The organism is Pseudomonas sp. MWU318, assembly GCF_016756945.1.
GTDB lineage: Bacteria > Pseudomonadota > Gammaproteobacteria > Pseudomonadales > Pseudomonadaceae > Aquipseudomonas > Aquipseudomonas putida_A.
On sequence record NZ_JAESJL010000013.1, the window covers coordinates 1 to 56,706 of the forward strand.

54 protein-coding genes and 1 pseudogene (1 of these 55 only partly in view) are annotated in these 56,706 nt (G+C 60.3%); 35 read left to right on the plus strand and 20 right to left on the minus strand.

Translation table 11 applies throughout. From position 1 onward, the window contains the following. The first annotated feature begins 312 nt into the window (after positions 1–312). Positions 313–1,956 carry a sensor domain-containing diguanylate cyclase gene (locus JN524_RS24500; protein WP_202371008.1) on the plus strand — a complete coding sequence of 548 codons (1,644 nt, stop codon included), beginning with the start codon at positions 313–315 and terminating at the stop codon, positions 1,954–1,956. Positions 1,957–2,019: 63 nt separating this feature from the next. Here JN524_RS24500 and JN524_RS24505 read toward each other — a convergent pair whose 3' ends face one another. Together JN524_RS24505 and JN524_RS24510 are read right to left on the minus strand one after the other, a co-directional pair. Next, positions 2,020–2,406 (minus strand): c-type cytochrome, encoded by a 387-nt coding sequence (locus JN524_RS24505; RefSeq protein ID WP_202371009.1) that lies wholly within the window; start codon positions 2,404–2,406, stop codon positions 2,020–2,022. 161 nt (positions 2,407–2,567) lie between these two features. Next, positions 2,568–3,899, minus strand: a complete 1,332-nt coding sequence (locus JN524_RS24510) for an aminotransferase-like domain-containing protein (RefSeq protein ID WP_202371010.1) — start codon at positions 3,897–3,899, stop codon at positions 2,568–2,570. Between the two features lie 91 nt (positions 3,900–3,990). Here JN524_RS24510 and JN524_RS24515 point away from each other — a divergent pair, with 91 nt between their 5' ends. Beyond that, positions 3,991–4,884 carry a DMT family transporter gene (locus JN524_RS24515; RefSeq protein WP_202371011.1) on the plus strand — a complete coding sequence of 298 codons (894 nt, stop codon included), beginning with the start codon at positions 3,991–3,993 and terminating at the stop codon, positions 4,882–4,884. A gap of 105 nt (positions 4,885–4,989) precedes the next feature. Here JN524_RS24515 and JN524_RS24520 read toward each other — a convergent pair whose 3' ends face one another. After that, positions 4,990–6,435 carry a SulP family inorganic anion transporter gene (locus JN524_RS24520; protein WP_202371012.1) on the minus strand — a complete coding sequence of 482 codons (1,446 nt, stop codon included), beginning with the start codon at positions 6,433–6,435 and terminating at the stop codon, positions 4,990–4,992. A 157-nt stretch (positions 6,436–6,592) separates the two neighbouring features. Between JN524_RS24520 and JN524_RS24525 the strand changes: the two genes are divergently transcribed. Further along, positions 6,593–6,895 carry a DUF7693 family protein gene (locus tag JN524_RS24525; RefSeq protein WP_202371013.1) on the plus strand — a complete coding sequence of 101 codons (303 nt, stop codon included), beginning with the start codon at positions 6,593–6,595 and terminating at the stop codon, positions 6,893–6,895. Between the two features lie 6 nt (positions 6,896–6,901). Here JN524_RS24525 and JN524_RS24530 read toward each other — a convergent pair whose 3' ends face one another. After that, positions 6,902–7,360: a GNAT family N-acetyltransferase gene (locus JN524_RS24530; RefSeq protein WP_202371014.1), complete on the minus strand. Its 459-nt coding sequence runs from the start codon at positions 7,358–7,360 to the stop codon at positions 6,902–6,904. Between the two features lie 142 nt (positions 7,361–7,502). On the opposite strand from JN524_RS24530, the gene JN524_RS24535 reads away from it, so the two are divergent. Beyond that, complete coding sequence (locus tag JN524_RS24535; RefSeq protein WP_202371015.1) at positions 7,503–8,144, plus strand: TetR/AcrR family transcriptional regulator; 642 nt, start codon at positions 7,503–7,505, stop codon at positions 8,142–8,144. 284 nt (positions 8,145–8,428) lie between these two features. Here the strand turns inward: JN524_RS24535 and JN524_RS24540 are convergent, their stop codons facing one another. After that, positions 8,429–8,962, minus strand: a complete 534-nt coding sequence (locus tag JN524_RS24540) for a cysteine hydrolase family protein (RefSeq protein ID WP_202371016.1) — start codon at positions 8,960–8,962, stop codon at positions 8,429–8,431. Between the two features lie 69 nt (positions 8,963–9,031). Then, complete coding sequence (gene ggt, locus JN524_RS24545; protein WP_202371017.1) at positions 9,032–10,759, minus strand: gamma-glutamyltransferase; 1,728 nt, start codon at positions 10,757–10,759, stop codon at positions 9,032–9,034. Positions 10,760–10,909: 150 nt separating this feature from the next. On the opposite strand from ggt, the gene JN524_RS24550 reads away from it, so the two are divergent. Beyond that, positions 10,910–11,425, plus strand: a complete 516-nt coding sequence (locus JN524_RS24550; RefSeq protein WP_202371018.1) for a methylated-DNA--[protein]-cysteine S-methyltransferase — start codon at positions 10,910–10,912, stop codon at positions 11,423–11,425. A 128-nt stretch (positions 11,426–11,553) separates the two neighbouring features. Here JN524_RS24550 and JN524_RS24555 read toward each other — a convergent pair whose 3' ends face one another. The 4 genes and pseudogenes from JN524_RS24555 to JN524_RS24570 all read right to left on the minus strand — a co-directional run bounded on the left by JN524_RS24555 (position 11,554) and on the right by JN524_RS24570 (position 14,636). Continuing rightward, complete coding sequence (locus JN524_RS24555) at positions 11,554–12,144, minus strand: NUDIX domain-containing protein (protein WP_202371019.1); 591 nt, start codon at positions 12,142–12,144, stop codon at positions 11,554–11,556. A gap of 153 nt (positions 12,145–12,297) precedes the next feature. After that, a pseudogene (locus JN524_RS24560) lies at positions 12,298–13,299 on the minus strand (chitinase); the annotation flags it as partial. A gap of 41 nt (positions 13,300–13,340) precedes the next feature. After that, positions 13,341–13,976, minus strand: coding sequence for a lytic polysaccharide monooxygenase auxiliary activity family 9 protein (locus JN524_RS24565; RefSeq protein WP_202371021.1), 636 nt, complete (start codon positions 13,974–13,976; stop codon positions 13,341–13,343). 222 nt (positions 13,977–14,198) lie between these two features. After that, complete coding sequence (locus JN524_RS24570; protein ID WP_003223870.1) at positions 14,199–14,636, minus strand: hemerythrin domain-containing protein; 438 nt, start codon at positions 14,634–14,636, stop codon at positions 14,199–14,201. 147 nt (positions 14,637–14,783) lie between these two features. On the opposite strand from JN524_RS24570, the gene JN524_RS24575 reads away from it, so the two are divergent. After that, positions 14,784–15,209 (plus strand): GNAT family N-acetyltransferase, encoded by a 426-nt coding sequence (locus JN524_RS24575; protein ID WP_202371022.1) that lies wholly within the window; start codon positions 14,784–14,786, stop codon positions 15,207–15,209. 102 nt (positions 15,210–15,311) lie between these two features. Here the strand turns inward: JN524_RS24575 and JN524_RS24580 are convergent, their stop codons facing one another. After that, complete coding sequence (locus JN524_RS24580) at positions 15,312–15,662, minus strand: hypothetical protein (RefSeq protein ID WP_202371023.1); 351 nt, start codon at positions 15,660–15,662, stop codon at positions 15,312–15,314. A gap of 134 nt (positions 15,663–15,796) precedes the next feature. On the opposite strand from JN524_RS24580, the gene JN524_RS24585 reads away from it, so the two are divergent. The 8 genes from JN524_RS24585 to JN524_RS24620 all read left to right on the plus strand — a co-directional run bounded on the left by JN524_RS24585 (position 15,797) and on the right by JN524_RS24620 (position 20,542). After that, positions 15,797–16,126, plus strand: a complete 330-nt coding sequence (locus tag JN524_RS24585; protein WP_098968503.1) for a DUF6388 family protein — start codon at positions 15,797–15,799, stop codon at positions 16,124–16,126. 25 nt (positions 16,127–16,151) lie between these two features. Further along, a complete protein-coding gene (locus JN524_RS24590; RefSeq protein WP_098968164.1) occupies positions 16,152–16,856 on the plus strand; it encodes a YoaK family protein in 705 nt (234 codons plus the stop codon). 219 nt (positions 16,857–17,075) lie between these two features. Next, the gene (tusD, locus tag JN524_RS24595) at positions 17,076–17,468 is read left to right on the plus strand and encodes a sulfurtransferase complex subunit TusD (protein WP_027614682.1); all 393 of its coding nucleotides are present in this window, start codon (positions 17,076–17,078) and stop codon (positions 17,466–17,468) included. Position 17,469: 1 nt separating this feature from the next. Beyond that, on the plus strand, positions 17,470–17,826 hold the full coding sequence (tusC, locus tag JN524_RS24600) for a sulfurtransferase complex subunit TusC (RefSeq protein WP_202371024.1): 357 nt from the start codon (positions 17,470–17,472) through the stop codon (positions 17,824–17,826). Next, on the plus strand, positions 17,826–18,119 hold the full coding sequence (tusB, locus tag JN524_RS24605) for a sulfurtransferase complex subunit TusB (RefSeq protein ID WP_202371025.1): 294 nt from the start codon (positions 17,826–17,828) through the stop codon (positions 18,117–18,119). Before tusC ends, tusB begins: the two co-directional genes overlap by 1 nt. Further along, complete coding sequence (locus JN524_RS24610; protein WP_202371026.1) at positions 18,116–18,451, plus strand: TusE/DsrC/DsvC family sulfur relay protein; 336 nt, start codon at positions 18,116–18,118, stop codon at positions 18,449–18,451. The genes tusB and JN524_RS24610 overlap by 4 nt, the downstream gene beginning before the upstream one ends. Continuing rightward, entirely contained in the window at positions 18,448–19,449 is a 1,002-nt protein-coding gene (locus tag JN524_RS24615; protein ID WP_202371027.1) for a glycosyl transferase family protein, read from the plus strand. Before JN524_RS24610 ends, JN524_RS24615 begins: the two co-directional genes overlap by 4 nt. 91 nt (positions 19,450–19,540) lie before the next feature. Continuing rightward, positions 19,541–20,542: a glutathione S-transferase family protein gene (locus JN524_RS24620; RefSeq protein WP_202371028.1), complete on the plus strand. Its 1,002-nt coding sequence runs from the start codon at positions 19,541–19,543 to the stop codon at positions 20,540–20,542. A 94-nt stretch (positions 20,543–20,636) separates the two neighbouring features. Here JN524_RS24620 and cysG read toward each other — a convergent pair whose 3' ends face one another. The 6 genes from cysG to JN524_RS24650 all read right to left on the minus strand — a co-directional run bounded on the left by cysG (position 20,637) and on the right by JN524_RS24650 (position 28,322). Continuing rightward, entirely contained in the window at positions 20,637–22,031 is a 1,395-nt protein-coding gene (gene cysG / locus JN524_RS24625; protein ID WP_027614676.1) for a siroheme synthase CysG, read from the minus strand. Further along, a complete protein-coding gene (serS, locus tag JN524_RS24630; RefSeq protein ID WP_123462492.1) occupies positions 22,032–23,312 on the minus strand; it encodes a serine--tRNA ligase in 1,281 nt (426 codons plus the stop codon). 15 nt (positions 23,313–23,327) lie between these two features. Next, positions 23,328–23,702 (minus strand): fluoride efflux transporter CrcB, encoded by a 375-nt coding sequence (gene crcB / locus JN524_RS24635; protein ID WP_027614675.1) that lies wholly within the window; start codon positions 23,700–23,702, stop codon positions 23,328–23,330. Beyond that, the gene (locus JN524_RS24640; RefSeq protein WP_003223849.1) at positions 23,702–25,024 is read right to left on the minus strand and encodes a replication-associated recombination protein A; all 1,323 of its coding nucleotides are present in this window, start codon (positions 25,022–25,024) and stop codon (positions 23,702–23,704) included. Before JN524_RS24640 ends, crcB begins: the two co-directional genes overlap by 1 nt. Positions 25,025–25,225: 201 nt before the next feature. Continuing rightward, positions 25,226–25,846: an outer membrane lipoprotein chaperone LolA gene (gene lolA, locus JN524_RS24645; protein WP_007966612.1), complete on the minus strand. Its 621-nt coding sequence runs from the start codon at positions 25,844–25,846 to the stop codon at positions 25,226–25,228. A gap of 67 nt (positions 25,847–25,913) precedes the next feature. Continuing rightward, positions 25,914–28,322 (minus strand): DNA translocase FtsK, encoded by a 2,409-nt coding sequence (locus tag JN524_RS24650; protein ID WP_202371029.1) that lies wholly within the window; start codon positions 28,320–28,322, stop codon positions 25,914–25,916. Positions 28,323–28,631: 309 nt separating this feature from the next. Between JN524_RS24650 and trxB the strand changes: the two genes are divergently transcribed. The 4 genes from trxB (at position 28,632) to infA (ending at position 31,430) form a co-directional block, all read left to right on the plus strand. Next, the gene (gene trxB, locus JN524_RS24655) at positions 28,632–29,591 is read left to right on the plus strand and encodes a thioredoxin-disulfide reductase (RefSeq protein ID WP_202371030.1); all 960 of its coding nucleotides are present in this window, start codon (positions 28,632–28,634) and stop codon (positions 29,589–29,591) included. A 62-nt stretch (positions 29,592–29,653) separates the two neighbouring features. Continuing rightward, entirely contained in the window at positions 29,654–30,334 is a 681-nt protein-coding gene (gene aat, locus JN524_RS24660; protein ID WP_202371031.1) for a leucyl/phenylalanyl-tRNA--protein transferase, read from the plus strand. Between the two features lie 57 nt (positions 30,335–30,391). Then, entirely contained in the window at positions 30,392–31,099 is a 708-nt protein-coding gene (locus JN524_RS24665) for an arginyltransferase (protein ID WP_202371032.1), read from the plus strand. A 112-nt stretch (positions 31,100–31,211) separates the two neighbouring features. Then, positions 31,212–31,430 carry a translation initiation factor IF-1 gene (gene infA / locus JN524_RS24670; protein WP_002553999.1) on the plus strand — a complete coding sequence of 73 codons (219 nt, stop codon included), beginning with the start codon at positions 31,212–31,214 and terminating at the stop codon, positions 31,428–31,430. Between the two features lie 940 nt (positions 31,431–32,370). Here the strand turns inward: infA and clpA are convergent. Together clpA and clpS are read right to left on the minus strand one after the other, a co-directional pair. After that, positions 32,371–34,641, minus strand: a complete 2,271-nt coding sequence (gene clpA, locus JN524_RS24675; RefSeq protein WP_097088113.1) for an ATP-dependent Clp protease ATP-binding subunit ClpA — start codon at positions 34,639–34,641, stop codon at positions 32,371–32,373. A gap of 30 nt (positions 34,642–34,671) precedes the next feature. Then, positions 34,672–35,055 (minus strand): ATP-dependent Clp protease adapter ClpS, encoded by a 384-nt coding sequence (gene clpS, locus JN524_RS24680; protein ID WP_027614670.1) that lies wholly within the window; start codon positions 35,053–35,055, stop codon positions 34,672–34,674. 224 nt (positions 35,056–35,279) lie between these two features. Here clpS and JN524_RS24685 point away from each other — a divergent pair, with 224 nt between their 5' ends. Beyond that, positions 35,280–35,561, plus strand: coding sequence for a cold shock domain-containing protein (locus JN524_RS24685; RefSeq protein WP_202371033.1), 282 nt, complete (start codon positions 35,280–35,282; stop codon positions 35,559–35,561). Positions 35,562–35,622: 61 nt separating this feature from the next. On the opposite strand, the gene icd is transcribed toward JN524_RS24685, so the two are convergent. Beyond that, positions 35,623–36,879, minus strand: a complete 1,257-nt coding sequence (gene icd, locus JN524_RS24690; protein WP_003223831.1) for an NADP-dependent isocitrate dehydrogenase — start codon at positions 36,877–36,879, stop codon at positions 35,623–35,625. A gap of 481 nt (positions 36,880–37,360) precedes the next feature. On the opposite strand from icd, the gene JN524_RS24695 reads away from it, so the two are divergent. The 16 genes from JN524_RS24695 to nuoH all read left to right on the plus strand — a co-directional run. Next, the gene (locus JN524_RS24695; RefSeq protein ID WP_202371034.1) at positions 37,361–39,586 is read left to right on the plus strand and encodes an NADP-dependent isocitrate dehydrogenase; all 2,226 of its coding nucleotides are present in this window, start codon (positions 37,361–37,363) and stop codon (positions 39,584–39,586) included. A gap of 170 nt (positions 39,587–39,756) precedes the next feature. Further along, positions 39,757–40,203 (plus strand): NUDIX hydrolase, encoded by a 447-nt coding sequence (locus JN524_RS24700; RefSeq protein ID WP_041073236.1) that lies wholly within the window; start codon positions 39,757–39,759, stop codon positions 40,201–40,203. Positions 40,204–40,262: 59 nt separating this feature from the next. After that, positions 40,263–41,387 (plus strand): tRNA 2-thiouridine(34) synthase MnmA, encoded by a 1,125-nt coding sequence (mnmA, locus tag JN524_RS24705; RefSeq protein ID WP_202371035.1) that lies wholly within the window; start codon positions 40,263–40,265, stop codon positions 41,385–41,387. After that, the gene (hflD, locus tag JN524_RS24710; RefSeq protein WP_202371036.1) at positions 41,384–42,007 is read left to right on the plus strand and encodes a high frequency lysogenization protein HflD; all 624 of its coding nucleotides are present in this window, start codon (positions 41,384–41,386) and stop codon (positions 42,005–42,007) included. The genes mnmA and hflD overlap by 4 nt, the downstream gene beginning before the upstream one ends. Before the next feature lie 127 nt (positions 42,008–42,134). After that, entirely contained in the window at positions 42,135–43,505 is a 1,371-nt protein-coding gene (gene purB / locus JN524_RS24715) for an adenylosuccinate lyase (protein WP_098968150.1), read from the plus strand. 86 nt (positions 43,506–43,591) lie between these two features. Then, entirely contained in the window at positions 43,592–44,764 is a 1,173-nt protein-coding gene (locus tag JN524_RS24720; protein ID WP_202371037.1) for a ribosomal protein uL16 3-hydroxylase, read from the plus strand. After that, positions 44,757–45,182: a GNAT family N-acetyltransferase gene (locus JN524_RS24725; protein ID WP_003223818.1), complete on the plus strand. Its 426-nt coding sequence runs from the start codon at positions 44,757–44,759 to the stop codon at positions 45,180–45,182. The genes JN524_RS24720 and JN524_RS24725 overlap by 8 nt, the downstream gene beginning before the upstream one ends. A gap of 263 nt (positions 45,183–45,445) precedes the next feature. Then, positions 45,446–46,183 carry a secretin N-terminal domain-containing protein gene (locus tag JN524_RS24730; RefSeq protein ID WP_202371038.1) on the plus strand — a complete coding sequence of 246 codons (738 nt, stop codon included), beginning with the start codon at positions 45,446–45,448 and terminating at the stop codon, positions 46,181–46,183. Positions 46,184–46,656: 473 nt separating this feature from the next. Next, entirely contained in the window at positions 46,657–47,982 is a 1,326-nt protein-coding gene (gene aceA / locus JN524_RS24735) for an isocitrate lyase (RefSeq protein ID WP_003223815.1), read from the plus strand. Between the two features lie 631 nt (positions 47,983–48,613). Beyond that, entirely contained in the window at positions 48,614–49,027 is a 414-nt protein-coding gene (locus tag JN524_RS24740) for an NADH-quinone oxidoreductase subunit A (RefSeq protein ID WP_003223812.1), read from the plus strand. A 10-nt stretch (positions 49,028–49,037) separates the two neighbouring features. After that, positions 49,038–49,712: a NuoB/complex I 20 kDa subunit family protein gene (locus JN524_RS24745; RefSeq protein WP_003223809.1), complete on the plus strand. Its 675-nt coding sequence runs from the start codon at positions 49,038–49,040 to the stop codon at positions 49,710–49,712. 69 nt (positions 49,713–49,781) lie between these two features. Then, complete coding sequence (nuoC, locus tag JN524_RS24750) at positions 49,782–51,566, plus strand: NADH-quinone oxidoreductase subunit C/D (protein ID WP_027614664.1); 1,785 nt, start codon at positions 49,782–49,784, stop codon at positions 51,564–51,566. A gap of 2 nt (positions 51,567–51,568) precedes the next feature. Continuing rightward, entirely contained in the window at positions 51,569–52,066 is a 498-nt protein-coding gene (gene nuoE, locus JN524_RS24755) for an NADH-quinone oxidoreductase subunit NuoE (protein ID WP_003223804.1), read from the plus strand. Next, the gene (nuoF, locus tag JN524_RS24760; RefSeq protein ID WP_003223802.1) at positions 52,063–53,418 is read left to right on the plus strand and encodes an NADH-quinone oxidoreductase subunit NuoF; all 1,356 of its coding nucleotides are present in this window, start codon (positions 52,063–52,065) and stop codon (positions 53,416–53,418) included. The genes nuoE and nuoF overlap by 4 nt, the downstream gene beginning before the upstream one ends. Positions 53,419–53,554: 136 nt before the next feature. Then, positions 53,555–56,269 (plus strand): NADH-quinone oxidoreductase subunit NuoG, encoded by a 2,715-nt coding sequence (gene nuoG, locus JN524_RS24765; protein WP_202371039.1) that lies wholly within the window; start codon positions 53,555–53,557, stop codon positions 56,267–56,269. Next, a protein-coding gene (gene nuoH / locus JN524_RS24770) for an NADH-quinone oxidoreductase subunit NuoH (protein WP_007964859.1) crosses the window boundary here: on the plus strand, positions 56,266–56,706 show its 5' end (the start). It continues 567 nt past the right edge of the window; only the first 441 of its 1,008 coding nucleotides appear in the window; its start codon is at positions 56,266–56,268; its stop codon lies beyond the right edge, outside the window. Before nuoG ends, nuoH begins: the two co-directional genes overlap by 4 nt.

Below are 56,706 nucleotides of genomic sequence, written 5' to 3' on the forward strand. Positions count from 1 at the left end.
GGCCGAAGGTGGCTCGGATCGTCTGCAAGAACGCCGCGTGGCCGAAGGTGGCTCGGATCGTCTGATCGAAAGCCGCAACGCATAAAACAATGGTTCTGAAGCAGTCAAAGCAAGCCCGGCCTGATCAGCCGGGCTTTTTCATTCCGTCGTTTGCAGGCGTGGTTCTTTTCAACGATCAGCATCAGAAAAGATCTTGCCCTGTAGAGCACTGGCGAAACTTCCGACGGTGCTTATCCGAAGCGACCGACTGGCAGCCCGACGCTTAATGCGCATACCATGCGGCCACAACTTCCAAACAGAATTTGCCTGCCCATGCTCAAAGCCAGTCTGCGAAGCCACCTGACCCTCTGGTTCGCCGGTTTATCCCTGCTGACCCTGGTGAGCGTCGGCTTCTATGTCGGTCATATCGCCACCGAACAGATGAAACAGGCCAGCGGCAATGCACTGCTCAATACCGCGCGCTCGGCGGCGACATTGCTCGGTGACCAGTTGCGCGAGCGCCAGTTGGAGGTTTATCTGCTCAGCCGTGCGCCGCATCTTGAACGCGGCGACCTCGACAACCCGGCGATTCTCAAATCGATGCAACTGCGCACCCAGGCCCGTGCCGAGTATGCGTGGATGGGCGTGACCGATGCTGAAGGCAATGTGCATCAAGCGGTCAATAATTTGCTGGTCGGGCAATCGGTACAGCAGCGGCCATGGTTCCAGGCTGGCCTGCGCGGTGAGTACACCGGTGATCCGCACGAAGCGGTGTTGCTGGCCAAACTGCTACCGGGAACGCCCAACGGCGAACCGCTGCGTTTCATCGACTTCGCCGCCCCGATCCGCAACGCCGACGGTCAGGTGATTGGCGTGCTGGGCGCGCACGCGCACTGGAGCTGGGTCACGCGCATCGTCGAGTCGGCAGCGTTCTCGCATAAAAATACGTCGCCGGATATCGAAGCGCTGATCATCGATCACGACGGCAAGGTGCTGTATCCGGAAGCCTTGATGGGCCAACAACTGGCGGTGAATGATTCGAAGTTTCCGGGCTGGTCGGTCGGCAACGGTTACCTGACCAGCATGGTCACCGTACCGACGCCTTCGAGTACCGCGCTGTCCTGGTCGATTGCCGTGCGCCAGCCACTGGAAACTGCCTTGGAGCCGGCACACCTGCTGCTCTATAAATTGTTAATGCTGGGTGTAGCCGCCGCAGTGGCGTTCGGCCTGGTGGCGTATTACCTCGCGCAATACCTGAGCCGGCCGATCGAACAACTCGCGCACTCGGCCAAACAGGTGCAGAACCAGCAACCCGGCGCACACTTCCCGCTGCAGCACCCGGTGCGGGAAATTGCCCAGCTCGGGCAGTCGCTCGACGCCATGACCCGGTCGCTGCTGGCCAAGGAACGCGAACTGCAGGAAGCCAACGCCTCGCTGGAAGCCACAGTCGCCCAGCGCACCGCCGCATTGATGCAAGCCAATGCCGAACTGTTGAGTCTGGCGACCCACGATGCCCTGACCGGCGTCTTCAACCGCCGCCGCTTCGATGAAAAACTCAGCGAATACAGCCTGCTGTTCCGCCGTACCGGACGACCGTTTGCCCTGCTGCTGATCGACGCCGATCACTTCAAGCGCGTCAACGACACCTACGGCCACGCGGTGGGTGACGACGTGCTGCTGCAGTTGGCGCAACTCATCCAGGTCAGCGTGCGCGCCACCGACTTCGTCGCCCGTTACGGCGGCGAGGAATTTGCCGTACTGCTGCCGGAAGTCGCCCAGCCTGATACGCCAGAGGTGGTCGCGGAAAAAATCCGTGTCGCCGTGGCCCAGGCGCACTTTCCCAACATCGGACAAGTCACCGTCAGCATTGGCGTCGCTCTGGCCGATCCGGCAGACAACAGCCACACAATGTTGATCAAACGTGCCGACCAGCAGCTGTATCAGGCGAAAGCGGCGGGCCGTAATCAGGTGGCTTGATCAGCCCTCTTTGACTTCGCAAATGCCGTTGGCCTGGTTTGCCGGACCGGCCGAGCAACATCTTCAATCGGAGAATTGCTGCAGATACGCCAACAAATTATCGATCTTCTCCTCATCACTCAGCCCCCAGAAAATCATCCGCGTGCCCGGCACCACGCCCTTCGGATCTTTCAGATACGCGGTAAGCGTTTCGCGGTCCCAGGTCTTGCCCGAGTTTTTCATCGCCTCGGAATACACGTAATTGGCCGAGGTTCCGGCTGCTCGGCCGATGATGCCGTTGAGTTGCGGGCCGAACCCCGGGCGCGCGTCCGGGCCAACCTGGTGGCAGCCGCCGCACAGACGCGGAAAGATCTTTTCGCCGGCGGCTGGATCGCCTGCGGCCCGGGCGGTTGAGCTGAACAGCACGGCGGTTGCGGTCAGGGCAAGAAGAAGTGAAACGGTGTTTTTCATCGGGCGTTCCAAAGCGGAGTGATGCAGTTGGGGCAAGGCTAACACTTTGTGGTGAGTGCGCTTGCTCCCCGCTGGGTTGCGTAGCGACCCCGATATGGGCCTGCCATGCAGGCCGACGGGAGCAAGCGCCCTCGCCACAGGTGTATTTCACAGCAGGTGTTTTACAGATAAGCGCCGATGACCTTTCTGACGGTGATCAATGCCTGGCGCAGCACAGCCATTGGCACCGACCCCAACGCCAGCCGAATCGCATGCGGCACATGCGCCGACACCGCGAACGGCTCGGCGGTGGTCACCGAAATCTGCTGGTGCATCAACTCCACCACAATCTGATCAGCGCGCACGTCTTCGGGCAGCGGCAGCCAGAGGAAATAGGAGGATGGATGACCGATGCAAGTCAGCCCTTGCAGCAACTCGGTGGCGAGTATTTGCCGGGCCTTGGCGTCGTCACGTTTTTGTTGTTCCAGCAGGGTGACGGTGCCGTCGTCGAGCCAGCCACAAGCCATCGCGGTCATCACGCCGGGGGTGTTCCAGGTGGTGGCGCGAATGATCCGCTCCAGCGCCGGCACCGTCTGCAGCGGCGCGGCAATCAAACCGACGCGCAGGCCAGTAGCAATGTTCTTCGAAAGTCCCGACACGTACACCGTGCGTTCCGGTGCCAGATCGATCAGGGGACGCGGTGGGTTTTCCACCAGAAAGGCGTAGGCCGCGTCTTCGATGATCGTCAGATCATGGCGACGGGCGAGCGCGACCAATTGCTCGCGCTGTTCGATCGGCGTCACCCAGCCCAATGGATTGTGCAGCGTCGGCATGCTGTAAATCGCACGCACCGAACGGCTGTGGCACAGTTTTTCCAGCGCCGCCAGATCCGGCCCGCGATCACCGGACGGAATCGCTACCACTTCCAGATGCAGCGCTTCGGCCAGCACCTTGAAGCCGGAATAAGTCAGCGCATCCGCTGCAATCACATCACCGGGTTTGAGCAAGGCCATCAGCGTCACCGCCAACCCTTGCTGGGCACCGTTGACGATCAACACCTGCCCGGCATCGACCTGCACCCCGCGAGCCTGCAAATGCTGCGCAATGGAAGCGCGCTCATGCTGGCGTCCGGCGTGGGGTTGATAACGCAGCAAGGCTTCCAGATCACCGGACAGCGCCAACTGGCGTAACGCCGTACGCAACAGGTCGGCCTGGCCGGGCAGCGACGGATAGTTGAAGTTCAAGTCGATCATGCCAACTGCCACGTCTTTCTGATCGATGCCCTGCCCCGGCGACAACGAGGTTTCGCGCACAAACGTCCCGCGCCCTGTTTCGCCGCTGACCAGCCCCATCGCCTCAAGCTCGGCGTATACCCGCGACGCGGTGACCAGTGCCAGCCCCGCACTGGCCGCCAGTTCCCGGTGGGTCGGCAGTCGGGTTCCGGGCGCCAGACGCCCCGCGCGAATGTCCGCGGCATAGGCGTCAACGAGAGTCTTGTAGCGCGAGCGCGGCATGTCGGATGTATCCATGACAATTATTTGATTGTGCTGATTCTCGGCCCCAGGATGGCTCGAAAGCAACCCACCTTTTTGAGCGTAACCTTGTATGGAACGGACTTCGAACCTGGTTAACCCGGCCCTGGAAAAAACCAGCGGCTGGATCAATGGCTTCATCGGCGTGGTGATTTTCAGCGGATCGTTACCCGCCACGCGTCTGGCGGTGCTGGAATTCGATCCGGTGTTTCTCACCGTGGCGCGCGCGGCCATTGCCGGCGTGTTGGCGGTCATTCTGTTGTCGCTGTTTCGCGAACGGCGTCCGGCACGCGATCAGTGGTTGTCGTTATTGATTGTGGCGCTGGGCGTGGTGCTGGGCTTTCCACTGCTGACGGCATTGGCGCTGCAACACGTGACGTCGGCGCATTCGATTGTGTTTGTAGGATTGCTCCCCCTGGCGACGGCGATTTTTGCCGTGCTGCGTGGCGGCGAGCACCCGCGACCGGTGTTCTGGGTGTTCTCGATTCTCGGTAGCGGCTTGGTCGTTGGCTTCGCCCTGTCACAGGGACTGACTGCTTCGCCCACCGGTGATCTGCTGATGCTCGCGGCGATTCTGGCCTGTGGCCTGGGTTATGCCGAAGGCGCGAAACTGTCGCGCGTGCTCGGCGGCTGGCAGGTGATCTGCTGGGCGCTGGTGTTATCGCTGCCGGTGATGGCCTTGCTCAGCCTGTGGCTGGCGCCCGCCTCGTTCAGCCACGTCAGCCTGTCGGCCTGGATATGCCTGGCCTACGTGGCGCTGTTCAGCATGCTGATCGGCTTTGTGTTCTGGTATCGCGGCCTGGCCCAGGGCGGGATCGCAGCGGTCGGTCAACTGCAATTGCTGCAGCCGTTTTTCGGCCTGGCGCTGGCGGCGACGTTGCTGCATGAACAGGTCAGTGTCGGCATGCTGGCGGTGACGGTAGGCGTCATCCTCTGCGTAGCCGGGGCAAAAAAATTCGCCAAATAACCGACCGCCTCTGTAGGAGCTGCCGCAGGCTGCGATCTTTTGATCTTGTCTTTTAAAAGAACAACATCAAAAGATCGCAGCCTGCGGCAGCTCCTACAGGAGGGATCAGTGGTGTTCGACGCCGGCGCGCTTGAGCAGTTTCTTGCAGCGCTCCGAGAGATGAAACACCTGCAACTCTTTCCCGGCCTTGGCGTATCGCTCACGCAAGGTTTTCAACGCGGCAATCGCCGAGTAATCGACAAAGCTCAGGTGCCGGCAATCCAGCGTCACCCGGGACGGATCATTGGCCGGGTCGAACTGGTTGAGGAACGGCGTGGTCGAGGCAAAGAACAGCGTGCCGTGCAGGCGATAGAGCTTGCTGCCGTCAGCTTCCAGATGCTCATCGGCGTACAACTCCCGGGCCTGCTGCCAGGCGAAATTCAGCGCGGCGATGATGATCCCGCAGAGCACGGCGGTGGCCAGATCGGTGAACACGGTGATGCTGGTCACGGCGATGATCACCAGTACATCGTTGAGCGGCACTCTGTTCAACACCCGCAACGAGGCCCAGGCGAAGGTCTGCTGCGAGACCACGAACATCACGCCCACCAATGCCGCCAGCGGAATACGCTCAATCAGCGGCGACAGAAACAGGATGAACAGCAGAATCAGCACCCCCGCCACCACCCCGGACAAACGCCCACGGCCGCCGGAGCTGAGGTTGATCACGGTCTGGCCGATCATCGCGCAACCGCCCATGCCGCCGAATGCGCCAGAGACGACATTCGCCGCACCCAGCGCCACGCATTCACGATCCGGGTAGCCACGGGTTTCAGTGATTTCGTCGGTGAGGTTCAGGGTCAGCAGGGTTTCCAGCAGACCGACCAGTGCCATCAGAATCGCGTATGGAGCGATGATGCGCAGGGTTTCCAGCGTCCACGGGATGTCCGGCAGCGCGAAGCTCGGCAGGCCGCCAGCGATGTGCGCCATGTCGCCAAGGGTGCGGGTCGGCAGGCCGAACAGGTAGACCAGCAGGCCCACGCCGAGGATCGCCACCAATGCCGGCGGCACCGCGCGGGTCAGGCGCGGCAGGATGTAGACGATGGCCATGGTCAGCAACACCAGCCCGGTCATCAGGTACAGCGGCGTGCCGCTGAGCCAATGTTCACCGCTCTTGAAATGCTCCAGTTGCGCCAGTGCAATGATGATCGCCAGGCCGTTGACGAAACCGAGCATCACCGGATGCGGCACCATGCGCACCAGTTTGCCCAGGCGCAACAAGCCGAACGCCATCATGATCAAACCGCCGAGCAACACCGTCGCCAGCAAGTACTGCACGCCGTGCTGCACCACCAGCGCGACGATCACCACCGCCATCGAACCCGCCGCCCCGGAGACCATTCCCGGCCGGCCGCCGAACAACGCAGTCAGCGTACAAATGATGAAGGCGCCGTACAGGCCCATCAGCGGATTGAGATGCGCCACCAGCGCGAACGCAATGCATTCGGGCAACAGGGCAAACGAGGTGGTGAGTCCGGCCAGGACATCGGCGCGCAGACGTTTCGGTTTCATGGCTTACCTGACTGACGGCCGACGAGCGCGGCCGCTGATATTCGTAAAAAAGTGGGGAGCGGATGTTACGGAATAGTTCGGAATCGGGCCAGTGATCGCTGACACCCTTGGCCGGGCGATTTATCCTGACGCGCTTGTGCCTCCACCGAGTACGACCATGACTGCATTGCTGAGCGCCCGCGATGTTTGCCAGCGCCTGCGCGAGGCTGCGCTGGGTGTACTGATACTCAAAAGATACGAGACATCCAGTGATACCGGACTGGTTGCGGTCGATATCGAAGGCTGGCAGTTGCTGCTGGACTTTGAGGGCGGACGCTTGCATCACTGTGAACAGTGCCGCTGCCCGGATGGCCGCGAGGGTACATTGGCGACGTGGCAGCGTTACGGTACCAATCCGGTCAACCTGCTGAGTACCTGGGAATTGGCACAGGTTGAGCGGTTGCTGACGCGGCAGCGTTGAACCCGATCAGCCCTGACGCAGATCGAGCATATAAGTGTAATAGCCGGTATCACGCACATAACCCAGCGACTCGTACAAACCCTGCGCCGTAAAGTTGTCGGTGGCAGTTTCCAGCACCAGACCTTTGGCGCCAGTCTGCAACGCAAAGTCGCGCGCGGTGTTCATCAGTAACCGTCCGACGCCGCGCCCCCGAGCGGCGGGCATGGTGAACAGGTCGCTGAGCAACCAGGTGCGATGGGCATCGATCGAGGAAAACGTCGGGTACAGCTGCACGAAACCCAGCGCTTCGGCGTTTTCACCTTGCGCGAGGAAAATTGCCGACTCGTTGCCGGCCATGCGTTCGGCGACGAAGGCGCGCGATTGCGCCAGGTTCGAGGGTTGCAGATAGAAACCGCGATAGGCGTCGAACAGTTTTGCCACCGCCTCCAAATCAGCCGCCGTAGCGCGCAGTACCTTGATCGCCATGCCCCCTCCCCCGTTTTTTTGATTATCGAACCAGCATAGCGCTCTCGAACGAGTTAGCTGGCCTCATCGCTATATAGTTTTGTATATTGCGAAACCGAATTTTCCAGTATCCGCCCATGCCTTTCATTCACATCGTGTTCCCATGAGCGCCATCCGTGTACGCAACGAGCAACTGATCCTCGCCGCCGCCAGCGAGGAGTTTGCCGCCAACGGCTTCGACGCCACCCAGACCCGCGACATCGCCGCCCGTGCCGGCGTGCCCAAGGCCAACCTGTATTACTACTTCCAGACCAAGGAAAACCTCTATTCCAAGGTCCTGCTGGGGTTTGTCGAACCGCTGCTGGAAGCCTCGGCAGCGCTGCGCGAAAGCGACGATCCCATGATCGGCCTGCGCGCCTACGTCGCCGCGCGCATCCGTATCGCCCGCGAACACCCGGCCATCGCCAAGGTCTTCAGCGGTGAGCTGCTGCTCGGCGGTCGCCAATTGCCGGGCGAATGCCGCGACCTGCTGCACGCCGAAGCCCGGCGCAACGTCGACTGCCTGCGCAGCTGGATTGACCGCGGCCTGCTGGCGCCGGTGGATCCGGAGCATCTGATGCTGTTCATCTGGTCGGCGACCCGCACCTACACCAATATTGGCTGGCAGATGGGCTGCATCACCGGACGCGAAGTGCCGCAGGATGAGGATTACGCGACGGCTGCCGAGACCATTACGCGGTTGGTGCTGGAGGGCGTCGTGGCCCCGCGGGTTGGGGCGAATCGTGGGGTTTTGTTTGCGACTTGAGGTGTGAGGGCCGCTACGCAGCCCGGCGCGAGCAAGCTCGCTCGCCACAGGAGATTTTTGCTGGACATGGGAAAAGGTACACCACCTGCCATTGTACGAGCCGGCCTGCTGGCGATTGGGTCGGCACAGCTTGCACCTTCATTGACAGATCCACCGCCATCGCTGGCAAGCCAGCTCCCACAGTGATCTGTGTTGCTCAAAGACTTTGGGATCCATGCCAAATCCTGTGGGAGCTGGCTTTCCAGCGATGAGGCCAGTAAGAACAACAGGGGTATTAGCCGGCTTTAGAAAATGATCTCGGCGGCAGGTTTAACGTCGATGCGACCAGTAGCGCCGGTCAGGTGCCCCAGATCCTTGTTGTGTTCGGCGATGATGTCTTCGGCGCTCATGTTGCCGTTGTCGAGGGTGGAATGGGCGTCTGCCACGAGCACCACGTCGTAACCCAGCTGATGGGCCTTACGCACGGTGGCGTTGACGCAGTAGTCGGTCTGCAGGCCGCAGATGATCAGGCGCTCGAAGTCTTCGCTGGACAGCAGTTTGCCCAGCTCGGTCTGATAGAACGAATCCGGGGTGGTTTTGCGTACGCGCAGGTCTTGCTCCGTCGTCAGCAGGCCGTCGGCGAGTTGCCAGCCTTCGGCACTGTAGGCCAAAGGACTGTCCTTTTCTTCATGCTGTATCAGCACCACCGGTACGCCAGTCTTGCGCGCGCGAGTGCTGAGCTGGTTGATGGTGTCGATGACGCGGTGGATGTCGAAGCACTGATACTCGCCCGAACAGAGAGCCTGTTGGACGTCGATGATCAACAATGCGCTGGACATGATGGGCCTTCCTTGATCGATCCTTGAGACAGGGGGCGGAGCTGAGCCCCGCCGCCTGTTTTACGCCTCTCAGTAACCCAATGACAACCCGGTATTGCGCCGTGGATCGTTGGCCCCGTAGAAGCGGTTCTTGCCCACCGGTTTACCGCCCAGCGACGGCGCGCCGACCAGGATCGCGGCGATGTGGTTGGCATCCTGCGGCCCGGCGAACTTGTGGCCCCAGCTCTCGAGGATCTTCTTCGTATCCGGGCTGGCGGCGAAGTCTTCGAGGTTGGTTTCTTCAGGCATCCATTGCTGGTGGAAACGCGGCGCGTCGACGGCTTCCTGCAGGCCCATGCCGTAATCGATGACGTTGAGCATGGTCAGCAAGGTCGCGGTGATGATGCGGCTGCCGCCTGGCGTACCGACCACCATCACCACTTTGCCATCCTTGGTGACAATGGTCGGGCTCATCGACGACAGCGGGGTTTTGCCCGGAGCGATGGCGTTGGCCTCACCCTGCACCAGACCGTACATGTTCGGCACGCCGACCTTGGAGGTAAAGTCGTCCATTTCGTCGTTGAGGATCACCCCGGTCTTGCTCGCCATCACGCCGGCGCCGAACCAGTCGTTGAGGGTGTAGGTCACCGACACTGCGTTGCCCCACTTGTCGACGATCGAATAGTGCGTGGTGTTGTTGCCTTCATGCGGAGCGACGCCGGGTTTCAGCTCGGCGGAGATCCCGGCCTTCTGCGGCTGGATCGCGTTGCGCAGCTTGGTGGCGTAGTTCTTGTCCAGCAGATGCTCGATCGGGTTCTTCACAAAATCCGGGTCGCCCAGATAGCTGTTGCGGTCCACGTAGGCGTGGCGCATCGCCTCGATCTGGTAGTGCATGCCTTGGGCCGAATGGAAGCCCAGATCCTTCATCGGATAGCCTTCGAGGATGTTCATGATCTCGCAGATCACCACCCCGCCGGAGCTTGGCGGTGGCGCCGAAACCACATGGTAGCCACGGTAATCGCACTCCACCGGGGCCAGTTCGCGGGTCTTGTATTTGTCGAGGTCGGCCTGGGTGATGATGCCCTTGTTGGCCTGACTGGACGTGACAATGGCGTCGGCCACCCAGCCTTTATAGAAACCGTCGGCGCCTTTGTCCGAAATGGTGCGCAGGGTTTTCGCCAGATCCTTCTGCACCAGTTTCTGCCCGACCTGCATAGGTTCGCCGTTGTGCAGGAAGATCGAGCCGGAATCGCGCATGTCCTTCTTGAACACATCGGTGGCGTAGTCCAGCAAATCGACGTCGCCCTGCTCCAGTTCGAAACCGTCCTCAGCCAGTTTGATCGCCGGAGCGATCATCTCCTTGCGCGGTTTGGTGCCGTACTTGCTCAGCGCCAGTTCCATGCCAGACACGGTGCCCGGCACCGCCACGGCGAGGTGACCACGAGTGCTCAGATCCGGAACGACGTTGCCGTCCTTGTCCAGGTACATGTTGGCGGTCGCCGCCAGCGGGGCTTTTTCGCGGAAGTCGAGGAAGGTCTTGCGCCCGTCCGCCAGTTGAATGGTCATGAAACCGCCACCGCCGAGGTTGCCTGCTGCGGGATACACCACCGCCAGCGCATAGCCCACAGCGACCGCTGCATCCACCGCATTGCCGCCGTTTTTCAACACATCGACGCCGACATGGGAGGCCAGATGTTGGGCGGTGACCACCATGCCGTTCTCGGCGGCAACCGGGGCCACCGAAGCGGCGTGGGCCATCAGGCAGCTCAGTGCCAGTGAAGTCGCGATCAGCGTTTTGGCCAAAGGTTCGTACTTCATGAGTCGATCTCTTTTTTGTTTTTGGGTTCTGTGCAGAGCAGAAGGGAACGCTGCAAAAGCACCAAGCAGTATGGTCGTTATTGCGATTTGCGCCTCCCCGATCAGGCAGTATGCTGGTTGCCGTTGCCGCGCCGACCCGGAGTTTTGCCCATGCCCTACACGTTCATCACCCTGCCCTCACCGGTCGGCGAATTGAAGCTGGTTGCGAACGGCTCGCGACTGGCGGCCATCCTCTGGGAAAACGACAAACCGGGCCGGGTGCGCCTCGGTCCGATGAGCGAAGCGCCGGACAATCCGCTGCTGCAGCGAACCGCGCAGCAGCTTGAAGAATATTTTGCCGGCAAGCGTGATCGCTTCGATCTGGAGCTGGATTTTGTCGGCACCGATTTTCAAAAAAAGGTCTGGGCGGCGTTGCTGACCATTCCGTTTGGCGAAACCCGCACTTACAGCCAGATCGCCGAGCAGATCGGTAATCCGACAGCCGTGCGCGCGGTGGGAGCGGCGAATGGGCGCAATCCGATTTCGATTGTGGCGCCGTGTCATCGGGTGATTGGCGCGTCAGGGAAGCTGACCGGGTTTGCGGGCGGGCTTGAGGCCAAAGAGCAGTTGCTGGTGCTGGAGGGGGGTGACTGGTCTGATGTCGGTAGAACAGGCGACCTGTTTTAACCCTGCAAATGCCATTGTGTGGCGAGGGAGCTTGCTCCCGCTCCAGTGCGTAGCACTGGCAAAAACCTGGGGGCCGCTGCGCAGCCCAGCGGGAGCAAGCTCCCTCGCCACAATGGATTGGCGCTGAATCAGGTGTTGAACAGGTTATTCATCGCCGCATACTGCAACAGCATGATGGTCTTGGCATCGCAGATCTCGCCACGGTGAAATGCAGCCAGTGCTTCATCGAAGCCCCATTCGAGCACTTCCAGTTCTTCGGTTTCCTCTTCCAGGCCACCGCCCTCACTGACCTTCGACTTTGCGTCGTACTCGGCAATGAAGAAGTGCAGTTTCTCGGTCACCGAACCGGGGCTCATGTAAGCTTCGAATACCTTCTTCACGTCGTGCACGCGGTAGCCGGTTTCCTCTTCGGCCTCGTCGCGGATCCGCTGTTCTGGCGCCGCACCTTCCAGCAGCCCCGCCGCTACTTCGATCAGCAATCCATCGTGACCGTTGACGAACACCGGCAGGCGGAATTGGCGGGTCAGCACCACCGTGCGCTGTGCGCGGTTGAACAACAGGATCGCCGCACCATTGCCACGGTCGTAGACTTCGCGGGTCTGCCGCTGCCAGTCGCCGTTGTTGCGCAGGTAGTCAAAGGTGATCTTCTTCAACAGGTACCAGTCGTGGGACAACACCTCAGTGTCGACAATGTTGACCCGCTCGGCTGTCTTGGTCATGAAGCCTGATCCTTGTGTCATCGGAAAACGCTCATAGTCGATTAATCGCGCCCACAAAAAAAGCCCGGCAGCGCTACCGGGCTTCTTTATTTGCGATTAACGGGCGATGCGCGACAACGCATCATCCGTTTCCTGCACCGCTGTTCGGGCGCCGTGAATCAGCGGCCCATAACGCCGACTGAACTCCCAGTTGTACGGCACGCGATCCTTGCTGACACCGTTGTCCCAGTTCACCGACCAGGTCATCAGGCCCTTGATCGGCAGCCCTTTGATCGCCAGACGCTTGAGCGCATTGCCCACCGCGGTGCTGTCGATCACATAACCGGTGGCGGCTGCATCGACGTTGGCCGGCAGGCCGATGACGAATTTGTCCGCCGGGATTTTGGTGAAGCCCCGGGTGCCGGTCACCAGACTTTCGGTCAGGTAATAGAGGAAGTCCTCTTTCAGCGTATCGTTATTCTGCGCGATCCACGCACCATTGCCATTATTGGCTTCCGGCACCCAGACCCCGTCGCCGCCCTGGTTATAGAACTGCGGCGCGATGAAGTCGTAATAGCCTTCCAGTGCCTGCAGGTATCCGACGTATTTGCCGTTGGTGGTCAGGTACGGAAACTCCGGGGCCATGCTGATGATGAAGTGCTTGCCCTGGCCTGCGTAGTGATCCTTGACCAGTTTCAGCGCGGCCGGCAGCACGGTCTTGTTGGCAGCGAAATCAATCGCGCTCTGTTCAAGATCGATGTCCAGGCCATCGAAGCCGTAGACTTCCACCAGTCGGATGATTTCATTGGCCAGCGGTTGTTCCTGCCCGCTGCGCAACTCGATGTGCGCATCGGCGCCCCCCAGAGACAGCAGCACCGCCCGCCCCTGGCTGTTGAGCACGCCGACCTGACGCCGAAACTCTGCATCGGAGACGTTGTAGGGCTTGAAGGTCGGAATCCCGCTGCCCTTCATGAACGCCACCGCGACCACGTTGTATTCCTTGGGTACCGCTTCCAGCGCGATCTCGGCAAATCTGCCCTGACGGTAGCCGTCACTCGGACCTGCCGGCCAGTTGTGCCAGAAGCCCATGAGTATTTTTTTGCCGGCGATACTCGGCATCAGCGAGGCCGCGTCGGCCGCCTGGTTTTGCACTAGCGTGAAGTCGATATTTGACATGTTCTAATCCTTCAGAACCTGTGGGGTTGAGCGTAACGCCGTTATTTGAAGTCGACGTCGAACGCCTGATAGAACGCGTTGCCGGTGTTGGCGACGATCCACATCAGCACGATGACGTGACGGCCCTTTTTGGTGGCCGGCAATTTCACCGAATGATTGACCTTGGCCTTCAATTCCCCCGGATAGCTGTAATACGGCACTTGAGTGTAGAAGTCTTCGGCGAAAGGCTGCGCTTCGAGTTGTGCACGGGAAATACGCTGTTTCGGATCCCAGCCATCCTTGGTAATCAGCCAGCGATAACCACGGGTGGTGTGTGGCGCGGTGTATTCCCACTTCACTTCCAGCGTCTGGCCCGGGGTGACACTGAGCAGTGGCCAGTTGAACGGACGATTGAGCTTTTTGCTCATTTCCTCGTCGGTGAAGTTCACGCAGTCACGGGCATCGGTCTTGCCACCGCTGAGGATGTAACCGTCGGCGGGCGGCGTGACACTGTCACTGTCGCTGCCATAGGGAGCAGGAAAAGGCCCTGCCGTCAGCGCCGGGAAGTTCTTGCCGCCTTCCATCTCGTTGACCTGCCAGGCACCGAGCAATCCTTGCTCGATGGCTACCGCACCGCGGCTGGCTGGGGAGGTGACGCGACCGTGTCGCAGTTGGGTTTGAGCTTGTGGTTGATTCATGTTTTTCACTCCGTTGATTTAAGAACTCTCCTGTCCGAGGAGAGGCCTTCAAGCTAACGGAGGTGGTTTTTTTGTCCATCGGCGGTTTTGTCGCAGGCAATCGGCGTCTCAAGCGGAAAATGCCGAAAACACTGGATGCATATACAGCCAATTGCGACAACACCCACCTGACGCATGGCTAAAAGCCTACACGCCGACACAGCAAAAACCCGCATTCCCCCCTCACTCCAGTTGTGCCTGGTATTCCTTTTCATATTGCCCGGCGAGCTGTTCCTTTTGCTTGTCGTCGAGCAACTTGCCGGCCATCTGGAAGAACTTCTGCTCTTCTTCCTTGAGATGGTGATGAACCTTGTCCGAGAGTTTTTTCGCGGTAGCCAGCCAGGCCGGGCTGGACATCTCGGTCTCGTCCAGCTCTTCCATCATCTCGTCCATTTCATGGTGCTCGGAGATGGCGTGGCGACTGAGGTCAACACCGTTGTCGAACTCCATCAGCGGGATGTAGAAGTGGCGCTCTTCGGCAGTTTCGTGGGCCTGCAGCTCGGCTTTGAGCTGTTTATAGGCTTCAACCCGCTCCGGGGTGTCGCCGCTGGTTTCGACCAGGGCTTTGGCGTAACTGCGCTGGCGGTCGTGGCTTTCGCGAAGGGCTTCGAAAATATTCATGGGGGATCCTCATCAACCGCGTTCGGAATGACGCTGTAAAAGCTAGACCCCGGCGCGACAGCGGCGGTTCCAAAGGGATGAGGAAGGACTTGGAAGACGCTCCCCGGGCAGGATAGGCTGGCGGTTCATCTCACAAGGAAGTTGCACATGACGTTGCGAATCGAGCTGTCGCAGAACCCTACGGAAGAACAGCGCAAAGCCATTCTCGAGCCTTTGATTGCGTATAACGACGCCCGGACCGGTGGTTCCACATCTGAACCTTTCGCCCTGCTGGTGCGCGATGAACACGACGCGATTCTCGGCGGTTTGTACGGCCGGGTGATCTTCCAGTGGATGTACATCGAGTTGCTGTGCGTCCCGGAACAGGGTCGCGGGCAACGCATCGGCTCGGAACTGATGGCCATGGCGGAAAATCTGGCCAAGGAGAAGAACTGTCTGGGCATCTGGCTGGACACCTTCGATTTTCAGGCGCCGGAGTTTTACAAGAAGCTGGGATTCACGCAGTTTGGCGAGATTGTCGACTACCCGCCGGGGCATAGCCGGCATTACTTCCAGAAGCGCTTGAAGGGTTGAACCTCAAGGGCCCTTCACGAGCAGGCTCGCTCCCACAATGGAATGCATTTCAAAAGTGGGAGCGAGCCTGCTCCCGAAGACGGCAGCCGCTTCAACGCATGATCAGAGGCAGGTCGCCAACGCCGCCAACCGGCGCTTGGCAACAAAATCATCCTTCTGCGCGTAGTAGTTGAGCACGGTTCCCGAAGCATCGCTGGTCACGTCGACAAACGACTCTGCGGAACGGGTGTACACCGTCGAGCCACCCTTCTTGCCCGGTTGCAGATACGCTCCGGCGTCCACACCAAACACCGCTTCGTCCTGCCAGCCGAACTGTACGCACTGAGCGACAATTTTCTCCGGCTTGTCCGAGGTCAGAACCTTGTAAGGGGCTTTGGTGCGAGAATCATCCATCACCGAACCCGCGCAGCCAGCCAGCACGGTCGCGGCCAGCGCTACCATCAGAATTCGCATTGCATTCGCTCATTCAGAAAAAAGCGGACTGTATCACCGCAACAGGCAAAATCGTTCTGCTTTACTGCATTTATAGCGCGACATGCGACGGCCGCTCCGGCACCCTAGGGTCATCAGCCTCACAAGGAACACACATGGCGCCCACCGACCAGCGACATGAACAAGCCCTGAAACTGTTTCTCGACGCGCGCCCCGAATTGCGCGAAACCCTCGATCATCTCAATCCGCTGCTGGCCCAGGCCAAGGGTGAAACCGCTGCGCAGTATCGTGAAGAACGCTTGCACGAAGCCTTCGAGGCCGAGGCGGAGAATCAAGGCCTGTTCGCCTGGGAACTGACCTTGCTCCTGACGGCCGCAACGCCCGAGGACTATCAGGCCCAGCGCATGGAGGTGCATCGCGAGGTAGCGGAAATGGCCCACATGAGCTGGAAGGATTACTGCGATCTGTATGGGCTGGAACCGTAAACGCCGCTGAAGGATATCGTCGCCGATGCTGCCCTCCACTTCGACTCACCGCGCCACCTCCGGGCATCTGCATCGGCAGAAATGGCGCGGGCGCATCGGTCTGGCGCTGGTGGCCAGCCTGTCGGTACTCGCCGGCATGACCGATGCAATCGGCTTCATGGCCAGCGGCGATTTTGTTTCGTTCATGAGCGGCAATACCACGCGGCTGGCGGTGGCGATCAGTGACGGCGACCTCGGACTGACCTTGCGCCTGATCATCCTCGTCGTCACCTTCGTGATCGGTAATGCCTTGGGGATCGTGATCGGGCGCCTCGGCGGCCGACGCACGCTGCCCTTGTTGCTGTGCATCGCCACTCTGCTCTGCCTGGCGGCGGCCTGGCCGTATGACACGCAACTGCCGGCGTTGCTGGCGGCGATCATCGCGATGGGCATGCTCAACGCGGCGGTCGAGGAAGTGAATGGCCTGCCGGTGGGCCTGACCTACGTGACCGGAGCGCTGTCGCGGTTCGGCCGTGGACTGGGGCGCTGGATGCTCGGCGAACGCCGTAACGGCTGGCGGGTGCAACTGGTGCCGTGGAGCGGGATGTTCATTGGCGCGATACTCGGCGCAGTGCTGGAACATCATTTCGGGCTTAGGGCATTGTTCGCCAGCGGCTTGCTGGCGGCGGCGCTGGGCGTGCTGTCCTTGAGCATTCCGCGGCGCTGGCAACTCGGCTATATGCCCCGTTGATCGAAACCTCAGTCAAATCCCCTGTAGGAGCTGTCGAGTGAAACGAGGCTGCGATCTCTTGATCTTGCTTGTAAAGATCAAGAGATCGCAGCGTGCCGCAGCTCCTACATGGATTCGCAGTATGACCGATAGCAGCAGAAATCGGTGTGTGCAACTTGGGTTTCGCGGCTGCCTCGATAAAGCTTTATCATGGTCGCAGTTTTGCTGATCGAGTCCGTCATGAAGTTCGCCATCGCGCTGTTTTCCGCCGCCCATGCGCCCTCCTCGCGCCGTGCCCTGCTGTTTGCGCAGGCTGCGCTGGCCGGCGGGCATGAGATTGTCCGGCTGTTTTTTTATCAGGACGGCGTGTACAACGCCTCCGACGCGGTGGTCACCCCGCAGGACGAGCTGGACCTGCCCAAACAGTGGCGCGCGTTCATCAGCGAGCAGCAACTGGACGGCGTGGTGTGCATCGCCGCCGCCCTGCGCCGTGGCGTGCTGAATGACGAAGAAGCCAAACGCTACCAGCGTGATGCCGTCGCGGTCAGCGCGCCGTGGGAATTATCCGGCCTCGGCCAGTTGCACGATGCGGTGCAGGACGCCGATCGACTGATCTGTTTCGGAGGCGCGTGAAATGGCCAAATCCCTGTTGATCATCAGCCGCCAGTCGCCGTGGTCCGGCCCCGGCGCCCGCGAAGCGCTGGACATCGTCCTCGCCGGCGGCGCGTTCGATCTGCCGATCGGCCTGCTGTTTCTCGACGATGGCGTGTTGCAACTGGCCGCCGGGCAGAACGCCAAGGCCCTGCAACAGAAAGACCTCAGCGCCAATCTGCAGGCGCTGCCGATGTTCGGCGTTGAAGAACTGTTTTACTGCTCCGACAGCGCCAGCGCCCGTGGCCTGAGCACGCTGTCGCTGGACGAAGCGCAGCCGCTCGGCGCCAGCCAAATCACCGCCCTCATTGACCGTTACGACCAGGTGATCACCCTCTGATGTCGACTTTGCATGTGTTGTCTCATTCCCCCTTCGGCGATGCTCGCCTGAGCAGTTGCCTGCGCGTGATTGGCGCTGCCGACGCCTTGCTGCTATCCGGCGATGCCGTTTACGCGCTGCAATCTGGCACCGCGCCGTTCAACACGTTGAACGAGCGCCGGGTCAAGCTGTTCGCCCTCGCCGAAGACCTGCAGGCCCGTGCCATCGTTGTTCCCGACTGGGCAGAAGCCATCGACTATCCGGCGTTCGTCGACCTGTCGATCCACCACGACAAGGTCAACAGTTGGCTATGAATTCCATGACTGTCGGCGCCCGCGCCATCGAACTGGACAAGGACGGCTTTCTGGTCGACCTCGACGACTGGTCCCATGACGTTGCCAGCGCCCTCGCTGCCGCTGAAGACATCGAACTGACTGCGGAACACTGGGAAGTCCTCGACCTGTTGCGCAGCTTCTATGCAGAATTCCAGTTGTCGCCAGCCACCCGTCCATTGATCAAATACACCGCACTCAAACTCGGCCCGGAAAAAGGCAACAGCCTGCACCTGAACCGACTGTTCAAAGGCACCCCTGCCAAACTCGCCGCGAAACTGGCGGGCCTGCCCAAACCGACGAATTGCTTATGACCGACTTTCCAGCGCTGACCCTCGTAACGCCCGCCGAGCACCCGTTCGCGCAGTTCGTACGGATCCTCGGCAAGGGCAAACGCGGCGCCCGCGACCTGACCCGTGAAGAAGCCCGGGAAGCCATGGGCATGGTGCTCGACGATAAAGTCGAAGACACCCAGCTCGGGGCGTTTCTGATGCTGCTGCGGCACAAGGAAGAAAGCGCCGAGGAAATGGCCGGCTTCACCGAAGCCTTGCGCGAGCGCTTGCAGGCACCGGCGCTGAATGTCGATCTGGACTGGCCGACCTACGCTGGCAAGAAACGCCATCTGCCGTGGTACCTGCTGTCAGCCAAGTGCCTGGCGCAAAACGGCGTGCGGATTTTCATGCACGGCGGCGGCGCGCACACCGCCGGGCGGCTGTACACCGAACAACTGCTTGGCGAGCTGAACATCCCGCTATGCCGCACCTGGCAGCAGGTCGGCAGCGCGCTGGACCACGGCGGTCTGGCGTTCATGCCGCTGATGGACTGGGCGCCGCAGTTGCAGAAGATGATCGACCTGCGCAACACCATGGGCCTGCGTTCGCCGATCCATTCGCTGGCACGGATTCTCAATCCGCTGCGCGCCCGTTGTGGCCTGCAAAGCATTTTCCACCCGGGCTATCAAGCGGTGCATCGCGAGGCCAGCGGTCTGCTCGGCGACACCGCAATCGTGGTCAAGGGCGACGGCGGCGAAATCGAGATCAACCCGGATGCCGACAGCCATCTCTATGGCACACGCGGTGGGGAGAGCTGGGACGAGGAATGGCCGCAACTGTCCAGTCAGCGCCACGTCAAACCGGCCTCGCTGGACGTTGAACATCTGAAAGCGGTGTGGCGTGGCGACGTGGTCGACAGCTATCCGCAAATGGCCCTGATTTCAACCATGGCCCTGGCCCTGCGCGGCCTCGGGCAAAGCCGCGAGCAAGCGTTCGCAACCGCCGAGCAATACTGGGCGGCGCGCAACAAATCGATTTAACCGATCATAGGCGCCCGATCTTTGCGCTTTTTGTTCGAACTCATCGGAATAGACTCGGCTCCAACGCTTATTGGAATCAGGAGTCTTGATCATGGGTTTACTCGTCGATGGCCACTGGCAGGACAAGTGGTACGAAAGCAGCAAGGACGGCGCGTTCCAGCGCGAACAGGCGCAGCGCCGTCACTGGGTCACCACTGACGGCCAGCCCGGGTCGAGCGGTGAAGGCGGTTTCGCCGCCGAAGCCGGGCGCTATCACCTTTATGTTTCCCTCGCCTGCCCCTGGGCGCATCGCACGCTGATCCTGCGCAAGCTCAAAGGCCTGGAAAACCTGATCGACGTGTCCGTGGTCAGCTGGCTGATGCTGGAAAACGGCTGGACCTTCGACAAGGCGCTTGGCTCGACCGGCGACAAGCTCGACCACTTCGACTTCATGCACCAGCGCTACACCGCCGACACGCCGGACTACACCGGCCGCGTCACCGTGCCGGTGCTGTGGGACAAAAAGCTCAAGCGCATCGTCAGCAATGAATCGGCGGAAATCATCCGTATGTTCAACAGCGCCTTCGATGGCCTGACCGGTAACGAACTGGACTTTTACCCGGCACCGTTACGTGGCGAGATCGATGCACTGAACGAACGGATCTATCCGGCGGTGAACAACGGCGTGTATCGCGCCGGGTTCGCCACCTCGCAACACGCCTATGAAGAGGCGTTCGATGAAGTGTTTGCCGAGCTGGATCATCTGGAGCGAGTACTGGGCGCCAACCGCTATCTGACGGGCGAATACCTGACTGAAGCAGACGTGCGTTTGTTCACCACGCTGATTCGTTTCGATGCGGTGTACCATGGGCACTTCAAGTGTAATTTGCGGAGAATTGCCGATTATCCGAACCTGTCGAACTGGCTGCGTGAGTTGTATCAGTGGCCGGGGATTGGCGAGACGGTGGATTTTCAGCACATCAAGCATCACTACTACGGTAGCCACAAGACCATCAATCCGACCGGAATTGTGCCGAAGGGGCCGGCGCAGGATTTCAGCATGGCGCATGACCGGGCACGGCTGAACGGCAAAGGCGTTTGGTTGAAGGGCTGACAGCAAAAACAAAAGATCGCAGCCTGCGGCAGCTCCTACATGAGAATGCGTTCCCTGTAGGAGCTGCCGCAGGCTGCGATCTTTTTGTTTGGACTCAGACCTGCGCCTGAGCCCCTTCGAACCACGCCAGTTTCTCGCGCAGCTGCACCACTTCCCCCACGATCACCAGCGTCGGCGCATGCACTTCATGCTCCGCTACCAGACGTGGCAGGTCGGCCAGCGTGCCAGTAAAGACCCGCTGATTGACCGTGGTGCCCTGCTGGATCAACGCCGCCGGGGTATCTGCAGAACGACCGTGCTTGATCAATTGCTCGCAGATCACCGGCAAGCCCACCAGGCCCATGTAGAACACCAGCGTCTGCGCCGGGGCGACGAGGTCGGCCCACGGCAGATCGGTGGAACCGTCCTTCAGGTGACCGGTGACGAAGCGCACCGACTGCGCGTAATCGCGATGGGTCAGCGGAATCCCGGCATACGCCGCGCAACCGCTGGCCGCCGTGATCCCCGGCACCACCTGGAACGGAATCCCGTGGGCTGCCAGCTCTTCGATCTCTTCACCGCCACGGCCGAAGATGAACGGGTCGCCGCCCTTCAAGCGCACCACGCGTTTGCCGGCCTTGGCCAAGTCCACGAGTTGCTGGTTGATCTGATCCTGCGGCACTGCGTGATCAGAGCGACGCTTGCCGACATAGACGCGCTCGGCATCGCGACGGCACAGCTCAAGAATCGCCGGAGCGACCAAGCGGTCGTACAGCACCACGTCGGCTTGCTGCATCAGGCGCAAGGCGCGGAAGGTCAGCAGGTCCGGATCACCCGGCCCTGCCCCCACCAGATATACCTCGCCGGTAGTAACGGTCGCTTCGCCATCGATCTTGGCCTGCAACAGCCGCTCGGCTTCAGTACCCTGCCCGGCCAGTTGCCGGTCGGCAATCGGGCCTTGAAACACGTCTTCCCAGAAACCACGACGCTGCTGCACATCCGGAAACAGGTTTTTCACCTGATTGCGGAAACGTGCGGCAAGACCAGCCAGTTGGCCGTAGGTCGAAGGAATCCAGGTTTCGATCTTGGCGCGAATCAAGCGGGCCAGCACCGGCGCATCGCCACCGCTGGACACCGCGATGATCAGCGGCGAGCGATCGACGATCGCCGGGAAGATCACGCTGCATAGCTGCGGCGCGTCGACCACGTTGACCGGCACGCAACGCCGATGGGCATCGCTGGAGACCTGCGCATTCAGCGTTTCATCGTCGGTGGCGGCAATGATCAGCCCGCAACCGTCCAGATCCGCTTCCACGTAACCACGCAGCAGACACTCGCCACCGCTGGCGCTGACCAGTTCGCGCAGTTGCGCTTCGATTTCAGGTGCGACCACCCGCAGCAGCGCACCGGCATCGGCCAGCAGGCGGGATTTGCGCAAGGCTATTTCCCCCCCACCGACCACCAACACACGACTGCCGCGCAGGTTGTGAAACAGCGGCAGATATTTCATTTAGCCGATGACCTCGAGGCCACCCATGTACGGCTTCAGTACGTCCGGCACACGGATCGAACCGTCGGCCTGCTGGTAGTTTTCCAGCACCGCCACCAGCGTACGACCGACTGCGAGGCCGGAACCGTTCAAGGTGTGTACCAGCTCAGGCTTGCCGGTTTCCGGGTTGCGGAAACGCGCCTGCATGCGGCGGGCCTGGAAATCACCGCAGTTGGAGCACGACGAAATTTCGCGGTACTTGTCCTGGCTCGGAATCCACACTTCGAGGTCGTAGGTCTTCACGGCGCTGAAGCCCATGTCGCCGGTGCACAGCGCCAGAGTGCGGTAAGGCAGACCCAGCAGTTGCAGGACTTTTTCGGCGTTGGCGGTCAGGCCTTCCAGCGCTTCCATCGAAGTCGACGGCTCGACGATCTGGACCATTTCAACCTTGTCGAACTGGTGCTGACGGATCATGCCGCGGGTGTCGCGACCCGACGCACCGGCTTCGCTGCGGAAGCACGGGGTGTGGGCGACGAACTTGATCGGCAGTTGTTTCGAGTCGACGATTTCACCAGCGACGATGTTGGTCAGCGACACTTCGGCCGTCGGGATCAGGTACAGATCGGCTTCGCCTTCGCGAGCGATCTTGAACAGGTCTTCTTCGAACTTCGGCAGCTGGCCGGTGCCTTGCAACGCCGGGGCCTGGACCAGATAAGGCGTGTAGGCCTCTTCGTAGCCGTGCTCGTTGACGTGCAGGTTGATCATGAACTGTGCCAAGGCGCGGTGCAGACGGGCGATCGGACCGCGCAGCAGAGCAAAACGGGCGCCGGACAGCTTGGCGGCGGTTTCAAAGTCCAGCCAGCCGAACTTCTCGCCCAGCGCGACATGGTCTTTCACTTCGAAATCGAAAGCAGTCGGCGTGCCCCAGCGGCGCACTTCAACGTTATCGTCTTCGTCTTTGCCGACCGGTACCGATTCGTGCGGCAGGTTGGGGATACCCAGCAGAATCGAGTCCAACTCGGTCTGGATCGCGTCCAGCTCGACTTTACCGGCACTCAGCTCGCCCGCCATGCGCTCGACGTCCGCCATCAGCGGCGCGATGTCTTCGCCGCGCTGCTTGGCCTGACCGATCGATTTGGAACGCGCATTACGCTCAGCCTGCAGTGCTTCGGTGCGGGTCTGGACGGTCTTGCGCTGTTCTTCCAGCGCTTCGATGCGCGCGGTATCCAGGGCAAAGCCACGGGAAGCCAGGCGGTCCGCTACGTCCTGAAGGTTGCTACGTAACAGTTTGGAATCGAGCATGTCGGTTTCTCGTTATCAAAGTTTGGTCAGGGACAGGCCGGCCCACGTCGCGAGCAGCCCGCCGAATACGCTGATCGCCGCATAGCCCAGGGCCAGCGGCACTTGCCCGCTTTCCAGCAGGCGCACCGTATCCAGTGAAAAGGATGAAAAAGTCGTCAGCCCCCCGAGGAAGCCGACCATCAACCCGGCGCGCACCTCGATCGGCACCTCCGGGCGTATCAAAAACAGGCCGTACAACACGCCAATCAGCAGACAGCCCACGATATTAACGGCCAGCGTCGCGGTATAGAAGTGCCGCGGCCAATTGGCGTTGACCCAATTGCCGGTGGCGAAGCGCAACAGCGTGCCGGCAATCCCGCCGACAGAGACCGCAACGATCAATGGAAGCACTATTTTCTCCGCTGTCTTGGGCTTAAACGGTCGAGTTGGGCGAGATGGTTGAGCTTCTCGCCGATCTTCAATTCCAGGCCACGAGGCACCGGTTGATAGAACGGAATCGGCTCAAGCTCTTCCGGGAAATAATCTTCGCCGGCGGCATAAGCGTCCGGTTCGTCGTGGGCGTAACGGTATTCGTCGCCATAGCCCAGTTGCTTCATCAGCTTGGTCGGCGCATTGCGCAAGTGCAGCGGCACTTCCAGCGAACCGTATTCGGCAGCGGCGCGCAGCGCGGTCTTGAAGCCCATGTACACCGCGTTGCTTTTCGGTGCGCAGGCGAGATAAGTGATGGCCTGGGCGACTGCCAACTCGCCTTCCGGGCTGCCGAGGCGCTCCTGCACCTCCCACGCCGCCAGACACAGGCTCAGGGCGCGCGGGTCGGCGTTGCCAATGTCTTCGCTGGCCATACGCACCACGCGCCGCGCCAGGTACAACGGATCGCAGCCACCGTCGATCATCCGCGCAAACCAGTACAGCGCGCCATCGGGGTTGGAACCGCGTACCGATTTGTGCAGCGCGGAGATCTGGTCGTAGAACGCTTCGCCGCCCTTGTCGAAGCGCCGTCGGGTATCGCCGAGCAGGCTTTGCAGCAACTCGGTGCCCATCTCGCTGTTGTCTTCGGCCAGATCCGAGGCGTTCTCCAGCAAATTGAGCAGGCGCCGGCCATCGCCATCGGCGGCCGACAGCAGCATCTGGAAGCCTTCATCACTGAGGGTCAGGTTGCGCTTGCCCAGCCCGCGTTCCTCGGTAAGCGCGCGATGCACCAATTTGCGCAGCGCCGTCTCGTCGAGGCTTTTCAGCACATAGACGCGGGCCCGCGACAACAGCGCGTTGTTCAATTCAAACGAAGGGTTTTCGGTGGTGGCGCCGATGAAAATCAGCGTGCCGTCTTCGACGTACGGCAAGAACGCATCCTGCTGCGATTTGTTGAAGCGGTGCACTTCATCGACGAACAGGATCGTGCGCTTGCCGTACTGGCCGGCCTGCTGTTTGGCGATTTCTACTGCTTGACGGATCTCCTTGACCCCGGCGAGTACCGCCGAGACCGTTTCGAAGTGCGCATCCGAGACTTCCGCGAGCAATCGCGCCAGAGTGGTCTTGCCCACGCCCGGCGGGCCCCAGAAGATCATCGAATGCAGGGCACCCTGCTCCAGCGCCTCACGCAACGGCTTGCCGCGAGCGAGCACGTGCTCCTGACCGACGTACTCATCCAGATTGGTCGCACGCAAACGCGCGGCCAGTGGCTGGGCAATCGGTGCACTGCGAAACAGATCCATCACGTAGCGTTGAAACCTCTGATTGTCTGAAACCGGTTGGAATACCTGTGGACACCTGTTGGTGACCCTGTGGTGAGGGGATTTATCCCCGATGGACTACGCAGCAGTCACCTTTTTCGGGGCTGCTTTGCAGCCCATCGGGGATAAATCCCCTCGCCACAAAAGCTCCAAGCCACAAGAACCCAACCCGGGATCCGGGGTTTATTCCTGAATAACGTCAGCACCCTTCGGGATGTCGAACTTGAACTTCGACGCCGACACCGCTTCGTTGGCCTTGACCCCGGTGAACAGGATGTTGGTGCGCTGACCAACGCTGTCGATCAGTTGCATGTCATTGACCAGGCCGTTGCGGAACGACAGGCGCAGGCTGTCGAACAGGGTGTCCTTGGTCTTCGGCTTGAGGGTGAAGTCGATCACGCCGCCCGCCTCTTTCGCGCTGATCTCAAAGCTCTGGCTGATCTTCGACACGTCACCGGACAGCAGCAGCGCCGGAGTCTGGGTCAAACGCTCGTCGAGCTTCTTGATGGTGGCTTGTTCCAGGTCCGGGTCCCACAGGGTGACTTTCTTGCCATCGGAGACCATGGTCTGCTCGTTTGGCGCTTCGGTGTGCCAGTAGAACAGGCCCGGACGCTGCAGAACCATATCACCGCGAGTTTCCTGCAACTGCGTGCCGCTGCCGTCGAGGGTCAGCTGCGAGAAGTTCGCGGTCAGGGTTTTCGATGTTTCCAGCAGTTGGGTCAGACGCGCCACGTCCTTGTCGTCGGCGTGGGCCGTGAACGTGGTCAGCGCCAGTACTGGCAACAGCATGCGGATAAGACGCATGGGAGTCCTCTTGAATACTCGTTGGGAGAGCGGCGGCACATCATTGTCCCGCCTTTTGCTTTTGCAGTCAGTCGCGAACCGGGCCCGGGGCCAGAACTTCACGCGAACCGTTGGTGTTCATCGAGGTGACGACCCCGGCCATTTCCATGGCTTCGATCATGCGCGCAGCGCGGTTGTAACCGATCTTCAGCTTGCGCTGTACCGCGGAAATCGACGCCCGGCGGCTTTCCAGGACGAACTGTACGGCTTCGTCATACAGCGCGTCGGCTTCCGGATCGTCACCGTCACCGCCACCGCTGCTGCCTTCAAAACCGCTGCCCGCCTCTTCGACACCATTGAGGATGTCATCGTTGTATTCCGGTGCGCCACGCAGTTTCCAGGCCTCCACCACGCGGTGTACTTCATCGTCGGAAACGAACGCGCCGTGAACCCGGATCGGCAGGCTGGTGCCCGGCGGCATGTAGAGCATGTCACCGTGACCGAGCAGTTGCTCGGCACCACCCTGATCGATGATGGTCCGCGAGTCGATCTTGCTCGACACCTGGAACGCCATACGCGTCGGAATGTTGGCCTTGATCAGACCGGTGATCACGTCCACCGAAGGCCGCTGGGTCGCGAGGATCAGGTGAATACCGGCGGCACGCGCCTTCTGCGCGATACGCGCAATCAGTTCTTCAACTTTCTTGCCGACGATCATCATCATGTCGGCGAATTCGTCGACCACCACGACGATGGTCGGCAGCTTCTGCAGCAGCGGCGCCTCGTCGTGAATGCTTTCGCGCTTGTACAGCGGATCGCTCAACGGCTCGCCGGCATCCTGCGCTTCCTTGACCTTGGCGTTGAAGCCGGACAGGTTACGCACGCCCATCTTCGCCATCAGCTTGTAGCGGCGCTCCATCTCGGCAACGCTCCAGCGCAGGGCGTTGGCCGCGTCTTTCATGTCAGTCACGACCGGGCACAGCAGGTGCGGAATGCCTTCATAGATCGACAGCTCGAGCATTTTCGGGTCGATCATGATCAGTTTGGCGTCGTCCGGGCCGGATTTGAACAGGATCGACAGGATCATCGCGTTCACACCCACCGACTTACCGGAACCGGTGGTACCGGCAACCAGCAGGTGCGGCATCTTCGCCAGGTCGGTGATGACCGGTTTGCCACCAATGTCGTGACCCAGGGCCAGGGTGACCGGCGATTTGAAGTTGTCGTACTCGGGAGTCGACAGCACTTCGGAGAAACGCACGATCTGCCGGTCTTCGTTGGGGATCTCGATACCGACCGTGGTCTTGCCCGGAATCACCTCGACCACCCGCACACTGGTCACGGCCAGCGAACGTGCAAGGTCTTTCGCCAGGTTGGCGATGCGGCTGACTTTGACGCCGGCGGCAGGCTGGATTTCGTAACGGGTAATCACCGGACCCGGATGGATCGAGTCCACGGTGACTTCGACGCCGAACTCCTTGAGCTTGATCTCCAGCAAGTGGCCGACCGCTGCCAGTGACTCAGGCGAATAGTTGAGTTGTTTCTTTTCCGCAGGATCGAGGATCGAGATCGGCGGCAAGGTGCCTTCCACGGCGCTATCGACGAACAACGGTGCCTGCTTCTCTTTCTGCACGCGCTTGCTTGGTTCGGGCGCCTTGGCCGGGGCCGGGGCGATGACCGGCGGCACCTGCTTCTCGCGATCGGACATGTGCTTGCTCAGGGCCTGCTCACGCTCGATCAGACGCTCCTTGACCTTGGCCTGTTCACGCTTGTCGGTGACGGTCGGCGCGACCACGTCGTGGACGCGGTCATCGACTTCACGCAGTTGCGCAACCAGTTGCTTGCGCTCGGTACGCGCCGACCACCAGCGGTTGACCGCGCCCTGGAACAATTCGAACAGGTCCAAGGTGATCTTGCCGGTGACGTCCATCACCTTGAACCACGACAGGTCGGTGAACACCGTCAGGCCGAACAGGAACAGCGCAATGAACAACAGCGTGCTGCCCTGGATATTCAGCGCGTTGCGCGCCAGATCGCCGAGACTTTCGCCCAGCGCCCCGCCCGCACCCGCCGGCAACCCGGTGGCCGCATGGAAATGGATATGGGCAAGCGCGGCGCCCGACAGCACCAGGAACACCAGACCGATCAGGCGCCAGGAGAACAGCCAGCCGCTCCACTGCCACGGCTCGTGACGTTGCCGGAAGATCTGATACGCCTTGACCGCCAGCAGCAACGGGAAGATGTACGCGAAGTAACCCAGCACCATGAACAGGATGTCGGCGCTGTAGGAACCGGCCGGGCCGCCGAAGTTCTGCACGTCGTCGATCTTGCTGTTGTGGCTCCAGCCCGGATCGTCCTTGCCGTAGGTCAGCAAAGCCATCATCAGGAACAGGCACAGGGCACCGATGGCGATCAATGCACCTTCCTTGAGCCGGTAGTGCAATTGCTGGCGCCAGAGCGGAACGACTGTTTTTGGTGCTGCGGTGGATTTCTTCAAAACGCTTCTTTTCCTGCGCCCGGGGCGCGTCCATCTATTGAATGACGATAAAAAACTGCCCAATCCAGGCAGGTAAAAAAGTGAACCGGCGCAACTGAGACTACTTTTAACACTGTGCCGCAGCTTTTATAAACACAGCTATAAACACAGCGCTCTACAAATATTCTGTAACAGCCCGGCATTGTACGGGTTTGTGCGGCTGATGCCATGCCTCAAAACCCATAGCAGAGCATAGCCATTGCCACAAATCCTGCGGTTCAATTTGAGCATGCATTGTCTTTTGTGACAAAGGCTTATGAGGTGTATTTGATGAACGCAGCGAAGCATTCACGCCTGATCATTCTCGGCTCCGGCCCTGCCGGCTACAGCGCCGCCGTGTACGCCGCCCGTGCCAACCTCAAGCCGGTTGTGATTACCGGGCTGCAGGCCGGTGGTCAGCTCACCACCACCGTCGAAGTCGACAACTGGCCCGGCGACGTCGAAGGCCTGACCGGCCCGGCGCTGATGGAGCGCATGCAAAAACACGCCGAGCGCTTTGCCACAGAGATCGTTTACGACCACATCCACACCGCCAAGTTGCAGCAGCGCCCGTTCGAGCTCATCGGCGACAGCGGCACTTACACCTGCGACGCACTGATCATCGCCACCGGCGCTTCGGCGCAGTACCTGGGTCTGCCCTCGGAAGAAGCCTTCGCCGGCAAAGGGGTTTCGGCTTGCGCGACCTGTGACGGCTTCTTCTATCGCAATCAGGTAGTCGCCGTGGTGGGTGGCGGAAATACCGCTGTCGAGGAGGCGCTGTACCTGTCGAACATCGCCAGAGAGGTGCATTTGATCCATCGCCGCGACAAATTGCGCTCGGAGAAAATTCTTCAGGACAAACTGTTCGAAAAAGCCGCCAATGGCAACGTTCGCCTGCACTGGAACCAGAATCTGGATGAAGTGCTGGGCGACGCCAGCGGCGTGACCGGTGCACGCCTGCGTGACAGCCACACAGGCGAAACCCGCGAGTTGCCGCTGGCCGGCGTGTTCATTGCCATCGGCCACAAACCCAACACCGACCTGTTCCAGGGCCAGTTGACGATGCGTGACGGCTATCTGTTGGTCAGGGGCGGCAATGACGGTGACGCCACCGCCACCGAGATCCCCGGCGTCTTCGCTGCCGGCGACGTGGCCGACCACGTTTATCGCCAGGCCGTGACCTCGGCCGGCGCCGGTTGCATGGCGGCACTGGACGCGGAGAAGTATCTGGACGACATTCCTGTCATTTAACGGCACACTTTAGCGCGGGCCTCGCGCCCGCACCGCCCTCCCCTTCTGCAAGCCCGGACGCCATGCTGACTTGGTTACAACGCAACTCCCTGACTTTCCCGCCCCTGGAAAAGGCCATGCGCGATCCCAATGGATTGCTGGCTGCCGGTGGCGATCTGTCCGCCGATCGCCTGGTGCAGGCTTACCGGCATGGCTGTTTTCCGTGGTTCTCGGAAGGCCAGCCGATTCTCTGGTGGTCTCCGGATCCGCGCACCGTGCTGTTTCCCGACGAACTGCACGTCTCGCGCAGCCTTGGCAAACTGCTGCGCCAGCAACGCTATCAGGTGACCTTCGATCAGGATTTCGCAGCCGTCATTCGCGCCTGCGCTGCACCACGGGACTACGCTGACGGCACGTGGATCACCGAAGCCATGCAGGACGCCTACCTCGAACTGCACCGCCGCGGCTTCGCCCACTCTGTCGAGGTCTGGGATCAGGGCCAACTGGTCGGCGGCCTGTATGGCCTGGCGATGGGTCAGCTGTTTTTCGGCGAATCGATGTTCAGTCGCGCCGACAATGCCTCCAAAATTGGCTTTGCCACGCTGGTTCAGCATCTGAAAGACGCCGGATTCGTCCTGATTGACTGCCAGATGCCGACCGATCATCTGCACAGCCTCGGCGCCCGGGCGATCCCCCGCCAGGAATTCGCCGACTATCTGACTCGCCATCTGGATCAACCCAGTCGTGCCACTTGGGTTTGCTGAGCGACTTTTGCGCGCGTGGCTTACACTTAATTCACCAGCTTATCCCGAGGGTTGATCATGACCGAGTTGGCGCGCTTGAAGTTCTATGCCACTCAGCCTCATTCCTGCAGTTATCTGCCCGAGGAGCAGGCGACGACGCTGTTTCTCGACCCGAGTCAGCCCATGGATGTGCACGTCTACGCAGACCTGTCGGAAATGGGTTTTCGTCGCAGCGGCGATCATCTGTATCGGCCCCATTGCCAGAATTGCAATGCGTGCGTGCCTGCGCGCATCCCGGTGTCGCAGTTCAACCCCAATCGCCAGCAGAAACGCATTTTCAAACGCAATGCCGATCTGCAGGTGCGCCCGGTAAAACCGCACTTCAGCGAAGAATATTTCGATCTGTACCAGCGCTATATCGAGCAGCGACATGCCGATGGCGACATGTACCCGCCGAGCCGCGACCAGTTTTCGACCTTCCTGGTACGTGACCTGCCCTTTTCGCGCTTCTACGAATTTCGTCTCGACGGACGGTTACTCGCCGTCGCGGTGACCGATCTGCTGCCCAACGGCCTGTCGGCGGTCTATACCTTCTACGAGCCTGGCGAAGAGCGCCGCAGCCTGGGGCGTTTCGCAATCCTGTGGCAAATCGCCGAAAGCCAGCGCCTGGGACTGGAAGCGGTGTATCTCGGTTACTGGATCAAGAACTGCAAAAAGATGAACTACAAGACCCAGTATCGCCCCATCGAATTGCTGATTAATCAGCGCTGGGTGATCCTTAACTGATCGCAAGCCGTAAACCCCTTGGCTTGACCCCCCTTTTTCGGGCACAATGCACGCCGCTTTTGCCTGGCGCAGTTGCACCGGGCCATTCATTGGATACCGAGGGCTTTACTGCATGTCGAAAGAAGACAGCTTCGAAATGGAAGGCACTGTCGTCGACACCCTGCCCAACACCATGTTTCGTGTGGAGTTGGAAAATGGGCACGTCGTAACCGCGCATATTTCCGGCAAGATGCGCAAGAACTACATTCGTATTCTTACCGGTGACAAAGTGCGCGTCGAGCTGACGCCCTATGACTTGAGCAAAGGGCGCATTACTTACCGCGCTCGTTAATCAAGTCAATACAAGACGCCCGGCTTTGCCGGGCGTTTTTGTTTGTCTGCGATTTGGGGTTTGGGTCTGGGCTTGTGAGCATATCCGTTGCTGCGGGGGGTTGCTGATTACGGTTCCGCCCTTACGGCGGGTCACTTTTTCCAAACGCCGAAAAAGTAACCAAAAAGGCTTCCCCCGGCGTACGGCACTTCGCTGAGGCTCAGTGTTCCCTCGCTACGGTGCCCATCAGGGGGCATCGCCTACGGTTTGCTTCGCTGCACCTCCTCTCGATGTATGCGGCTTCGCCGCATGGCGCTGCGCGCCCACCCCCTGATGGACACCTACGCTCGGCCTGCCGAAGGGGCTGAAAATCAAAAGCCACATCAAGAGCCAGAGCCAAAGCCAAAGCCAAAGCCAAAGCCAAAGCCAAAGCCAAAGCAGATCAAAAGATCACAGCCTTCGGCAGTTCCTACAGGCGATTGGGTGTATTCAGTTTGGGATTTGGTCGGCTCATAGGCCGCCATCGCCAGCAGGCTGGCTCCTACAGTTCAGATTGCGTGCACCCCATGCGGCAAAGCCGCCCCACTCAACACAATGAGCGTTAGCTCGAGTACCGCTTTTGATCTGAGGGCCCGTCGGCAGGCTGAGTGGAGGGATTTATCCGGGGGTGGGAGCGCAGCGACCGTTTGGCGCAGCCAAACACAGCGAGAGGAGGTGCAGCGAAGCAAACCGTAGGCGCTGCCCCCGGATGAATCCCGCAGCGAAGGAACCCGAGCCCAGGCGAGGGCCGAACGTCAGAGCATAGACCTTTTGGTTACTTTTGGGGCGTTTGCCAAAAGTGACCCGCCGTCAGGGCGGAACCCTAAGCAGCCGTTACCGCAGCAACGGATATACACCCAAACACCAAATCCAGACACAAAACAAAAAAGGCGCCCGAAGGCGCCCTCTTTTCTTACAGCAGTCAGGCCATCTCCGCCGTGGTTTCGAAGTCAAACGTCAACTCACCATCCTTGATGTCGATGTGCACCACACCGCCATGCTCGGCCAGCTCGCCAAACAGAATTTCTTCCGCCAGCGGACGCTTGATCTTGTCCTGGATCAGACGGGCCATCGGACGTGCGCCCATCGCCGAATCGTAACCACCGGCCGCCAGCCAACTGCGCGCCGCATCGGTAACCTCCAGCAACACACGCTTGTCTTCCAGCTGCGCCTGCAGTTCGGTAAGGAACTTGTCCACCACGCTTTTGATGACCTCATGACTGAGGCGACCAAACTGAATGATGGTGTCCAGACGGTTACGGAACTCCGGCGTGAAGCTCTTCTTGATCACTTCCATCGCATCAGACGAGTGGTCCTGATGGGTGAAACCGATCGAAGCACGCGCCGCGGTTTCGGCACCGGCGTTGGTAGTCATGATCACGATCACGTTGCGGAAGTCCGCCTTGCGCCCGTTGTTGTCGGTGAGCGTGCCGTGGTCCATCACCTGCAACAGCAGGTTGAAGACTTCCGGATGCGCCTTCTCGATTTCATCAAGCAGCAATACGCAGTGCGGTTGCTTGGTGATCGCTTCGGTCAACAGACCGCCCTGATCAAAGCCGACATAGCCCGGAGGCGCACCGATCAGACGCGATACGGTGTGGCGCTCCATGTACTCGGACATGTCGAAGCGCACCAGTTCGATACCCAACGCCTTGGCCAATTGCCGCGCGGCCTCGGTTTTACCGACACCGGTAGGACCTGCGAACAGGAACGAACCGACTGGCTTGTCAGGCGACTTGAGGCCGGCACGGGACAGTTTGATCGCGGTCGACAGCGAATCGATCGCCGCATCCTGACCAAACACCGTCAGCTTCAGGTCGCGCTCCAGGTTACGCAGCAGTTCCTTGTCGGAGCTGGTGACGTGTTTCGGCGGAATCCGCGCGATCTTCGCCACAATGTCTTCAACCTGCGGCACTTCGATGCGTTTGACGCGCATCTCGACCGGCTGCAGGCGCTGATAGGCACCCGCCTCATCGATCACGTCGATGGCCTTGTCCGGCATATGCCGGTCATTGATGTAACGCGATGCCAGTTCAGCAGCGGCGCGCAACGACTCATCGCTGTATTCGATGTTGTGGTGCTGCTCGAAACGCCCTTTCAGGCCGCGCAGGATACCGATGGTGTCTTCCACCGACGGCTCGACAACATCGACCTTCTGGAAGCGTCGTGCCAGCGCACGATCCTTCTCGAAGATGCCACGGAATTCCTGGAACGTGGTCGAGCCGATGCAGCGAATGTCGCCAGACGACAGCAGCGGCTTGAGCAGGTTCGAGGCATCCATCACGCCACCGGACGCAGCGCCCGCACCGATGATGGTGTGAATCTCGTCGATGAACAGGATCGCCTGCGGACGTTTTTTCAGCTCATTGAGCAGCGCCTTGAAGCGCTTCTCGAAATCACCGCGATACTTGGTGCCTGCGAGCAGTGCACCGAGGTCGAGCGAATAGACGACGCTGTTGGCCAGCAGATCCGGCACCTGGTTGTCGACAATGCGCTTGGCCAGGCCTTCGGCAATCGCGGTTTTACCCACGCCAGCCTCGCCGACCAGCAACGGGTTGTTCTTGCGCCGACGCGCGAGAATCTGCGCGACACGCTCGACTTCCATCTCGCGGCCGACCAGCGGATCAATGCGACCCTGGCGCGCGAGTTCGTTGAGGTTGCTGGCATAAGCATCCAGCGGATTGCCTGAAGAAGAAGACTCACCGCCCTCGTCGTCCTGCATATCTTGTTCACCTTCAGAGTGATCGCCGTGCCCTGGCACTTTGGAAATGCCGTGGGCGATGTAATTGACGACATCAATGCGCGCAACGCTCTGCTGTTTCAGCAGGAATACGGCCTGACTCTCTTGCTCACTGAAGATTGCAACCAGCACGTTGGCGCCGGTTACTTCGCGTTTGCCCGAGCTCTGCACATGGAAGACAGCACGTTGCAGTACACGCTGGAAGCCCAGTGTTGGCTGGGTTTCGCGATCTTCGTCGTGGACGGGGATCAATGGCGTGGTGGAGTCGATGAACTCCTGCAGGTCGTGCTTGAGTTTGTCGAGGTTTGCGCCGCAGGCACGCAATACGGTGGCGGCAGCCTCATTGTCCAATAGGGCCAGCAGCAGGTGTTCGACGGTCATGAATTCATGACGCTTCGAACGAGCCTCCTTGAAGGCAAGATTGAGGGTGACTTCGAGCTCGCGGTTTAACATAGCTTCACCTCATACCCAAGTGGTCGGCGATTAACCGTCCTTCTCGATTTCACAGAGTAGCGGATGCTGGCTTTCCCTGGCGTACTGGTTGACCTGCATGGCCTTTGTCTCGGCGATGTCGCGGGTAAACACTCCACATACTGCCCGTCCTTCTGTGTGAACGGCCAGCATGACCTTGGTCGCCAGCTCGCGATTCAGGTTAAAAAACACCTCGAGCACTTCGACGACGAAATCCATCGGTGTGTAGTCATCATTGAACAAAACCACCTTGTACATCGGCGGCGCCTGTAACGCAGGCTTTGCTTCCTGAACAGCAACGCCTGCCGAATCGTCGTCGTGCTCCTCTGGATGATCCTTTTGGAGAAGCGGGCGATCCTGATTGAATGTTAGTCGAATCTGGCTGATTGCATGCATGGAAAGAAAGGTTCGTCAGTTGTGCAAATACAGTGGTGGGGGCGGCTGTACACCTTTTCAACTCCGACTGCCCGGTCACCTTGACTATCGGGAAAACGGTGTTACAACCAATAGAGCCCACAGTGGGTAAAAAAGATCCGCGGAGTCAATCCTTTTAACGGATTAGATTGCGGATGTCCTGGATGATACTCCAGCGATGGAGTCTGTTGCAGAGGGATTTGAGCATGGCTGTCGGCAAGGTCAAGTGGTTCAACAATTCCAAGGGATTCGGCTTCATCAACACCGATGCCCGGGAAGGACGTGACGAGGACGGCAAAGAGGTCGATTTCTTTGCGCATTATTCGGCCATTGAGATGGACGGGTATAAAACTCTCAAGGCTGGACAGATCGTCAGTTTCGACATCGTCCAGGGCCCCAAAGGCCTGCACGCGGTAAAGATCAAAGCGGCGACCGTGGCAGGCGAAGCGGCTACACATGCCTCTCATACAGAAACGGTGTCGGGCTGACATAACTGTCACCCAGTCATGAAAAAACCGCCCGAAGGCGGTTTTTTTGTACCTGCACGATTTACATGTGCTTGATGATCGCCTCACCGAAGCCCGAAGAAGACACCAGTGTGGCACCTTCCATCAGACGCTCGAAGTCATAGGTCACGGTCTTGGCCTTGATGGCGCCGTTGGTGCCCTTGATGATGAGATCCGCCGCTTCGGTCCAGCCCAGATGACGCAACATCATCTCGGCCGACAGAATCACCGAGCCCGGGTTGACCTGGTCCTTGCCGGCGTACTTCGGCGCGGTACCGTGGGTCGCCTCGAACATGGCCACGGTGTCGGACAGGTTGGCGCCCGGCGCGATACCGATACCGCCCACTTCCGCCGCCAGGGCGTCGGAGAGGTAGTCACCGTTGAGGTTCAGCGTGGCGATCACGTCGTACTCGGCCGGACGCAGCAGGATCTGCTGGAGCATGGCGTCGGCGATGGCATCCTTGACGATGACTTCACGGCCGGTTTTCGGGTTCTTGAATTTCATCCATGGGCCGCCATCGAGCAGCTCGGCGCCGAATTCTTCCTTCGCCACCTCGTAGCCCCAGTCCTTGAAGGCACCTTCGGTGAATTTCATGATGTTGCCCTTGTGCACGATGGTCAGCGACTTGCGGTCGTTGTCCACCACGTACTGCAGGGCCTTGCGCACCAGACGTTTGGTGCCTTCCTTGGAAACAGGCTTGATGCCGATACCGCAATCCTGGTCGAAACGGATCTTGGTGACGCCCATTTCTTCTTTCAGAAACTTGATGACCTTGGTGGCCTCAGGGGAGCCGGCCTTCCATTCGATACCGGCATAAATGTCTTCGGAGTTCTCGCGGAAGATCACCATGTCGACGTCGCCGGGCTTTTTCACCGGGCTCGGCACACCTTCGAACCACACCACGGGACGCAGGCAGACATAAAGATCGAGTTGCTGGCGCAGGGCGACGTTGAGGGAGCGGATGCCACCACCGACCGGAGTGGTCAGCGGGCCTTTGATAGAGACCACGTAATCCTTGACGGCATCCAGGGTTTCCTGGGGCAGCCAGGTGTCCTGGTCATAGACCTGAGTCGCTTTTTCGCCAGCGTAAACCTCCATCCAGGAAATCTTGCGCTTGCCCCCGTAGGCCTTGGCCACGGCAGCATCAACCACTTTGATCATCACCGGGCTGACGTCGACGCCAATGCCGTCACCTTCAATGAAGGGGATGATCGGGTTATCAGGAACATTGAGAGAATGGTCTGCATTGACGGTGATTTTGTCGCCGACGGCTGGAACCTGAATCTTCTTGTAACCCATGCTGAACTCCATTGTTTGGATTGAACATCTGGCTTGGTTCGAGCGTAACCCAGTTAAATCAACACGCAAACCCTCTGTTCACGGCGCGGCTACATCTGGTTTCGTACAAGCCTGAAAGCAAAGGGAAAAGCGCCAAACTCAAGCATTCGCAGCGACTCTACGCCCCACCCGCCCCTGCGACCTTTAGACCAATGGACGAGACGGGTTGCATATGAACCATCGGCAGATTGCCAGCTACCTATGTATAATGCCGCCCGCTGACCAAAGGGTCACGACGGTTGGCCTCTCTAGAACGAGACTTTCCGCCTGATTGGTCGGGTTGTTACCGCAGCCTGACTGCTTGACGCTCTACTGATGCACCCAACATCACCGCGAAGAATCTCGACATTCGGTTCATGGATGACTTTGAACGAACGCGCTTACCCGGCGCCCCTCGAGTTTCTGCGCACGCTTTAGCAAAGAAGAGAGAGTTAATCCGAATATGCCCACCCGCTCGAAGATCATCTATACCTTCACCGACGAAGCTCCAGCCCTCGCCACCTATTCCCTGCTGCCGATCATCGAGGCTTACACCGCCTCGGCCGATATCGCCGTGGAAACCCGCGATATCTCTCTTGCAGCACGCATCCTGGCCAGCTTCCCCGAGCAACTGGGCGACAAAGCCGTAGCCGACCACCTCGCCGAACTGGGCGACCTGGCCGTTACGCCTGAAGCCAACATCATCAAGCTGCCGAACATCAGTGCTTCGGTGCCTCAGCTGCAAGCGGCGATCAAAGAGCTGCAAGCCCAGGGTTACAACCTGCCGGACTACCCGGAAACCGTGACCAACGACGCCGAAAAAGAAGCCAAGGCGCGTTACGACAAGGTCAAGGGCAGCGCCGTGAACCCGGTTCTGCGTGAAGGCAACTCCGACCGCCGCGCTCCGCTGTCGGTAAAAAACTACGCTCGCAAGCACCCGCACAAAATGGGTGCCTGGGCCAAAGACTCCAAGTCCCACGTCGCTCACATGAGCACCGGCGATTTCTACGGCAGCGAAAAAGCTGCCCTGATCGACGCCGCTGACGCTGTGAAAATCGAGCTGATCGCCAAAGACGGCACCGCGACCGTCCTGAAAGAAAAAACCAGCGTTCAGGCTGGCGAGATCCTCGACTGCGCCGTGATGAGCAAAAACGCCCTGCGCGCGTTCATCGCCGCTGAAATCGACAGCGCCAAGGCGCAAGGCGTGCTGCTCTCGGTTCACCTGAAAGCGACCATGATGAAGGTCTCCGACCCGATCATGTTCGGCCAGATCGTTGCCGAGTTCTATAAAGATGCCCTGACCAAGCACGCTGACGTGCTGGCCCAGATCGGCTTCAACCTGAACAACGGCATCGGCGACCTGTACGCGCGCATCAAGGCCCTGCCGGCCGAGCAGCAAGCACAGATCGAAGCTGACATCGCAGCGGTCTACGCCGCGCGTCCGTCGCTGGCGATGGTCAACTCCGACAAGGGCATCACCAACCTGCACGTGCCGAGCGACGTGATCGTCGACGCCTCGATGCCAGCGATGATCCGTGACTCTGGCAAGATGTGGGGCACCGACGGCCAGCTGCACGACACCAAGGCGGTGATTCCGGATCGTTGCTACGCGACCATCTACCAGGCTGTGATCGAAGATTGCAAAGCCAATGGCGCGTTCGATCCGACCACCATGGGCAGCGTGCCAAACGTTGGCCTGATGGCGAAGAAAGCCGAAGAGTACGGCTCGCACGACAAGACTTTCCAGATCAAGGCTGACGGCGTGGTTCGCGTTACCGACAGCAAGGGCAAGCTGCTGATGGAACAGGCTGTTGAAGCCGGCGACATCTTCCGCATGTGCCAGACCAAAGACGCGCCGATCCAGGACTGGGTCAAACTGGCCGTCAACCGTGCTCGCGCCAGCAGCACTCCGGCCATTTTCTGGCTGGACCCGATGCGCGCCCACGACGGTGTAGTGATCGAGAAGGTTCAGGCTTACCTGAAGGATCACGACACCAGCGGTCTGGACATCCAGATCATGGCGCCGGTCGATGCCATGAAGTACACCCTGCAGCGCACCCGCGAAGGCAAGGACACCATCTCGGTGACCGGCAACGTACTGCGCGACTACCTGACCGACCTGTTCCCGATCATGGAACTGGGCACCAGCGCCAAGATGCTGTCGATCGTGCCGCTGATGAACGGCGGTGGTCTGTTCGAAACCGGTGCCGGCGGTTCGGCGCCGAAACACGTGCAGCAACTGGTCGAAGAGAACTTCCTGCGTTGGGATTCGCTGGGCGAATTCCTGGCGCTGGCAGCGTCCCTCGAGCATTTGGGTGTGAACTACAACAACCCGAAAGCGCTGGTTCTGTCGAAAACCCTGGATCAGGCCACCGGTCAGTTCCTCGACAACAACAAGTCGCCATCGCGCAAAGTCGGCAACATCGACAACCGCGGCAGCCACTTCTACCTGGCGCTGTACTGGGCTCAGGCCCTGGCCGCCCAGACCGAAGACGCTGCACTGCAAGCGCAGTTCGCGACCCTGGCCAAAACCCTGACCGAGAACGAGGCGACCATCGTTGCCGAGCTCAACGCCGTGCAGGGCAAACCAGTGGACATCGGCGGTTACTACCACGCCGACGCCGAACTGATCAGCAAGGCCATGCGCCCAAGCGCAACCTTCAACGCGGCGATTGCTGCGCTGGTTTAAGGTTGTAAAGGGAACATCACAAACCCCGGCCGTGTGCCGGGGTTTGTGTTTTCAGGCAAAGATCAAAAGATCGCAGCCTTCGGCAGCTCCTACACCGATCCTTGTAGGAGCTGCCGAAGGCTGCGATCTTTTGATCTTCGATACACCGAAGACTTTACAGAGGAAACCCTATGGAATGGCTCCCCCACATCACCGTCGCCACCATCGTCGAAGACAACGGCCGTTTCCTGATGGTCGAAGAGCACAAGGCCGGGCGTAACGTGCTCAACCAGCCCGCCGGCCATCTGGATCCGGACGAAACCCTGATCGACGCCGCCATCCGCGAAACCCTCGAAGAAACCGGCTGGGACGTCGAACCCACCGGCGTGATCGGCATTTACCTGTACACCGCGCCGAGCAACGGTGTGACTTACCAGCGCGTATGCTTCAGCGCCAAAGCGGTGAAACACCACCCCGACTATCAACTGGACGACGGCATCGTCGGCGCCAAGTGGTTGACCCGTAGCGAATTAATCGCTCAGCGCGACAACTGGCGCAGCGAGCTGATTATCCGCTGCATCGACGACTATCTGGCCGGCCATCACTTCAGTCTCGAACTGATCCGCCCTTCTCTTTAGCCTTGAGGCCGTGAGCCTGATAGAATCGCGTCCTTTTTCAAGACACTCATTGAATCCCTATGCGTGATCCAGCCCCTTCTGACACATCCAAGAAGCGCGTCATTGTCGGCATGTCCGGCGGCGTGGACTCTTCCGTTTCCGCTCTCCTGCTGATCGAGCAGGGTTACGAGGTGGAAGGCCTGTTCATGAAGAACTGGGAAGAAGACGACGGAACGGAATACTGCACCGCCATGGACGACCTGGCGGATGCCCAGGCCGTGTGCGACAAGATCGGCATCAAGCTGCACACCGCCAACTTCGCCGCCGAGTACTGGGACAACGTGTTCGAGCACTTCCTCGCCGAATACAAGGCCGGTCGCACGCCGAACCCGGACATCCTGTGCAACCGCGAGATCAAGTTCAAGGCGTTCCTCGACTACGCCATGATGCTTGGCGCCGACCTGATCGCCACCGGCCACTATGTGCGCCGTCGCGACATCGATGGTCGTACCGAACTGCTCAAGGGCCTCGATCCGAACAAGGACCAGAGCTATTTCCTGCACGCTGTCGGCGGCGAACAGATCGCCAAGACCCTGTTCCCGGTCGGCGAACTGGAAAAGCCCGAAGTTCGCGCCATTGCCGAGAAATACGAGCTGGCGACCGCCAAGAAGAAGGATTCCACCGGGATCTGCTTCATCGGCGAGCGACGTTTCAGCGACTTCCTCAAGCAATACCTGCCGGCGCAACCGGGCGAGATCAAAACCACCGAAGGCGAAGTCATCGGCCGTCACCACGGCTTGATGTACCACACCATCGGCCAGCGTCAGGGCCTGGGCATTGGCGGCCTGAAAGATGCCGGCGACGAGCCGTGGTATGTGCTGCGCAAGGATCTGGACACCAACGAGCTGATCGTCGGCCAGGGCAACAACCATCCGTGGCTGTTCTCCAGCGCCCTGCTCGCTTCGGAAATCTATTGGGTCAATCCGATCGACCTGAGCCAGCCGCTGCGCCTCACCGCCAAAGTGCGTTATCGCCAGAGCGATCAGGCCTGCACCCTGGAAAAAACCGAAAACGGCTACCGCGCCATGTTCGATGAACCGCAACGCGCGGTGACCCCGGGCCAGTCCGTGGTGTTCTACGACGGTGAAATCTGCCTCGGTGGCGGCGTGATCGAAGTTGCCGAGCCGTGGAGCGGCCAGGCATGACCCCGACTCAGGAGCAACTGACGGCGCTGGGCGGGGTGTTTCTCGCCGCGGTGCTGGTCGACCGCATCGCCAAGACCGGCCAGACCAGTGAGGCCGGCCTGAGCTGCATGCTCGGCAGCCTGCTGGTACGCGACCCGAAGGACACACTGGATGTGTACGGCGGCGACGACCTCAATCTGCGCGAGGGTTATCGGGCATTGATCGGCGCCCTCGAGCGCGACCCGAGCACCCTGCAACGCGAACCGCTGCGCTATGCCCTGTCGATGCTCGGCCTGGAACGCCAATTGGCCAAACGTGACGACATGCTCGACACCATTGGCAAGCGCCTGCCGCAGATCCAGTCGCAGGTCGAACACTTCGGCCCGGCTCACGAAAACGTGATCGCCGCCTGCGGTGCGCTGTATCAGGACACCCTGAGCACCCTGCGCCAGCGCATTCAGGTGCATGGCGACATGCGCAACCTGCAGCAACCGAGCAACGCTTCGAAGATCCGCGCCCTGCTGCTGGCCGGCATCCGTTCGGCACGCCTGTGGCGACAGCTCGGCGGGCACCGCTGGCAGTTGGTGATCAGCCGGCGCAAGCTGCTCAAAGAGCTGTATCCGTTGATGCGCAGCGAGTAAATCGTCGCGCAATAAAAGTTTTGTAGTCTGTAGCGCGTAATACGCCGGTCAGTTGGCAACGGACCGGCGGATTTTTTCATGTATGATACGCGCCCCATTTCGTTGCCCGACTGTCCGAGAACACCCCATGCAGCTCTCTTCGCTCACTGCGGTTTCCCCTGTTGACGGCCGCTACGCCGGCAAAACCCAGGCCCTGCGCCCGATTTTCAGCGAGTACGGCCTGATCCGTGCCCGCGTCCTGGTTGAAGTGCGCTGGCTCCAGCGCCTGGCCGCCCACGCCGGTATCCCGGAAGTGCCCGCCTTCTCCGCCGAGGCCAACGCCGTTCTCAATGAACTGGCGGAAAACTTCTCGCTGGAGCACGCCGAGCGCGTCAAAGAGATCGAGCGCACCACCAACCACGACGTCAAGGCGATCGAATACCTGCTCAAGGAGCAGGCGGCCAAGCTGCCGGAGCTGGCCAAGGTCAGCGAGTTCATCCACTTTGCCTGCACCAGTGAAGACATCAACAACCTGTCCCACGCCCTGATGCTGCGCGAAGGCCGTGACGACGTGATGCTGCCGCTGATGCGCCAGACTGCCAACGCGATCCGTGAACTGGCGATCCGTTTCGCCGACGTGCCGATGCTGTCGCGCACCCACGGCCAACCGGCCTCCCCGACTACTCTGGGTAAAGAGCTGGCGAACGTGGTTTACCGTCTCGAGCGTCAGATCGCTCAAGTCGCTGCCGTGCCGCTGCTGGGCAAGATCAACGGCGCCGTAGGCAACTACAACGCGCACCTGTCGGCCTACCCGCAGATCGACTGGGAAGCCAACGCCCGCGCCTTCATCGAAGACGAACTGGGCCTGGGTTTCAACCCGTACACCACGCAGATCGAACCGCACGACTACATCGCCGAGCTGTTCGACGCGATTGCGCGCTTCAACACCATCCTGATCGACTTCGACCGTGACATCTGGGGCTACATTTCCCTGGGTTATTTCAAGCAGCGCACCATCGCCGGCGAAATCGGTTCGTCGACCATGCCGCACAAGGTCAACCCGATCGACTTCGAAAACTCCGAAGGCAACCTAGGCATCGCCAACGCACTGTTCCAGCACCTGGCGAGCAAGCTGCCGATCTCCCGCTGGCAGCGCGACCTGACCGACTCCACCGTACTGCGCAACCTCGGTGTGGGCTTCGCTCACAGCGTGATCGCCTACGAAGCCAGCCTCAAAGGCATCAGCAAACTCGAGCTCAACGCCGACAAGATTGCTGCCGATCTGGACGCTTGCTGGGAAGTATTGGCCGAGCCGATCCAGACCGTGATGCGCCGCTATAACATCGAAAACCCGTACGAGAAGCTGAAAGAACTGACCCGCGGCAAGGGCATCAGCCCGCAAGCGCTGCAGACTTTCATCGACGGCCTGGACATGCCAGCCGAAGCGAAAGCCGAGCTGAAACAGCTGACCCCGGCCAACTACATCGGCAACGCTGTGGCGCAAGCCAAACGCATCTGATTCACCGCTTGACCCGTTTGAGACGCCCGGCCGCGCCGGGCGTTTTTATTCCCGTCTGAAAAATGCTTTTTTTCAATAGGTTACACATGAATCCTGATACTCCTCTTCAACTCCTGGGCGGTCTCACGGCGCGCGAATTCATGCGCGATTACTGGCAGAAGAAGCCGCTGCTGATCCGTCAGGCCATCCCTGACTTCGAAAGCCCGATCGACGCCGACGAACTGGCCGGCCTGGCCCTGGAAGAAGAGGTCGAGTCGCGCCTGGTGATCGAGCACGGCGAGCGTCCGTGGGAGCTGCGTCGCGGCCCGTTCGCCGAAGACGAATTCAGCAAGCTGCCGGAAAAAGAGTGGACCTTGCTCGTTCAGGCCGTTGACCAATTCGTCCCGGAAGTCAGCGAGCTGCTGGAAAACTTCCGCTTCCTGCCGAGCTGGCGCGTCGACGACGTGATGATCAGCTTCGCCGCCCCGGGTGGCAGCGTCGGTCCGCACTTCGACAACTACGACGTGTTCCTGCTGCAAGGCCACGGCCAGCGCAACTGGAAGATCGGCCAGATGTGCGACTCCGAAAGCCCGCTGCTGCAACACGCGGATCTGCGCATCCTCGCCGAATTCCACGAGACCGAAGAATGGGTGCTGGAACCGGGCGACATGCTTTACCTGCCACCGCGCCTGGCCCACTGCGGTGTCGCCGTGGACAACTGCATGACCTACTCGGTTGGCTTCCGCGCCCCGAGCGCCTCGGAAGTACTGACCCACTTCACCGACTTCCTCAGCCAGTTCCTGACTGACGAAGAACGCTACACCGACGCCGATGCGAAACCGGTCAGCGATGATCCACATCAGATCCAGCACGACGCACTCGGCCGCCTGAAAAGCCTGCTCGCCGAGCACATGAGCGACGAGCGCCTGCTGCTGACCTGGTTCGGCCAGTACATGACCGAGCCGCGCTACCCGGAACTGGTGGTCGGCCCGGAAGACGTTGAAGAAGACGACCTCCTCAACGCCCTGCAAGACGGCGCCGTGCTGATCCGCAACCCGAGTGCGCGCCTGGCCTGGTCGGAAGTCGATGACGACCTGCTGCTGTTCGCCAGCGGCCAGAGCCGTTACCTGCCGGGCAAGCTGCGCGAGCTGCTGAAGATGATCTGCGCCGCCGATGCGCTGCATGTCGACAACCTCGGCGAGTGGCTGAACGACGAAGACGGTCGCGGCCTGCTGTGCGAACTGGTCAAACAGGGCAGCCTGGGATTTGCCGATGAATAAGATTCGCGTACGTGTCGCAGACTGGCAAAAGGACAACGCCGAGATCCGGCGCATTCGTGAAACGGTGTTCATCGCCGAACAATCGGTGCCACCCGAGCTGGAATGGGACGCCGATGACGCGACCGCCGTGCATTTTCTGGCGTTCGAAGGCGACTTTCCGATCGGTACCGCCCGCCTGTTGCCCGACGGGCACATTGGCCGGGTGTCGGTACTGAAGGACTGGCGCGGGATGAAGGTGGGCGACGCGCTGATGCAAGCGGTCATCGCCGAAGCCGAAGCCCGCGGCCTGCAGCAGCAGATGCTCAGCGCCCAGGTACAGGCCACGGCGTTCTATGAGCGCCTGGGCTTCAGCCTGGTCAGCGAGGAATTCCTCGAAGCGGGGATTCCGCACGTCGATATGGTTCGGCATTCGGCCTGAGCGGCAGAAATCTTGTGATCTTTGGAGATCCTGTGGTGAGGGGATTTATCCCCGATGGACTGCGAAGCAGGCCCAAGGTTTTTTGGGGCCGCTCCGCGCCCCATCGGGGATAAATCCCCTCACTACAAAGGCTCTTGAGCACCCTCTCAAAACGCCCCGCCATTTTCGGATGCCGGGGCGTTTTGCTGTCTACGATTCAACTTGCCCCACCCCGGGCCGACAAACTGGCAATATCAAGCCTTTCGAAAGCGGAGATAACGGACATGTCCCTACGCACCCTGCTCACCACCCTGCTGCTCGGCTGCAGCCTGTCGGTGATGGCAGCCACAGAAATCGTACCTCTCAAGTACCGCACCAGCACCGACATGCTGCCGATGGCGCAAGACTTCATCGGCAAGGATGGCCAGGTCAGCGCTTATGGCAATCAACTGATCATCAAGGCTGAGCCGGACAAGATTCAGGAAGTCAAAGCACTGCTCACCCAGCTCGATACTGCGCCCAAGCGCCTGCTGATCACGGTCGACACCAACGAAAACAACCAGCAGAACACTGGCGACCAACAGACCCGGATCATCAACTACAGCACCGCCAGCCGTGACGGCGGCATCCAGCAGATTCAGGCCAGCGAGGGCGCGCCGGCGCTGATCCAGGTCGGCCAGAGCGTGCCGATCACCAGCAGCCAGAGCAACTCCTACGGCGATTACAGTAGCCAGACCCAATACCGCAACGTCACCCAAGGCTTCTACGTGACGGCGAGCGTCACCGGCGACATCGTTCATCTGGCAATCAGTACCAACCGTGACCGCATGAGCCAGGAACGTCCCGATGTAGTGAACGTGCAAAGTACCGACACAACAGTCAGCGGACGCCTCGGTGAATGGATCACCCTTGCCGGCGTAAACCGTGAAACCCAGGCCGACAAACAGAGCCAGAGCCGCAGCTACTCGACTCAAGGCCGAGATGACATGACTTTACGGGTGAAAGTCGACGCCCTGGACTAAAGCACCGAAAACTGACTGATTAGTCGTATTAGACGAAAGATGTAGTGCTTGAAAAAAAGCACTACAAAACGTTTGACGAGCCAAAAAAGCGAAGGCATGATGGCCTCGCTCCCGCTAATCAGAGGCCCTGGCAAGGGCCTTCGAAGCGACGTTCGCACCTACCCCGCGAACCGCTTCGTGTCTGTACCGCCCACAAGGTGTGTTTGACGAGGTTGCCGACTGGAACGAAGTTGTCCCGAGGGACGGAAGCGTAATTAGGTAACCCGGCTTCACGCTGTAGCTCGTATGAAGGCCCACGACGCCCGAATGCGCCCGCAGTCCGCCACTACCTGCTCACTTCCCCTCGAGCCCATCGTTCATCCCGTCGCCTCCCCCGCCAAATCCGACTTGACCACCTAAGCTTCTGGTCAGCGAGCGCAGGAATTTTCCACCGCAGAACAACTTTTCATAAAGACGCGACGAGGTTTATCTCCATGGCACTGACACGCGAACAGCAAATTGCAGCCCTTGAAAAAGACTGGGCTGAAAACCCGCGCTGGAAAGGCGTGACTCGCACTTACTCCGCTGCTGACGTCGTCCGTCTGCGTGGCTCGGTTCAACCTGAGCACACCTTTGCGAAAATGGGCGCCGAGAAGCTGTGGAACCTGGTGACCCAGGGTGCCAAGCCGTCCTTCCGCCCAGAGAAAGATTTCGTCAACTGCATGGGCGCCCTGACCGGCGGCCAGGCTGTTCAGCAGGTCAAGGCCGGTATCCAGGCGATCTACCTGTCGGGCTGGCAGGTGGCTGCGGACAACAACTCCGCAGAATCGATGTACCCGGACCAGTCGCTGTACCCGGTGGACTCGGTGCCAACCGTGGTCAAGCGCATCAACAACTCGTTCCGTCGTGCTGACCAGATCCAGTGGAAAGCCGGCAAGAACCCGGGCGACGAAGGCTACATCGACTACTTCGCGCCAATCGTGGCTGACGCTGAAGCCGGTTTCGGCGGCGTACTGAACGCTTACGAGCTGATGAAGAGCATGATCGAAGCAGGCGCCGCCGGCGTTCACTTCGAAGACCAACTGGCTTCCGTGAAAAAATGCGGCCACATGGGCGGCAAGGTACTGGTTCCTACTCAGGAAGCCGTACAGAAGCTGACCGCTGCCCGTCTGGCGGCTGACGTTGCCGGCACGCCGACCATCATCCTGGCGCGTACCGACGCCAACGCAGCTGACCTGCTGACTTCGGACTGCGATCCGTACGACCAGCCGTTCGTGACTGGCGAGCGTACTCAGGAAGGCTTCTACAAGGTACGTGCCGGTCTGGATCAAGCGATTGCCCGTGGCCTGGCCTACGCACCGTACGCCGACCTGATCTGGTGCGAAACCGCCAAACCGGATCTGGAAGAAGCCCGTCGCTTCGCTGAAGCGATCAAGAAGGAATACCCGGACCAACTGCTGTCGTACAACTGCTCGCCTTCCTTCAACTGGAAGAAAAACCTGGACGACGCGACCATCGCCAAGTTCCAGCGCGAACTGTCCGCCATGGGTTACAAGCACCAGTTCATTACCCTGGCCGGCATTCACAACATGTGGCACAGCATGTTCAACCTGGCGCACGACTACGCCCGCAACGACATGACTGCCTACGTGAAGCTGCAGGAGCAGGAATTCGCTGACGCCGCCAAGGGTTACACCTTCGTGGCTCACCAGCAGGAAGTGGGCACCGGCTACTTCGACGACATGACCACCGTGATTCAGGGTGGCTCGTCCTCGGTGACCGCGCTGACCGGTTCGACCGAAGAAGAACAGTTCCACTGATTCGGCTTCGCTGAGCAACGGCCTTTGCGGATCGTATAGAGAGCTAACCGCAAAGCCGCAAGACTGACGCCCCGACTGGTTCGGGGCGTTTTTTTGCCCGCAGAATTCCCCCGTCCACCCTGTAGGAGCTGCCGAAGGCTGCGATCTTTTGATCTTGTTTTTAGAAAAGCAAAATCAAAAGATCGCAGCCTTCGGCAGCTCCTGCAGGATCGGTGGGAAGCTACGAGCCAAAACATTGATCCAGACCAGTACCCGCATCACAAAAAACCGGTAAAACGCTCGCCACCGCTACTTGCAGTAACGGGCATATAAGACAACTTCCTGATTACTGCACCACCAAACAGTTACAAAACCACTCCAAACGATATCAATTATCATTTAGCAGCAACTATGTTCGTTACATTTCCTACAAAACATAATTCGCCGAAACCCGGCTAATGCCCGCCACGCACGGGCTACAGGGCATTGGAGGTGCGCTATGTCCTTATTCCAATAAATAATTTCGCTATAGGAATTTTACTTGCCGGGTGTTTAGCCATAAAATCAGCGCGATTGATTGCTGCGACATATCGTCACTGCCTATTTCTTTATCAAGCTCAGAGACCTTTGCTCTCTGTTAAGGATTACCAGCATGCCCGAAGCGACAGGACTCATGGCCCACAACTGGGGCTTTGCCATTTTCCTTCTGGGTGTCGTCGGCCTGTGTGCCTTCATGCTTGGAGTCTCCAGCCTCCTCGGGTCAAAAGCCTGGGGCCGCAGCAAAAACGAACCGTTCGAGTCCGGCATGCTACCTACAGGTGGCGCCCGCTTGCGGCTCTCAGCCAAATTCTATCTGGTCGCGATGCTGTTCGTGATCTTCGATATCGAAGCCCTCTTTCTCTTTGCATGGTCTGTGTCCGTCCGCGAAAGCGGCTGGACCGGATTCGTCGAAGCTCTCGTTTTCATAGCAATTCTGTTGGCAGGTCTTGTCTACCTGTTCCGAGTGGGCGCCCTTGACTGGGCTCCGGAAGCTCGTCGCAAGCGGCAGGCGAAGCTGAAACAATGAGGCTTTGGCAATGCAATACAATCTCACCAGAATCGACCCCGATGCTCCTAACGAGCAGTATCCGATCGGCGAACGGGAAACCGTTTCCGATCCGTTAGAGGATCAAGTCCACAAAAACATTTTCATGGGCAAGCTCGAAGACGTGCTGAGTGGCGCGGTCAACTGGGGGCGTAAAAACTCCCTGTGGCCGTACAACTTCGGCCTTTCGTGCTGCTACGTGGAAATGACCACCGCCTTCACGGCGCCCCACGACATCGCGCGCTTTGGCGCCGAAGTTATCCGGGCATCACCGCGTCAGGCCGACTTCATGGTTATCGCCGGTACCTGCTTCATCAAGATGGCGCCGATCATTCAGCGTCTCTACGAGCAGATGCTCGAGCCTAAGTGGGTTATCTCCATGGGTTCGTGCGCCAACTCCGGTGGCATGTACGACATCTACTCCGTGGTTCAAGGGGTGGACAAGTTCCTGCCCGTGGACGTCTACGTACCTGGCTGCCCGCCTCGTCCAGAAGCATTCCTTCAAGGCTTGATGCTGTTGCAGGAATCGATTGGACAGGAGCGTCGTCCGCTTTCCTGGGTCGTTGGCGACCAAGGCGTTTATCGCGCCGACATGCCTTCGCAAAAGGAACAGCGCCGCGAACAGCGAATCGCAGTCACCAATCTGCGCAGCCCTGACGAAGTCTGATCCAGTCTGTTTCAAAGAAACGAGAAGCTGGCTTCATTCTTTACGTTGACCGAAAGCGAAAAAATAACCATGACTACAGGCAGCGCTCTGTACATCCCGCCTTATAAGGCAGACGACCAGGATGTGGTCGTCGAATTGAACAACCGTTTTGGCGCCGAAGCGTTCACCGCTCAGTCGACCCGCACCGGCATGCCGGTGCTGTGGGTGGCGCGCGCCAGACTCGTCGAAGTCCTGACCTTCCTGCGCAACCTGCCCAAGCCGTACGTCATGCTCTATGACCTGCACGGCGTGGACGAGCGTCTGCGCACCAAGCGTCAAGGGCTGCCATCGGGCGCCGACTTCACCGTGTTCTATCACCTCATGTCGCTTGAGCGTAATAGTGACGTGATGATCAAAGTCGCCTTGTCCGAAAGCGACCTGAGCTTGCCGACCGTCACCAGCATCTGGCCGAACGCCAACTGGTACGAGCGTGAAGTCTGGGACATGTACGGCATCGACTTCAAAGGCCACCCGCACCTGTCGCGCATCATGATGCCGCCGACCTGGGAAGGTCACCCGCTGCGCAAGGACTTCCCGGCGCGCGCCACCGAATTCGATCCGTTCAGCCTCAACCTCGCCAAGCAACAGCTTGAGGAAGAAGCCGCGCGCTTCCGTCCTGAAGACTGGGGCATGAAGCGTTCCGGGGCCAACGAGGACTACATGTTCCTCAACCTGGGCCCGAACCACCCTTCGGCGCACGGTGCGTTCCGCATCATTCTGCAACTCGATGGCGAAGAGATCGTCGACTGCGTACCGGACATCGGTTACCACCACCGTGGTGCCGAGAAGATGGCCGAGCGTCAGTCCTGGCACAGTTTCATTCCGTACACCGACCGTATCGACTACCTCGGCGGCGTGATGAACAACCTGCCGTACGTGCTCTCGGTCGAGAAGCTGGCCGGCATCAAGGTCCCGGAGAAGGTCGACGTCATCCGCATCATGATGGCCGAGTTCTTCCGGATCACCAGCCACCTGCTGTTCCTGGGTACCTACATCCAGGACGTTGGCGCCATGACCCCGGTGTTCTTCACCTTCACCGACCGCCAGAAGGCGTACACGGTGATCGAAGCCATTACCGGTTTCCGTCTGCACCCGGCCTGGTACCGCATCGGTGGCGTCGCCCACGACCTGCCGCGCGGCTGGGACAAACTGGTGAAAGACTTCGTTGAGTGGCTGCCAAAGCGCCTCGACGAGTACACCAAGGCTGCCCTGCAGAACAGCATCCTCAAAGGCCGGACCATCGGCGTCGCCCAGTACAACACCAAAGAAGCCCTGGAATGGGGCGTCACCGGTGCCGGCCTGCGTTCGACCGGTTGCGACTTCGACCTGCGTAAAGCGCGTCCATACTCCGGCTACGAGAACTTCGAATTCGAAGTACCGCTGGCCGCCAACGGCGATGCCTACGATCGCTGCATGGTCCGCGTCGAAGAGATGCGCCAGAGCATCAAGATCATCGACCAGTGCATGCGCAACATGCCGGAAGGCCCGTACAAGGCGGACCACCCGCTGACCACGCCGCCGCCGAAAGAGCGCACGCTGCAGCACATCGAAACCCTGATCACGCACTTCCTGCAAGTTTCGTGGGGTCCGGTCATGCCGGCCAACGAATCCTTCCAGATGATCGAAGCGACCAAGGGCATCAACAGTTATTACCTGACGAGCGACGGCGGCACCATGAGCTACCGTACCCGGATCCGTACTCCGAGCTTCCCGCACCTGCAACAGATCCCTTCGGTGATCAAAGGCAGCATGGTCGCGGACTTGATTGCGTACCTGGGTAGTATCGACTTCGTTATGGCCGACGTGGACCGCTAAGCATGAACAGCACGCTTATCCAGACAGACCGTTTCACCTTGAGTGAAACCGAGCGCTCGGCCATCGAGCACGAGCTGCATCACTACGAAGACCCGCGCGCGGCGTCGATCGAAGCCCTGAAGATCGTTCAGAAAGAGCGCGGCTGGGTGCCGGATGGCGCCCTGTACGCGATCGGCGAGATCCTCGGCATCCCGGCCAGCGACGTTGAAGGCGTGGCGACGTTCTACAGCCAGATCTTCCGTCAGCCGGTCGGCCGCCACATCATTCGCGTCTGCGACAGCATGGTCTGCTACATCGGCGGCCACGAGTCGGTGGTCAGCGAAATCCAGAACAATCTGGGCATCGGCCTGGGTCAGACCACCGCCGACGGTCGTTTCACCCTGCTGCCTGTCTGCTGCCTCGGCAACTGCGACAAGGCACCGGCGCTGATGATCGACGACGACACCTTTGGCGACGTGCAGCCTGCCGGCGTGGCCAAACTGCTCGAGGGCTACGTATGACCCTGACATCTTTCGGTCCCGCCAACCGCATCAAGCGTTCGGCCGAGACTCACCCGCTGACCTGGCGTCTGCGTGACGACGGCGAAGCCGTGTGGCTCGACGAATACCAGGCCAAGAACGGTTACGCTGCTGCGCGCAAGGCCTTCGCCGACATGGCTCAGGACGACATCGTCCAGACCGTGAAAGACGCCGGCCTCAAAGGCCGCGGCGGTGCAGGCTTCCCCACTGGCGTGAAGTGGGGCCTGATGCCCAAGGACGAATCCATCAACATCCGCTACCTGCTGTGCAACGCGGACGAGATGGAGCCGAACACCTGGAAAGACCGCATGCTGATGGAGCAACTGCCCCATCTGCTGATCGAAGGCATGCTGATCAGTGCCCGCGCACTGAAAACCTACCGTGGCTACATCTTCCTGCGTGGCGAGTACACCACCGCCGCCAAGCACTTGAATCGTGCCGTGGAAGAAGCCAAGGCTGCAGGCCTGCTGGGCAAGAACATTCTGGGCAGCGGTTTCGACTTCGAACTGTTCGTCCACACCGGCGCCGGGCGTTACATCTGCGGTGAAGAAACCGCACTGATCAACTCCCTCGAAGGCCGCCGCGCCAACCCGCGCTCCAAGCCGCCCTTCCCTGCCGCCGTCGGCGTGTGGGGCAAGCCGACCTGCGTGAACAACGTGGAAACCCTGTGCAACGTGCCGGCGATCATTGCCGACGGCGTTGACTGGTACAAATCGTTGGCCCGCGAAGGCAGCGAAGACATGGGCACCAAGCTCATGGGCTTCTCCGGCAAGGTCAAGAATCCAGGTCTGTGGGAGCTGCCATTCGGCGTCACCGCTCGCGAACTGTTCGAAGACTACGCCGGCGGCATGCGCGACGGTTACAAGCTCAAGGCCTGGCAGCCAGGTGGCGCCGGTACCGGTTTCCTGTTGCCGGAACACCTCGACGCACAGATGTACGCCGGCGGCATCGCCAAAGTGGGCACCCGGATGGGTACCGGCCTGGCCATGGCAGTGGACGACAGCGTCAACATGGTTTCCCTGCTGCGCAACATGGAGCAGTTCTTCGCTCGCGAATCCTGCGGTTTCTGCACCCCGTGCCGTGATGGCCTGCCATGGAGCGTCAAGCTCTTGATGGCCATCGAAGAAGGCCGCGGTCAGCCAGGCGACATCGAGACCCTGCTGGGTCTGGTCGGCTTCCTCGGCCCAGGCAAGACCTTCTGTGCTCACGCACCGGGTGCCGTGGAGCCGCTGGGCAGTGCCATCAAATACTTCCGTCCAGAGTTCGAAGCCGGTATCGCGCCTGCAAGCGCCGCCGTCCCGCCTCTGGCAAGGCCGATCGTAATCGGCGCGTAAACGCTTAAAAAGGCGAAGGGTCCGTGCCCTTCGCCTTTCGTCCGATGACGCCTTTCGGGGCTGAATGGATTCGGACGGATAACAAGATTCCATTAGCCACGCCCGCTGACACCGGGCCAACGAAGACCTTTGAACCATGGCCACTATCCACGTAGACGGCAAAGCGCTCGAAGTCGACGGGGCAGACAACCTGTTACAGGCATGTCTGTCGCTGGGCCTCGACATCCCTTATTTCTGCTGGCACCCCGCGCTTGGTAGCGTCGGGGCCTGCCGCCAGTGTGCGGTCAAGCAGTACACCGACGAGAACGACACCCGTGGTCGCATCGTCATGTCCTGCATGACGCCTGCCACCGACAACACCTGGATCTCCATCGACGATGAAGAATCCAAGGCGTTCCGCGCCAGTGTTGTCGAATGGCTGATGACCAACCACCCGCACGACTGCCCTGTGTGCGAAGAAGGCGGTCACTGCCACCTGCAAGACATGACCGTGATGACCGGCCACAACGAGCGCCGTTATCGCTTCACCAAGCGCACCCACCAGAACCAGCAACTGGGCCCGTTCATTTCCCACGAAATGAACCGCTGCATAGCCTGCTATCGCTGCGTGCGTTTCTACAAGGACTACGCCGGCGGCACCGACCTCGGTGTGTTCGGCGCCCACGACAACGTGTACTTCGGTCGCGTTGAAGACGGCACCCTCGAAAGCGAGTTCTCCGGCAACCTCACCGAGGTCTGCCCGACCGGTGTGTTCACCGACAAGACTCACTCCGAGCGCTACAACCGCAAGTGGGACATGCAGTTCTCGCCGAGCATCTGCCATGGCTGCTCCAGCGGTTGCAACATCTCCCCGGGCGAGCGTTACGGCGAACTGCGTCGCATCGAAAACCGTTTCAACGGTTCGGTGAACCAGTACTTCCTGTGCGACCGCGGCCGTTTCGGTTATGGCTACGTCAACCGCACCGACCGTCCACGTCAGCCGCTGCTGGCCGACGGCACCAAACTGAGCGTCGACGCTGCGCTGGATAAAGCCGCTGATCTGCTGCGCGGGCGCAACATCGTCGGTATCGGTTCGCCGCGTGCCAGCCTCGAAAGCAACTACGCGCTGCGTGAACTGGTCGGCGCCGAGCACTTCTACTCCGGTATCGAAGCCTCCGAGCTGGAGCGCATTCGTCTTGTCCTGCAAGTGCTCAAAGACAGCCCGCTGCCCGTGCCGAACATGCGCGACATCGAAGACCACGACGCCGTGTTCGTCCTCGGTGAAGACCTGACCCAGACCGCCGCCCGTATGGCGCTGTCCCTGCGTCAGTCGGTCAAGGGCAAAGCTGAAGACATGGCCGAAGCCATGCGCGTTCAGCCGTGGCTCGATGCCGCGGTGAAGAACATCGGTCAGCACGAACTGAACCCGCTGTTCATCGCCAGCCTGGCCGAAACCAAGCTCGACGACATCGCGGAAGAGTGCGTTCACGCCGCTCCGGACGATCTGGCGCGCATCGGCTTCGCTGTGGCCCACGCACTGGATGCCAGCGCACCGGCCGTTGAAGGTCTGGATGCTGAAGCACTGGAACTGGCCAAGCGCATTGCCGACGCCCTGCTCGCGGCCAAACGTCCGCTGATCATCGCCGGTACTTCGCTGGGTTCCAAAGCCTTGATCGAAGCGGCGGCGAACATCGCCAAGGCCCTGAAGCTGCGCGAGAAGAACGGTTCGATCAGCCTGATCGTGCCGGAAGCCAACAGCCTTGGCCTGGCCATGCTCGGTGGCGAATCGGTCGACGCGGCGCTGCAAGCCGTGATCGACGGCAAGGCCGACGCCATCGTCGTGCTGGAAAACGATCTGTACACCCGTACTTCGAAAGCCAAGGTCGACGCCGCGCTGAACGCTGCGAAAGTAGTGATCGTTGCCGACCACCAGAAGACCGCCACCACCGACCGCGCGCAACTGGTGCTGCCAGCGGCGAGCTTCGCTGAAGGCGACGGTACGCTGGTCAGCCAGGAAGGCCGCGCCCAGCGCTTCTTCCAGGTTTTCGATCCGCAATACATGGATGCGAGCATCCTGGTTCACGAAGGCTGGCGCTGGCTGCACGCCCTGCGCTCGACCCTGCTGAATCAGCCGATCGACTGGACGCAACTCGACCACGTCACCGCTGCCGTGGCTTCGAGCACCGAGCAACTGGCGCGTATCGTCGATGCCGCGCCGTCTGCAGCGTTCCGCATCAAGGGTCTGAAACTGGCGCGTGAGCCGCTGCGTTACTCCGGTCGCACCGCGATGCGCGCCGACATCAGCGTCCACGAACCGCGCACCCCGCAAGACAAAGACACCGCGTTCGCCTTCTCCATGGAAGGTTACTCGGGCTCGGCCGAACCGCGTCAGCAGGTGCCGTTCGCCTGGTCGCCGGGCTGGAACTCGCCGCAAGCCTGGAACAAGTTCCAGGACGAAGTCGGTGGTCACCTGCGTGCTGGCGACCCGGGCACCCGCCTGATCGAAAGCACCGGTGATTCGCTGAGCTGGTTCGCTGCTGCTCCGCGCGCCTTCAACCCGGCGCCGGGCACCTGGCAGGCCGTGCCGTTCTACCACCTGTTCGGCAGCGACGAAAACTCGTCGAAAGCCGCACCGGTACAGGAACGCATCCCGGCTCCGTACGTGGCGCTGGCCAAATCCGAAGCGGATCGCCTGGGCGTCAACGACGGTGCTCTGCTGAGCCTGAACGTGGCCGGCCAGACCCTGTGTCTGCCGCTGCGCATCAATGAAGAACTGGGCGCTGGTCTGGTGGCCTTGCCTGCGGGCATCGCCGGCATTCCACCGGCATTCGCCGGCCTGTCCGTCGACGGTCTGCAGGAGGCAGCGCAATGACCTGGTTCACCCCTGAAGTGATCGATGTGATCCTGACGGTCATCAAAGCCATCGTGATTCTGCTGGCCGTTGTGGTCGCGGGCGCGTTGCTCAGCTTTGTCGAACGTCGCCTGCTGGGCTGGTGGCAGGATCGTTACGGTCCGAACCGCGTTGGCCCGTTCGGCATGTTCCAGATCGCCGCCGACATGCTGAAGATGTTCTTCAAGGAAGACTGGACCCCGCCGTTTGCCGACAAGGTGATCTTCACCCTGGCACCGGTGGTGGCCATGTCCGCCCTGCTGATCGCGTTCGCGATCATCCCGATCACCCCGACCTGGGGCGTGGCGGATCTGAACATCGGCCTGCTGTTCTTCTTCGCCATGGCCGGTCTGTCGGTCTACGCGGTGCTCTTCGCCGGCTGGTCGAGCAACAACAAGTTCGCCCTGCTCGGCAGCTTG

What these genes read in the sequence shown, in the direction of transcription:
- lolA (WP_007966612.1), bottom strand. Translation starts at nt 25,846, where the DNA reads ATGCGTCTTATCCGCATGCTGTTGCCAGTACTGGCGCTGACCACGTTC.
- nuoG (WP_202371039.1), top strand. Translation starts at nt 53,555, where the DNA reads ATGGCCACTATCCACGTAGACGGCAAAGCGCTCGAAGTCGACGGGGCA.
- JN524_RS24720 (WP_202371037.1), top strand. Translation starts at nt 43,592, where the DNA reads ATGAATCCTGATACTCCTCTTCAACTCCTGGGCGGTCTCACGGCGCGC.
- JN524_RS24550 (WP_202371018.1), top strand. Translation starts at nt 10,910, where the DNA reads ATGCCCTACACGTTCATCACCCTGCCCTCACCGGTCGGCGAATTGAAG.
- infA (WP_002553999.1), top strand. Translation starts at nt 31,212, where the DNA reads ATGTCGAAAGAAGACAGCTTCGAAATGGAAGGCACTGTCGTCGACACC.
- JN524_RS24565 (WP_202371021.1), bottom strand. Translation starts at nt 13,976, where the DNA reads ATGAATCAACCACAAGCTCAAACCCAACTGCGACACGGTCGCGTCACC.
- tusD (WP_027614682.1), top strand. Translation starts at nt 17,076, where the DNA reads ATGAAGTTCGCCATCGCGCTGTTTTCCGCCGCCCATGCGCCCTCCTCG.
- JN524_RS24665 (WP_202371032.1), top strand. Translation starts at nt 30,392, where the DNA reads ATGACCGAGTTGGCGCGCTTGAAGTTCTATGCCACTCAGCCTCATTCC.
- cysG (WP_027614676.1), bottom strand. Translation starts at nt 22,031, where the DNA reads ATGAAATATCTGCCGCTGTTTCACAACCTGCGCGGCAGTCGTGTGTTG.
- trxB (WP_202371030.1), top strand. Translation starts at nt 28,632, where the DNA reads ATGAACGCAGCGAAGCATTCACGCCTGATCATTCTCGGCTCCGGCCCT.
- JN524_RS24695 (WP_202371034.1), top strand. Translation starts at nt 37,361, where the DNA reads ATGCCCACCCGCTCGAAGATCATCTATACCTTCACCGACGAAGCTCCA.
- JN524_RS24530 (WP_202371014.1), bottom strand. Translation starts at nt 7,360, where the DNA reads ATGGCGATCAAGGTACTGCGCGCTACGGCGGCTGATTTGGAGGCGGTG.
- tusB (WP_202371025.1), top strand. Translation starts at nt 17,826, where the DNA reads ATGTCGACTTTGCATGTGTTGTCTCATTCCCCCTTCGGCGATGCTCGC.
- clpS (WP_027614670.1), bottom strand. Translation starts at nt 35,055, where the DNA reads ATGCATGCAATCAGCCAGATTCGACTAACATTCAATCAGGATCGCCCG.
- JN524_RS24740 (WP_003223812.1), top strand. Translation starts at nt 48,614, where the DNA reads ATGCCCGAAGCGACAGGACTCATGGCCCACAACTGGGGCTTTGCCATT.
- mnmA (WP_202371035.1), top strand. Translation starts at nt 40,263, where the DNA reads ATGCGTGATCCAGCCCCTTCTGACACATCCAAGAAGCGCGTCATTGTC.
- JN524_RS24580 (WP_202371023.1), bottom strand. Translation starts at nt 15,662, where the DNA reads ATGCGAATTCTGATGGTAGCGCTGGCCGCGACCGTGCTGGCTGGCTGC.
- aat (WP_202371031.1), top strand. Translation starts at nt 29,654, where the DNA reads ATGCTGACTTGGTTACAACGCAACTCCCTGACTTTCCCGCCCCTGGAA.
- JN524_RS24640 (WP_003223849.1), bottom strand. Translation starts at nt 25,024, where the DNA reads ATGGATCTGTTTCGCAGTGCACCGATTGCCCAGCCACTGGCCGCGCGT.
- JN524_RS24510 (WP_202371010.1), bottom strand. Translation starts at nt 3,899, where the DNA reads ATGCCGCGCTCGCGCTACAAGACTCTCGTTGACGCCTATGCCGCGGAC.
- JN524_RS24515 (WP_202371011.1), top strand. Translation starts at nt 3,991, where the DNA reads ATGGAACGGACTTCGAACCTGGTTAACCCGGCCCTGGAAAAAACCAGC.
- ggt (WP_202371017.1), bottom strand. Translation starts at nt 10,759, where the DNA reads ATGAAGTACGAACCTTTGGCCAAAACGCTGATCGCGACTTCACTGGCA.
- nuoE (WP_003223804.1), top strand. Translation starts at nt 51,569, where the DNA reads ATGAACAGCACGCTTATCCAGACAGACCGTTTCACCTTGAGTGAAACC.
- JN524_RS24685 (WP_202371033.1), top strand. Translation starts at nt 35,280, where the DNA reads ATGGCTGTCGGCAAGGTCAAGTGGTTCAACAATTCCAAGGGATTCGGC.
- JN524_RS24620 (WP_202371028.1), top strand. Translation starts at nt 19,541, where the DNA reads ATGGGTTTACTCGTCGATGGCCACTGGCAGGACAAGTGGTACGAAAGC.
- JN524_RS24590 (WP_098968164.1), top strand. Translation starts at nt 16,152, where the DNA reads ATGCTGCCCTCCACTTCGACTCACCGCGCCACCTCCGGGCATCTGCAT.
- JN524_RS24535 (WP_202371015.1), top strand. Translation starts at nt 7,503, where the DNA reads ATGAGCGCCATCCGTGTACGCAACGAGCAACTGATCCTCGCCGCCGCC.
- JN524_RS24505 (WP_202371009.1), bottom strand. Translation starts at nt 2,406, where the DNA reads ATGAAAAACACCGTTTCACTTCTTCTTGCCCTGACCGCAACCGCCGTG.
- clpA (WP_097088113.1), bottom strand. Translation starts at nt 34,641, where the DNA reads ATGTTAAACCGCGAGCTCGAAGTCACCCTCAATCTTGCCTTCAAGGAG.
- nuoF (WP_003223802.1), top strand. Translation starts at nt 52,063, where the DNA reads ATGACCCTGACATCTTTCGGTCCCGCCAACCGCATCAAGCGTTCGGCC.
- serS (WP_123462492.1), bottom strand. Translation starts at nt 23,312, where the DNA reads ATGCTCGATTCCAAACTGTTACGTAGCAACCTTCAGGACGTAGCGGAC.
- JN524_RS24745 (WP_003223809.1), top strand. Translation starts at nt 49,038, where the DNA reads ATGCAATACAATCTCACCAGAATCGACCCCGATGCTCCTAACGAGCAG.
- JN524_RS24525 (WP_202371013.1), top strand. Translation starts at nt 6,593, where the DNA reads ATGACTGCATTGCTGAGCGCCCGCGATGTTTGCCAGCGCCTGCGCGAG.
- JN524_RS24540 (WP_202371016.1), bottom strand. Translation starts at nt 8,962, where the DNA reads ATGTCCAGCGCATTGTTGATCATCGACGTCCAACAGGCTCTCTGTTCG.
- JN524_RS24615 (WP_202371027.1), top strand. Translation starts at nt 18,448, where the DNA reads ATGACCGACTTTCCAGCGCTGACCCTCGTAACGCCCGCCGAGCACCCG.
- JN524_RS24700 (WP_041073236.1), top strand. Translation starts at nt 39,757, where the DNA reads ATGGAATGGCTCCCCCACATCACCGTCGCCACCATCGTCGAAGACAAC.
- aceA (WP_003223815.1), top strand. Translation starts at nt 46,657, where the DNA reads ATGGCACTGACACGCGAACAGCAAATTGCAGCCCTTGAAAAAGACTGG.
- icd (WP_003223831.1), bottom strand. Translation starts at nt 36,879, where the DNA reads ATGGGTTACAAGAAGATTCAGGTTCCAGCCGTCGGCGACAAAATCACC.
- JN524_RS24520 (WP_202371012.1), bottom strand. Translation starts at nt 6,435, where the DNA reads ATGAAACCGAAACGTCTGCGCGCCGATGTCCTGGCCGGACTCACCACC.
- JN524_RS24570 (WP_003223870.1), bottom strand. Translation starts at nt 14,636, where the DNA reads ATGAATATTTTCGAAGCCCTTCGCGAAAGCCACGACCGCCAGCGCAGT.
- nuoC (WP_027614664.1), top strand. Translation starts at nt 49,782, where the DNA reads ATGACTACAGGCAGCGCTCTGTACATCCCGCCTTATAAGGCAGACGAC.
- JN524_RS24610 (WP_202371026.1), top strand. Translation starts at nt 18,116, where the DNA reads ATGAATTCCATGACTGTCGGCGCCCGCGCCATCGAACTGGACAAGGAC.
- tusC (WP_202371024.1), top strand. Translation starts at nt 17,470, where the DNA reads ATGGCCAAATCCCTGTTGATCATCAGCCGCCAGTCGCCGTGGTCCGGC.
- JN524_RS24500 (WP_202371008.1), top strand. Translation starts at nt 313, where the DNA reads ATGCTCAAAGCCAGTCTGCGAAGCCACCTGACCCTCTGGTTCGCCGGT.
- JN524_RS24725 (WP_003223818.1), top strand. Translation starts at nt 44,757, where the DNA reads ATGAATAAGATTCGCGTACGTGTCGCAGACTGGCAAAAGGACAACGCC.
- JN524_RS24555 (WP_202371019.1), bottom strand. Translation starts at nt 12,144, where the DNA reads ATGACCAAGACAGCCGAGCGGGTCAACATTGTCGACACTGAGGTGTTG.
- hflD (WP_202371036.1), top strand. Translation starts at nt 41,384, where the DNA reads ATGACCCCGACTCAGGAGCAACTGACGGCGCTGGGCGGGGTGTTTCTC.
- JN524_RS24585 (WP_098968503.1), top strand. Translation starts at nt 15,797, where the DNA reads ATGGCGCCCACCGACCAGCGACATGAACAAGCCCTGAAACTGTTTCTC.
- JN524_RS24730 (WP_202371038.1), top strand. Translation starts at nt 45,446, where the DNA reads ATGTCCCTACGCACCCTGCTCACCACCCTGCTGCTCGGCTGCAGCCTG.
- JN524_RS24575 (WP_202371022.1), top strand. Translation starts at nt 14,784, where the DNA reads ATGACGTTGCGAATCGAGCTGTCGCAGAACCCTACGGAAGAACAGCGC.
- purB (WP_098968150.1), top strand. Translation starts at nt 42,135, where the DNA reads ATGCAGCTCTCTTCGCTCACTGCGGTTTCCCCTGTTGACGGCCGCTAC.